The 57,671-nt window shown below is 36.8% G+C and carries 55 protein-coding genes (1 of these 55 running past the window's edge); 18 read left to right on the plus strand and 37 right to left on the minus strand.

Annotated features, from left to right (window positions below):
• The 5 genes from AMS59_RS25745 to AMS59_RS03575 form a co-directional block, all read right to left on the minus strand.
• Nucleotides 1-1,253 (minus strand): transposase (locus tag AMS59_RS25745; RefSeq protein WP_053482379.1); only part of this gene is annotated, 1,253 nt, incomplete at its 3' end.
• A 156-nt stretch (nt 1,254-1,409) separates the two neighbouring features.
• Nucleotides 1,410-1,757: a general stress protein gene (locus AMS59_RS03555; RefSeq protein ID WP_082337371.1), complete on the minus strand. Its 348-nt coding sequence runs from the start codon at nt 1,755-1,757 to the stop codon at nt 1,410-1,412.
• Between the two features lie 183 nt (nt 1,758-1,940).
• A complete protein-coding gene (locus tag AMS59_RS03560; RefSeq protein WP_053482380.1) occupies nt 1,941-2,381 on the minus strand; it encodes a Dps family protein in 441 nt (146 codons plus the stop codon).
• 574 nt (nt 2,382-2,955) lie between these two features.
• Nucleotides 2,956-3,189 (minus strand): hypothetical protein, encoded by a 234-nt coding sequence (locus AMS59_RS03570; protein WP_053482382.1) that lies wholly within the window; start codon nt 3,187-3,189, stop codon nt 2,956-2,958.
• Nucleotides 3,190-3,338: 149 nt separating this feature from the next.
• Nucleotides 3,339-4,301: a hypothetical protein gene (locus AMS59_RS03575; RefSeq protein ID WP_053482383.1), complete on the minus strand. Its 963-nt coding sequence runs from the start codon at nt 4,299-4,301 to the stop codon at nt 3,339-3,341.
• Nucleotides 4,302-4,470: 169 nt separating this feature from the next.
• Here AMS59_RS03575 and pepF point away from each other — a divergent pair, with 169 nt between their 5' ends.
• Nucleotides 4,471-6,285, plus strand: coding sequence for an oligoendopeptidase F (pepF, locus tag AMS59_RS03580; protein ID WP_053482384.1), 1,815 nt, complete (start codon nt 4,471-4,473; stop codon nt 6,283-6,285).
• 228 nt (nt 6,286-6,513) lie between these two features.
• Nucleotides 6,514-7,497 (plus strand): SEC-C domain-containing protein, encoded by a 984-nt coding sequence (locus AMS59_RS03585; RefSeq protein ID WP_053482385.1) that lies wholly within the window; start codon nt 6,514-6,516, stop codon nt 7,495-7,497.
• Nucleotides 7,498-7,806: 309 nt separating this feature from the next.
• Here the strand turns inward: AMS59_RS03585 and AMS59_RS03590 are convergent, their stop codons facing one another.
• Complete coding sequence (locus tag AMS59_RS03590) at nt 7,807-7,998, minus strand: zinc-finger domain-containing protein (protein ID WP_053482386.1); 192 nt, start codon at nt 7,996-7,998, stop codon at nt 7,807-7,809.
• A gap of 169 nt (nt 7,999-8,167) precedes the next feature.
• Here AMS59_RS03590 and AMS59_RS03595 point away from each other — a divergent pair, with 169 nt between their 5' ends.
• Together AMS59_RS03595 and AMS59_RS03600 are read left to right on the plus strand one after the other, a co-directional pair.
• A complete protein-coding gene (locus AMS59_RS03595; RefSeq protein WP_053482387.1) occupies nt 8,168-8,560 on the plus strand; it encodes a ribonuclease HI family protein in 393 nt (130 codons plus the stop codon).
• A gap of 336 nt (nt 8,561-8,896) precedes the next feature.
• Entirely contained in the window at nt 8,897-9,583 is a 687-nt protein-coding gene (locus tag AMS59_RS03600) for an NlpC/P60 family protein (RefSeq protein WP_053482388.1), read from the plus strand.
• An 87-nt stretch (nt 9,584-9,670) separates the two neighbouring features.
• On the opposite strand, the gene AMS59_RS03605 is transcribed toward AMS59_RS03600, so the two are convergent.
• The 6 genes from AMS59_RS03605 to coaW form a co-directional block, all read right to left on the minus strand.
• Complete coding sequence (locus AMS59_RS03605) at nt 9,671-10,864, minus strand: MFS transporter (RefSeq protein WP_053482389.1); 1,194 nt, start codon at nt 10,862-10,864, stop codon at nt 9,671-9,673.
• Between the two features lie 5 nt (nt 10,865-10,869).
• On the minus strand, nt 10,870-11,268 hold the full coding sequence (locus AMS59_RS03610) for a MarR family winged helix-turn-helix transcriptional regulator (protein WP_053482390.1): 399 nt from the start codon (nt 11,266-11,268) through the stop codon (nt 10,870-10,872).
• A 523-nt stretch (nt 11,269-11,791) separates the two neighbouring features.
• Nucleotides 11,792-12,115: a DUF3889 domain-containing protein gene (locus tag AMS59_RS03615; protein ID WP_053482391.1), complete on the minus strand. Its 324-nt coding sequence runs from the start codon at nt 12,113-12,115 to the stop codon at nt 11,792-11,794.
• Between the two features lie 98 nt (nt 12,116-12,213).
• Entirely contained in the window at nt 12,214-12,357 is a 144-nt protein-coding gene (locus AMS59_RS25750; RefSeq protein WP_199777657.1) for a hypothetical protein, read from the minus strand.
• 23 nt (nt 12,358-12,380) lie between these two features.
• Entirely contained in the window at nt 12,381-12,617 is a 237-nt protein-coding gene (locus tag AMS59_RS03620; RefSeq protein ID WP_369814296.1) for a hypothetical protein, read from the minus strand.
• A 136-nt stretch (nt 12,618-12,753) separates the two neighbouring features.
• Complete coding sequence (gene coaW, locus AMS59_RS03625; protein ID WP_053482392.1) at nt 12,754-13,590, minus strand: type II pantothenate kinase; 837 nt, start codon at nt 13,588-13,590, stop codon at nt 12,754-12,756.
• 660 nt (nt 13,591-14,250) lie between these two features.
• On the opposite strand from coaW, the gene AMS59_RS03630 reads away from it, so the two are divergent.
• A complete protein-coding gene (locus AMS59_RS03630; RefSeq protein ID WP_234007670.1) occupies nt 14,251-15,072 on the plus strand; it encodes a squalene/phytoene synthase family protein in 822 nt (273 codons plus the stop codon).
• A gap of 174 nt (nt 15,073-15,246) precedes the next feature.
• On the opposite strand, the gene AMS59_RS03635 is transcribed toward AMS59_RS03630, so the two are convergent.
• The 6 genes from AMS59_RS03635 to AMS59_RS03660 all read right to left on the minus strand — a co-directional run bounded on the left by AMS59_RS03635 (nt 15,247) and on the right by AMS59_RS03660 (nt 22,635).
• Nucleotides 15,247-16,077: a MerR family transcriptional regulator gene (locus AMS59_RS03635; RefSeq protein ID WP_053482394.1), complete on the minus strand. Its 831-nt coding sequence runs from the start codon at nt 16,075-16,077 to the stop codon at nt 15,247-15,249.
• 335 nt (nt 16,078-16,412) lie between these two features.
• Nucleotides 16,413-17,378, minus strand: coding sequence for an agmatinase (speB, locus tag AMS59_RS03640; RefSeq protein ID WP_053482395.1), 966 nt, complete (start codon nt 17,376-17,378; stop codon nt 16,413-16,415).
• Nucleotides 17,379-17,426: 48 nt separating this feature from the next.
• Complete coding sequence (locus tag AMS59_RS03645; RefSeq protein WP_053482396.1) at nt 17,427-18,617, minus strand: iron-containing alcohol dehydrogenase; 1,191 nt, start codon at nt 18,615-18,617, stop codon at nt 17,427-17,429.
• Nucleotides 18,618-18,694: 77 nt separating this feature from the next.
• Complete coding sequence (locus tag AMS59_RS03650) at nt 18,695-20,167, minus strand: aldehyde dehydrogenase family protein (RefSeq protein WP_053482397.1); 1,473 nt, start codon at nt 20,165-20,167, stop codon at nt 18,695-18,697.
• A 210-nt stretch (nt 20,168-20,377) separates the two neighbouring features.
• Nucleotides 20,378-21,751, minus strand: a complete 1,374-nt coding sequence (locus AMS59_RS03655) for an APC family permease (protein ID WP_053482398.1) — start codon at nt 21,749-21,751, stop codon at nt 20,378-20,380.
• 395 nt (nt 21,752-22,146) lie between these two features.
• Nucleotides 22,147-22,635 carry a metal-dependent hydrolase gene (locus tag AMS59_RS03660; protein WP_053482399.1) on the minus strand — a complete coding sequence of 163 codons (489 nt, stop codon included), beginning with the start codon at nt 22,633-22,635 and terminating at the stop codon, nt 22,147-22,149.
• Between the two features lie 207 nt (nt 22,636-22,842).
• Here AMS59_RS03660 and AMS59_RS03665 point away from each other — a divergent pair, with 207 nt between their 5' ends.
• Nucleotides 22,843-24,087 carry a ferric reductase-like transmembrane domain-containing protein gene (locus tag AMS59_RS03665; RefSeq protein WP_053482400.1) on the plus strand — a complete coding sequence of 415 codons (1,245 nt, stop codon included), beginning with the start codon at nt 22,843-22,845 and terminating at the stop codon, nt 24,085-24,087.
• Nucleotides 24,088-24,299: 212 nt separating this feature from the next.
• Nucleotides 24,300-24,926: a nitroreductase family protein gene (locus AMS59_RS03670; RefSeq protein WP_053482401.1), complete on the plus strand. Its 627-nt coding sequence runs from the start codon at nt 24,300-24,302 to the stop codon at nt 24,924-24,926.
• A 704-nt stretch (nt 24,927-25,630) separates the two neighbouring features.
• Here AMS59_RS03670 and AMS59_RS03680 read toward each other — a convergent pair.
• The 6 genes from AMS59_RS03680 to AMS59_RS03705 all read right to left on the minus strand — a co-directional run bounded on the left by AMS59_RS03680 (nt 25,631) and on the right by AMS59_RS03705 (nt 31,269).
• Nucleotides 25,631-25,858 (minus strand): YdbC family protein, encoded by a 228-nt coding sequence (locus tag AMS59_RS03680; RefSeq protein ID WP_053482403.1) that lies wholly within the window; start codon nt 25,856-25,858, stop codon nt 25,631-25,633.
• Between the two features lie 147 nt (nt 25,859-26,005).
• A complete protein-coding gene (locus tag AMS59_RS03685) occupies nt 26,006-27,007 on the minus strand; it encodes an HNH endonuclease signature motif containing protein (protein ID WP_053482404.1) in 1,002 nt (333 codons plus the stop codon).
• 11 nt (nt 27,008-27,018) lie between these two features.
• The gene (locus tag AMS59_RS03690; RefSeq protein WP_053482405.1) at nt 27,019-27,342 is read right to left on the minus strand and encodes a nucleoside triphosphate pyrophosphohydrolase; all 324 of its coding nucleotides are present in this window, start codon (nt 27,340-27,342) and stop codon (nt 27,019-27,021) included.
• A gap of 440 nt (nt 27,343-27,782) precedes the next feature.
• Nucleotides 27,783-29,264, minus strand: a complete 1,482-nt coding sequence (locus AMS59_RS03695; RefSeq protein WP_053482406.1) for a sodium:solute symporter — start codon at nt 29,262-29,264, stop codon at nt 27,783-27,785.
• Nucleotides 29,264-29,461: a DUF3311 domain-containing protein gene (locus AMS59_RS03700; RefSeq protein WP_053482407.1), complete on the minus strand. Its 198-nt coding sequence runs from the start codon at nt 29,459-29,461 to the stop codon at nt 29,264-29,266. The genes AMS59_RS03695 and AMS59_RS03700 overlap by 1 nt, the downstream gene beginning before the upstream one ends.
• A 191-nt stretch (nt 29,462-29,652) precedes the next feature.
• Nucleotides 29,653-31,269 carry an amidohydrolase gene (locus AMS59_RS03705; RefSeq protein WP_053482408.1) on the minus strand — a complete coding sequence of 539 codons (1,617 nt, stop codon included), beginning with the start codon at nt 31,267-31,269 and terminating at the stop codon, nt 29,653-29,655.
• 649 nt (nt 31,270-31,918) lie between these two features.
• Here AMS59_RS03705 and AMS59_RS03710 point away from each other — a divergent pair.
• Nucleotides 31,919-32,407, plus strand: coding sequence for a hypothetical protein (locus AMS59_RS03710; RefSeq protein ID WP_053482409.1), 489 nt, complete (start codon nt 31,919-31,921; stop codon nt 32,405-32,407).
• Between the two features lie 58 nt (nt 32,408-32,465).
• Here AMS59_RS03710 and AMS59_RS03715 read toward each other — a convergent pair whose 3' ends face one another.
• On the minus strand, nt 32,466-33,545 hold the full coding sequence (locus AMS59_RS03715; RefSeq protein WP_053482410.1) for a DUF1835 domain-containing protein: 1,080 nt from the start codon (nt 33,543-33,545) through the stop codon (nt 32,466-32,468).
• Between the two features lie 207 nt (nt 33,546-33,752).
• On the opposite strand from AMS59_RS03715, the gene AMS59_RS03720 reads away from it, so the two are divergent.
• Nucleotides 33,753-34,934, plus strand: coding sequence for an alanine--glyoxylate aminotransferase family protein (locus tag AMS59_RS03720; protein ID WP_082337393.1), 1,182 nt, complete (start codon nt 33,753-33,755; stop codon nt 34,932-34,934).
• Between the two features lie 302 nt (nt 34,935-35,236).
• Here the strand turns inward: AMS59_RS03720 and AMS59_RS03725 are convergent, their stop codons facing one another.
• Nucleotides 35,237-35,818: a TetR/AcrR family transcriptional regulator gene (locus AMS59_RS03725; protein WP_053482412.1), complete on the minus strand. Its 582-nt coding sequence runs from the start codon at nt 35,816-35,818 to the stop codon at nt 35,237-35,239.
• 291 nt (nt 35,819-36,109) lie between these two features.
• On the opposite strand from AMS59_RS03725, the gene AMS59_RS03730 reads away from it, so the two are divergent.
• The 4 genes from AMS59_RS03730 to AMS59_RS03745 all read left to right on the plus strand — a co-directional run bounded on the left by AMS59_RS03730 (nt 36,110) and on the right by AMS59_RS03745 (nt 39,777).
• Nucleotides 36,110-37,288 (plus strand): MFS transporter, encoded by a 1,179-nt coding sequence (locus AMS59_RS03730; RefSeq protein WP_082337394.1) that lies wholly within the window; start codon nt 36,110-36,112, stop codon nt 37,286-37,288.
• 22 nt (nt 37,289-37,310) lie between these two features.
• Complete coding sequence (locus tag AMS59_RS03735; RefSeq protein ID WP_053482414.1) at nt 37,311-38,384, plus strand: LLM class flavin-dependent oxidoreductase; 1,074 nt, start codon at nt 37,311-37,313, stop codon at nt 38,382-38,384.
• Nucleotides 38,385-38,413: 29 nt separating this feature from the next.
• Nucleotides 38,414-39,355, plus strand: a complete 942-nt coding sequence (locus tag AMS59_RS03740; RefSeq protein WP_053482415.1) for an alpha/beta hydrolase — start codon at nt 38,414-38,416, stop codon at nt 39,353-39,355.
• Between the two features lie 230 nt (nt 39,356-39,585).
• Nucleotides 39,586-39,777 (plus strand): hypothetical protein, encoded by a 192-nt coding sequence (locus tag AMS59_RS03745; protein WP_053482416.1) that lies wholly within the window; start codon nt 39,586-39,588, stop codon nt 39,775-39,777.
• Between the two features lie 747 nt (nt 39,778-40,524).
• On the opposite strand, the gene AMS59_RS03750 is transcribed toward AMS59_RS03745, so the two are convergent.
• Nucleotides 40,525-41,847, minus strand: a complete 1,323-nt coding sequence (locus tag AMS59_RS03750) for a D-serine ammonia-lyase (protein WP_053482417.1) — start codon at nt 41,845-41,847, stop codon at nt 40,525-40,527.
• Complete coding sequence (locus AMS59_RS03755) at nt 41,837-42,310, minus strand: YaiI/YqxD family protein (RefSeq protein WP_053482418.1); 474 nt, start codon at nt 42,308-42,310, stop codon at nt 41,837-41,839. The genes AMS59_RS03750 and AMS59_RS03755 overlap by 11 nt, the downstream gene beginning before the upstream one ends.
• 187 nt (nt 42,311-42,497) lie before the next feature.
• On the opposite strand from AMS59_RS03755, the gene gdhA reads away from it, so the two are divergent.
• From gdhA to AMS59_RS03770, 3 genes are all read left to right on the plus strand, one after another.
• Nucleotides 42,498-43,871: an NADP-specific glutamate dehydrogenase gene (gene gdhA / locus AMS59_RS03760; protein WP_053482419.1), complete on the plus strand. Its 1,374-nt coding sequence runs from the start codon at nt 42,498-42,500 to the stop codon at nt 43,869-43,871.
• A 186-nt stretch (nt 43,872-44,057) separates the two neighbouring features.
• Entirely contained in the window at nt 44,058-44,744 is a 687-nt protein-coding gene (locus AMS59_RS03765) for a phosphoribosylaminoimidazolesuccinocarboxamide synthase (RefSeq protein WP_053482420.1), read from the plus strand.
• Nucleotides 44,745-44,922: 178 nt separating this feature from the next.
• Nucleotides 44,923-45,564 (plus strand): YIP1 family protein, encoded by a 642-nt coding sequence (locus AMS59_RS03770; RefSeq protein WP_053482421.1) that lies wholly within the window; start codon nt 44,923-44,925, stop codon nt 45,562-45,564.
• Between the two features lie 69 nt (nt 45,565-45,633).
• Here the strand turns inward: AMS59_RS03770 and AMS59_RS03775 are convergent, their stop codons facing one another.
• The 9 genes from AMS59_RS03775 to AMS59_RS03815 all read right to left on the minus strand — a co-directional run bounded on the left by AMS59_RS03775 (nt 45,634) and on the right by AMS59_RS03815 (nt 56,169).
• Nucleotides 45,634-46,836: an NADP-dependent malic enzyme gene (locus AMS59_RS03775; RefSeq protein ID WP_053482422.1), complete on the minus strand. Its 1,203-nt coding sequence runs from the start codon at nt 46,834-46,836 to the stop codon at nt 45,634-45,636.
• 423 nt (nt 46,837-47,259) lie between these two features.
• Nucleotides 47,260-48,090, minus strand: a complete 831-nt coding sequence (locus AMS59_RS03780; protein WP_053482423.1) for an MBL fold metallo-hydrolase — start codon at nt 48,088-48,090, stop codon at nt 47,260-47,262.
• 53 nt (nt 48,091-48,143) lie between these two features.
• The gene (locus AMS59_RS03785; protein WP_053482424.1) at nt 48,144-48,692 is read right to left on the minus strand and encodes a hypothetical protein; all 549 of its coding nucleotides are present in this window, start codon (nt 48,690-48,692) and stop codon (nt 48,144-48,146) included.
• Nucleotides 48,685-49,782, minus strand: coding sequence for a hypothetical protein (locus AMS59_RS03790; RefSeq protein ID WP_053482425.1), 1,098 nt, complete (start codon nt 49,780-49,782; stop codon nt 48,685-48,687). The genes AMS59_RS03785 and AMS59_RS03790 overlap by 8 nt, the downstream gene beginning before the upstream one ends.
• A complete protein-coding gene (locus AMS59_RS03795) occupies nt 49,779-50,024 on the minus strand; it encodes a sigma-70 family RNA polymerase sigma factor (RefSeq protein ID WP_053482426.1) in 246 nt (81 codons plus the stop codon). The genes AMS59_RS03790 and AMS59_RS03795 overlap by 4 nt, the downstream gene beginning before the upstream one ends.
• 81 nt (nt 50,025-50,105) lie before the next feature.
• Nucleotides 50,106-50,291, minus strand: a complete 186-nt coding sequence (locus AMS59_RS03800) for a hypothetical protein (RefSeq protein ID WP_053482427.1) — start codon at nt 50,289-50,291, stop codon at nt 50,106-50,108.
• Between the two features lie 136 nt (nt 50,292-50,427).
• On the minus strand, nt 50,428-51,237 hold the full coding sequence (locus AMS59_RS03805) for a sulfurtransferase (RefSeq protein WP_053482428.1): 810 nt from the start codon (nt 51,235-51,237) through the stop codon (nt 50,428-50,430).
• Between the two features lie 10 nt (nt 51,238-51,247).
• On the minus strand, nt 51,248-54,859 hold the full coding sequence (locus tag AMS59_RS03810) for a dynamin family protein (RefSeq protein WP_053482429.1): 3,612 nt from the start codon (nt 54,857-54,859) through the stop codon (nt 51,248-51,250).
• A 695-nt stretch (nt 54,860-55,554) separates the two neighbouring features.
• The gene (locus AMS59_RS03815; RefSeq protein WP_053482430.1) at nt 55,555-56,169 is read right to left on the minus strand and encodes a pyroglutamyl-peptidase I; all 615 of its coding nucleotides are present in this window, start codon (nt 56,167-56,169) and stop codon (nt 55,555-55,557) included.
• A gap of 571 nt (nt 56,170-56,740) precedes the next feature.
• Between AMS59_RS03815 and AMS59_RS03820 the strand changes: the two genes are divergently transcribed.
• Entirely contained in the window at nt 56,741-57,196 is a 456-nt protein-coding gene (locus tag AMS59_RS03820) for a chemotaxis protein CheX (RefSeq protein WP_053482431.1), read from the plus strand.
• Between the two features lie 357 nt (nt 57,197-57,553).
• Nucleotides 57,554-57,671, plus strand: the 5' portion of a protein-coding gene (locus AMS59_RS26610) for a hypothetical protein (RefSeq protein WP_255349996.1). Its footprint extends 5 nt past the window's final position; 118 of the gene's 123 nt are visible here — the first part of the coding sequence; its start codon is at nt 57,554-57,556; its stop codon lies off the right edge, out of view.

The following is a 57,671-nucleotide window of genomic DNA, read 5'->3' on the forward strand; positions in this document are numbered from 1 at the left end:
TTATACTGACTGGCTCTAAAGGTGATCGTATTTACTTTCTGTATCGTTTGCTTTGTGTAACCTAATTTTTGATGGATAATTTCCACTAGCATGGCAGGGGCATGATTCCCAATGCTTTTTCCAAAGCGTTTTTTGGATTGGATTTTGCCCTGTATAGTTGTTTTGGTTTCTTTTGTACGTTTTGCCAACCCTTTGAAATGCATGGTTTCGATGTACACCTCATCGCCAAGAGACAAAATTTTATTTGCTAACGCACCATGTTTTTCTTTAATGTAGCAAGCTTTCTTTCTATATAATTCTTTTACTTGTTTTTTTATTTTTTGATAGTTTTTACTATATGCCCAATGGAGTTTGACGCCATGTTTTATAGGTCCATCCTTTTTGAAATTGTTAGGATTGGTACTTCTACGACTTCTATCCAACTTGCGTAATAAACGTCTTTTTTGTTTCTCCAATAAAGGTACTTCTGGAGCGAGTTGTTGCATGAAAACGGTTTCTTCTGAAACAACCGCAATGGTAGAAGGACCAATGTCAATACCTACTCGTTTTTGTTTTTGATAGGAATGTCGAAAAGCTCCTGTAGATGGAATTCTCTTTGCAGGAGGAATCCCATCCATCACGAGTTGTACGTAAAAAGTATGTATGCCACGAATCACTTTTTTGACTAGACGACAATATTTAATCGTATGAAAAGCAAGGGATTCTTCTACAAACAAATCTTGTTTGCGAATACGAACAGGAAGGGTTAATCCATTCCAATAGACAATATTCTCTTTAAATCGAATGCCTGCTTTATTAGATTTCCCTTCTACAGAATGAAGCATTCCGTAACGTTTAAAGTGTGCTTTACTCCCTTTAAATAGAACATCTTGAACCGCTTTCCAGACAGTAGAGGCGATCTTCTGAGAAGTATTGCTATCTATATGTTTTTTATAGTTATGTTGATGCTTTTTAATATACGCATGCAGTTGATATTCACTTAATCCAAAAGATTGGCGAATGTTATTTAATTCTTTTGCGGTCTGCTTCAACTCTTTTGAATCATTCGATTTTTTCGCTTTTTGGTAGTAACGTAATCGTTTTCGATAGTGTTTTGATTCTTGCATTAAAGTATATTGTTTTACTGCATAAGACAAAGTCGTATTATAGAGTGTACGGGCAATTTCAAAACGTTTTAATAGAATATCTTTTTGCCATGTATCTATAAGTAACTTGAGTTCTATAATAAAACAATCTTTCTTCCCTTTCGTCATTACCCGTCACTCCTTTATTTTTTGATTATTCACAATATACAATATAAACATATGTTCTATAAAGAAAAAAGCACTTCATTCCTCCCACCTCTGAAGAAGTGGGCTTCCTGAAGCTCAATTCTGTGAATCAGGTCGAATAGCAATTATCTTTATATATTATGTCGTCATAGGTTCAATGGAAGGCTCAGCAAATACTACGATGACACCTTGCTCTACGAGATGAGCATAGTAAGCTGTTTGTCCCTCTGTAAGATCAAATCGCTTTAATCCTTCCTTCACAGCCGATTCACCGGTAAACCAAGACTTAAATTGATCCACCCAATTCCCAACCTCATGTGTTTTAACATTAGCATCCCATTTTACTCCTTCAAATTTGTTTGGATCCTTTGCAATAACATGAATGTCCTCTATCTGATATGCTTCTAATCGCATGCTTTCTAAAATATGAAGCATTTCTTCCCTTGTATGGGCCACTTCAATTTGTGGGTTTTGTTCATGCATCATGTTCAATTCCTCCTAACTTATATGGCTTACTAGGTATCTACCCTTCCTATTCAAAAATAAACATATTTAGCCCATTCTTCTCCGAATTGTAATATATGTTATACCTCTGCAATATATGTTACTTTTATGAAACTTCAAAAAATAGGCAACGGAATTTTATAAAATCCCCGTTACCTATCATTTTTAGTGCCCAAGGAATGCCTTCAACATCCATGTATGCTTTTCAAGGGACTGGTACATAGCATTTAGTAAATCCTCTGTTCGATCGTCTCCCTCTTCTGCCGCAAGCCCCATTGTTGAATTTAAAGCTTTCATAAGTGTTTGGAAATCGGCAATAGTTGTAGCCACCATTTCCTCTGTCGTCTCATTTCCTGTCGCTTCCTCTATACAGGACAGTTCAAGATGTTCTTTTAATGTAGCAACTGGTTTTCCATCTTTCGAAAGAATGCGCTCTGCTATTTCATCTAGATTTAACGTTGTTTCATTATATAATTCTTCAAATTTTGCATGTAGTGTAAAGAAGGCATTTCCCGTAACATACCAATGATAATTGTGCAATTTCGTATAAAGTACAGACCATGTAGCGACAAGCTTATTCAATTGTTTGTTTAAGTTTTGTGTCATTATTTCTCCTCCAATGTGCCAGTAGTTCTAGCCATTAGTATGCGTAGCAAAGTGTGTTGGCTATACACACATTTTTTCCATCGACACAAATAATTCTTAAAGGTCATTTGTCATACAAAATCAAAACATCTTCCACTACATGGTACTCGTTTTCCCGCGAGAAGATTTGCCTTACAACGGGCGACAAATGCAGTTCCACAACAATTTCACACAAAAAGATTTCATCATTAGGACACTAGAAAACTTACAACAAACCTAATAAAGAGATGGTCATTTTCTCTTTCTAAACTATTAGACTATTTAAGTTCCTTTCGAATTTCCATTATCTTTGCCACTGGAAGCTTTGCAATTTCAGCAATCCATTGATCGTCAGCACCCGTTTCAATCAAACCAGTGATTATTTGTTTAATGCCTTGTTCAATTCCTTGCTCAAATCCTTCCTGCCTTTCTAATTCCAAAACTGCAGCAAGTGTCGGCGGTAAATCCTCTTTATATAGATGCAACATTTCTTCCTCCTCTCTAANTCTTACTTCTATTCGTTCAACATTAATGTCTAAATCTAAATAGTTTTTAATTATTTAAGTTCCTTTCGAATTTCCATTATCTTTGCCACTGGAAGCTTTGCAATTTCAGCAATCCATTGATCGTCAGCACCCGTTTCAATCAAACCAGTGATTATTTGTTTAATGCCTTGTTCAATTCCTTGTTCAATTCCTTGTTCAATTCCTTGCTCAAATCCTTCCTGCCTTTCTAATTCTAAAACTGCAGCAAGTGTCGGCGGTAAATCCTCTTTATATAGATGCAACATTTCTTCCCCCTCTCTAATTTCCGCTTTGACATCTCTTACAAGTCGCTTAGACATCGTTCTTTGGTAGGTTCAATAGATAATCAAAAAATAAAGCAACGCTCTTACTTCTATTCGTTCAACATTAATGTCTAAATCTAAATAGTTTTTAATTATTTAAGTTCCTTTCGAATTTCCATTATCTTTGACACTGGAAGCTTTGCAATTTCAGCAATCCATTGATCGTCAGCACCCGTTTCAATCAAACCAGTGATTATTTGTTTAATGCCTTGTTCAATTCCTTGCTCAATTCCTTGCTCAAATCCTTCCTGTCTTTCTAATTCCAAAACTGCAGCAAGTGTCGGCGGTAAATCCTCTTTATATAGATGCAACATTTCTTCCTCCTCTCTAATTTCCTCTTTTACATCTCTTACAAGTTGCTCAGTCATAGTTCTTGGTAGTTTCAATAAAAAATCAATAAAGTAAAGCAACGCTCTTACTTCTGTTCGTTCAACATTATTTAATGACCACACTTCTCTTAACAAAGCTCTTTTGTAAGCACTACGAAGGTTCATTTCGTTTTTTGTTTGATTTAAATAAATTGATGCAAGTAACGCTTTACTAAACAGCTTCGGTGATTTTTTCAATTCTTCTTCATCAAAATCTGACACAACAAACTTATTAAAAGTGTACATAATTTCTGTACCATAATACTTTTCATAATACCGATTCGTGCTTTTTGTACTCTTATTCGTAAAAATAGCAATAGATACAACCTTCTTACCATATCGATCTCTGATTCGATAGAAGTACTCAAACATACGCTTCGCAAAATGTACTTCATCTACAGCTTGTACTTCCGTATGAATAAGAATCCATTGCTCTTCTCCACTTTTAAGATGAACCTTCGCAATTTGGTCAGCTACTTTGCGCCCTTGACGATGCTCAATAATTTCTTTGAAAAGCTCCTGTTGCAAAAACTCTGCTTGCTTTGAAAAATTTACTTCTGCGTGTAACTCTGGCAAAAAGAACAACAAAAAATCTTCAAACAAATCCGCAATTAACTTTTTCCATAGATTATCTTGATTCACTTGACTAAGCTTATAGACATCTGGTTTCTCCAAAACTAGCTGCATTATAATTACATCCCCCCTTTTCTTTAAATCCATTATAGCTAACACGAACATAAGTTTCTATACTATTATTATATTTTTATGAACATTAAAACTATTCTCTATAATTATTTCACTTTCCGAAATAGTTTCGTTATAATGGAATCACTTACTTAAAAAGGGGTGTTAATTAATGGAGGTATTACCATTACGAAAAGATGTACCCGTAGAACAAACATGGGATTTAACAGATTTACTTGAAAATGACGCGGATTTTGAACCTGCTTTAGCGAAGCTTGTGGAAGATGCAATAAATTTTGAACGCACGTATCAAGGTACAATTACGGATGCCCAAAAGGTAATTGATGTTTTAACTGCTTATGAAGCACTATATGAAAGCATAGTTCCTATTGGTACTTATGCAAGCTTAAATAATCAAGCTGATCATACAGATAACGAAGCCCAAATGCGTGCTGCAAAATATGGTACGGCAGTCGGAAAAATAAGTAGTACATTTTCATTCGTACGCAGTGAATTACTAGCACTAGATGTGTCTGTTTTAGAGGAAGCAGCTACATTGAGCCCTAATTATAAAGTCTATTTAGAGGAATTATTAAAACAAAAGCCTCATCAGCTACATCCAGAGGTAGAAAAAGCACTAGCTTCATTTAGCTCTACTTTTGATGCACCATATGAAACGTATAATACGACAAAGCTTGTAGATATGCATTTTGGAGAGTTTGAGGCCAATGGCGAAAAACATCCACTTAGTTTTGTATTATACGAAAATGATTGGGAGTTTGACGCTGATACAAAAGTACGCCATGCTGCATTCCAAGCATTTTCAAATAAATTACGCGATTATCAGCACACAACTGCGAAAATTTATAATACACATATTCAACAGGAAAAAACAATGGCGGATTTACGTGGCTTTGACTCTATCATTGATTACTTACTTTTTGATCAGGATGTTGATCGTACGCTTTATAATCGTCAAATAGATCTGATTACGAAAGAGCTTGCACCTCATATGCGCCGTTACGCAAAGCTTATTCAACAAGCAAATGACATTGAAAAAATGACATTTGCTGATTTAAAGATTGCCCTTGATCCAGACTATGATCCGAAATTAACAATGGCTGAAGCAAAAGAATATGTTGAAAAAGCTTTAGACGTTATGGGTGAGGATTACAAAGAGATGATCGAAAAGGCGTTTAACGAGCGCTGGATTGATTATGCACCAAACAAAGGAAAATCGACTGGGGCATTCTGTTCAAGTCCATATGGTAGTCATCCGTATATTTTAATGTCTTGGAATGAACGTATGAATGAGGTATTCACTTTAATTCATGAGCTTGGGCATGCAGGTCATTTTGTGAATGCACATGCCCATCAATCCTATTTTAACAGTCGTCCTTCGTTATACTTTATCGAGGCACCATCAACAATGAATGAAATGCTACTAGCCAATTATTTATTAACCCATAACGATGATCTTCGCTTCAAACGTTGGGTAATTTCAAATATTGTGTCCAAAACGTATTATCATAACTTCGTCACACACTTACTAGAGGCAGCTTATCAACGAAAAGTATATGAATTAATCGACGCTGGAGAGGCAGTAAATGCTACCGTTTTAAATCAATTAAAACGCTCAGTATTAGAAGATTTCTGGGGTGACACTGTCGATATTACTGAGGGAGCCGAGCTTACTTGGATGCGTCAACCACACTATTATATGGGCTTATATCCATACACATATAGCGCTGGCTTAACAATTTCTACACAAGTATCCAAGCGGATCTTAAAAGAAGGTAAGACGGCTGTAGATGAATGGTTAGCAGTACTTCAAGCTGGAGGTACGAAATCACCTGTAGAGCTAGCTCAAATGGCGGGTGTCGATGTTACAACAGACCAGCCACTTCGAGATACGATAGCTTACATTGGTCACCTTATTGATGAGCTTGAACGATTAACGATAGAAATGGGAGCTGTAAAAGGCTAAACAAAGCGAGAACCATCTATGCTATTTCTAAAGCGTAGATGGTTTTCTTTTTTTAGTTCTAAGCTGGTAATTTCGTACATATACTAGAATCAGGGCGTCCATCCACATTTTTTGATATTTCTAAATAGACTATCATTTTCCTTCGTACAAATGTACCGTTATTATTAAATGTATGCAATTTATTTAGCAATATTCGACTAACAATTTTCAAAGGAAGTGTTTCTAATTATGGTAAAACGTAATGACCCATGCCCATGCGGTAGCGGCAAAAAATATAAAAAATGTTGTGAAGGTAAACAGCAGGTTACAGTAGAAGCTGTAGCAATCGAAGAATTAGAGCGTGTATTACAAACATTTTACTTAGAATATCCAGAACGCAAAGATGTTCATGCCTATATCGAACATGTAGGTACATGGCAGCCTAAATTAGAGAGCGTACTACAAAGAGAGCTAATTGAGGCGATCGCGTTAGACGACTTCTTCTTCCATCAAGAGCCATCTATTTGGAAAGGTTACTTAAAGAAAACAAAGAAAAAAACGGTAAGACCTTCTACAGTAAAAGTGTTAGAAGACTGGTCACAACCTCAGCTATTTATTGGTTCCGTGTCAGTTGTAGAAGAAAAATATTTCAAAGCTACACATGTGTTAACAAATGAAGAAATTTATATTCGTCGTGAAAATGACAAACCAATCCCTGAAGGTATGCATGTTTTTGCATTCATCTTACCAGATGGTACAAAAAAATCAGAGTATTATTTAGCTGTTTCAACGCTTATCTTCTTCCCGGAAGATCATGCAAAGGTATTTGCGCAATTTAAGCAAAATTTTGAGACTTCTGAGAAGAAGGTTGGTGCATTCTTAAAAGAAGAGCATTTATCCTTCTGGGAGTTACTTGTGTCGAACGGTTATAAAGGCGAGGAATTCACGAACTTTGAGAGCAATGTAATCACACAAGTTAAAGATTTCCTTGAGCAAAATGAGCGAGAAACAGCTCCTATGTTAGAGCTTTTAGAGGACTATTTAATTGAAGGACAACCATCTGCGCGCAAAGAGGCTGCCATTGCTGCTGGCGCGATTCGATATGGTCAAGAAAAAGAGCTATTCGAGTCGCTATCTATGACAGTAAAAGAAATTGCAGCGACGTTCGATATTTCAGCTTCCTCTCTCACAAAATACTACCAAGACTTAAGTAACTATGCTTCAGCTAAATAATGCTTAAAATTGCGCCACACGCTCTAAGCAATCTTGGAGTGTGCGGCGCATTTTAGTCTACATAGAAAAAAGCTACAGTTGTTATCGGCAGTGAGCCAACAACAAAGTAGCTTTTTCTATGGTAACCAACCAATACTATTTTTTCCGAACATATTGTTATTTATGCATCGAATTTAGTAAATATGATTATTTATTAATCAAAAACGAAACTTTTATCATTAAGCTTTACTTTATTTAAACATAGTCCGTTTAGTACCTATGATTGCTTTGCCACCATTGAAAAGACATTTCTGTTATATGTTAAAAACATTATTTACTATATACCTTCAGGAGCTCTTCTCCGAGAAATTGTAGTCGCTCTCCTACTGAGCAGGCTTCAATACAGAAACGATGAGCTCCAGGTTTCCCACGCTCTTTTCGTAATTGCTTTATCACTAAGCAATCCGCACAATACGTATCATGCAGTTCATCAATATCTTTCATAACCGTCACTTTATCCAAATTGAACTCTCGCTCCTTTCACGTCCAAATTTCGCTTCTTACTATTATGAAGTGAACATTTTGAACAAGCAACTATTTTGTTTATCCATTTAACATCTACTTAGATATTGTGAAAAAGCACTATTGATGTACAATTAAAGTAAAATCTAAATCAAAAAGTAGGGATTTTATGTTAGAAGTATATATAGATGCTGCTAGTGCAGGAAATCCTGGTCCCAGTGGTATTGGCATATTTATTAAAGGCGAAGGCCATCATATACAAATCAGTGAGTATATAGGGCAGGCCAATAATCATATTGCTGAGTTTACTGCCTTAGTACGTGGCCTTGAAGAAGCACTAAAGTTAAGTTCAAACCTAATCTCAGTGCGCTCTGATTCAAAAATTGTTGTTGCCTCTATGGAAAAAGAATATGTGAAAAATGAGGAATTTAAACCTTATCTTGAGCAGGCACTTACACTTGCGAGTAACTTCGATTTATTTTTCATCAAATGGGTTCCAGATACGCAAAATAAAGCTGCAGATGCACTTGCACGTAAAGCAATTCAAAAAGAAAAAAATTAAACTATGGAGACTGTCCCTCGGTCTCCTCCCTTCATCTGCCTTCACTTCATTCAGATACTTAATATCCCCCAATATTTCATTTTTATCATCTTCATTTTCATATATAAACAAAACATATGCTCATAATAAACCGCATAGGAAACGCCAAGTCCCCATCCAATCAACTTACAAAAGTCACCCCTGATTTTTCATGATGAGCCATTAAGTAATTTGCTTTACAATTATTAACAGGATAATTGTATCCTTAATGTTATTTTATTGACATGCTATTGTAATATTACAATGTTAATATCATATATATATTAAACTTTTGAAGTTTTTAGGAGGATACATATTATGAAAAAGAATAAAAAGTATAGATGGGGATTGAAATTAGCTACATTGGCTTTAAGTTCATCTGTACTTTTTTCAACAATTGACACAGCATCAGCGGCAACTCATACAGTAAAATCAGGTGATTCTTTATGGAAGATTGCCAATCAGTACGGTGTTACTTACCAAACATTGATGAAATGGAATAACTTATCTTCTTCAACAATTCGCGTTGGACAAAAGTTAAACCTCAATACCTCATTAAAATCAGCAACAATATCAACACCTACACCTAAACAAACAGCTGCAGCTACACCTAAACCAACAGTTACAGTTTCAGTTACACATAAACCAACAGCTAACCTAGTGCAAGTTGCTAAACAACACTTAGGCGTAAAATACACATTTGGTGGAAGCAAACCGAGTACAGGTTTTGATTGCTCAGGCTATGTTACTTACGTTTTTAATAATGCTGGTATTTCAACAGCTCGTAAGTCAGCAGCAGGTTTTTACAATACAGCTAAAAAAATAAGTTCACCTCAAGTAGGCGATTTAGTATTTTTCTCTAATACATATATTGAGGGTATCTCACATGTAGGCATTTATCTTGGAAATAATCAAATGATTAGCGCAAGTGACGGTGGTGTTTCAGTAGCTAACATCAATAGCACTTATTGGAAAAAACACTTTACTGGATATGGTCGTATATAGTGAATAACAAAAACAGTTGGGATGTCCCAACTGTTTTTGTTATTCATGTGCTACTTTTTTCGATTTTATTTTAATCCGCCTGAGGCTTTAACTTCTTTCAGCGGATATTTGCCTGCTGGAAGAAGTTAAACGCACTAAATAAATGATAAAGACAACCACTAGTAAGCCTGCTCCTGTTAGATAAACAGAAGAATAGCCCGCTTGCACTGCCACTATTCCTAAAATATAAGAGCCTAGCGCAATGCCAATGTCAAACATCGTAAAGTACGTTGCGGTTGCGTAACCACTGCGTGAATGTGACGCAGACTGAACAGCTAATGCTTGTAAACTTGTAGTCACTGCTCCGTAGCCAAATCCAACAAAGATGGCTGCAAATAAAAATAATGCCGGACCTGAGACAAATGCAAGCATAACAAGACCGATAGCAAAGAGTATAATACCAGATATAATAACAAACTGCGGTCCTTTTGTATCATAAAGCTTTCCTGTATACGGACGTGTAATAAGCATTGCTGCTGCAAAAACTGCATAAAATAGACTCGCTACAGCCATTAAATCTTTTTGCTGTGCGTAGACTGATAAAAACGATAGAACACTCGCATATGAAAAAGCTACTAAACTAGCAATAGCCGCTACCGGAAGCGCTCGACGTTCGAATAAATCATCAAATGTAAACGTCAATTTGCCTTGATGTTCAGGCTTAGGTAAATCATCAGTATTCACCGTTACAGCTAAGATGCCTCCTGCTAATATACAAATACTCATCACAATAAATAGTACATTAAAGCTACTATATTGTATAAGCAATAAACCAATGAATGGCCCAATCACTACTGCTAAGTTAGTAGACATTGTGAAATAGCCTAAACCTGCGCCTTTACGATTGGCTGGTATAATATCCGCTGCTAAAGAGCCAGCTGCTGTTGTAATAATACTAAAGAAGATCCCTTGAATAAAACGGAGTCCTAGTAAAAGTCCAAAAGGATGAATGAATAAATATAAAACTGTACATAAAAAATAGCCGATAATTGAAATAACTAAAAGCTTTTTCTTCCCGAAAACATCTAATAGTTTACCTGAAAAGGGACGAACAATAATGGCCGATAATAAAAATCCTGACAGTAACAATCCCGCTTCCTTTTCTGTCTGGTGTAACTCACCAATCGCATAAAGTGGCAAAGTCGTTACCAACCCATAGAAAACAAAAAATACCGAAATATTTGTTAAAAAGAGACTAATAAACCGCTTTGTCCATATTTTTGTATTCCCCTCTTGCTGCATGTTAATCAACCTTTCATTTTTTCCAGTAAAATTATAAATTGCTGCTGTTCCTCAACAGTCAATGACCCTACCATTTCTTCCTCAAAAGCTAAAATGGTTTTAGTAATAGCCGGCAAATGTTCCTTGGCATATGGTGATAAGGCAACGATTTTTTCACGTTTATCTTCACCATCAATTCTTAGTACCCAACCTAAGGTCTCGAGTCGAGTAATTGCTCTAGTTATACTCGGTGCCTCAACGTTTAAATACTTCCAGATTTGTGTTAATGTCATCGGCCCGTGATTATGTAAGCAATATAAAATAGCCCATTGTGAGCTATACAAGTTGTGTTGTTTCAGCACTTCATTTAAACAATTCGTTAAATAACGACTTTTTTGGAATAAAGCATGAAATATAGGATTCATGTTATTGTCCTCCTGAATTTATTTACCTAGCTAAATAAATACTATACGCTTCATTTTTTTCGTTGTAAAGCATGCCGTTTGAAGTTTTGATTATCAGCGATTTTTTTACTCTTATCAGCGATTTTTCTGCCCTTATCAGCGATTCCCTCACTTTTATCAGCGATTCTCCACTTCTTTAGCTTTTCCAAAATATCACACGAGCGCCAGAATACATTCGTTTAAACGAGCGTGTTCCAGTACTGGTGAGCCATTTTTTTGAAACAAATAAACAATTCCTGCTGTATGTCCCACAACTTAAATTTTTGCAACCGTTCCTAAGGTTGTCGTGAGCTAACCGCTTATATTGCCTGCAAGCCCGAAGTTCAAGTAGCTGGAGCGACGTATATCGATGCTAACCTTCACATAGACGGCAATTTAATTAGTGGTCACGCATGGCTAAATTTACCTGGATTAATGCGAGAATTTATTAACAAGCTAGAAAGCTAACGGAATGAGGATGCCTGAAATTAGGCATCCTCTTATTTTAAGAAGTGCTTTCTTGGAATTCAATCTTTACCATTTTATTTGTATTTGTTACATATTTGATTTGAACCTTTACACCGAATTCCTTGTCATTTTGTTTTAGCCAAAGCTTAAATTTTTCAATAGTGGAGTCTTCAATAACTTCGCTTCCCTCATGCAAATAATCGAGGATTTTAGCTTGAGGGTATTTTGCCTGTGTCTCTTTTATCGCTACTTTTCCCCATTGAGCATGGGTTGGTATTCCTTGTTGAGCATAAGCACTTGTTGGGATGTGTACAGCAAACCATACAAGAAAAATCCCTAGTATTACACAAAATTTTCGCAAGTGAATCAACCTCTCCTATTCTTTTGCATAAAATCGCCAAAACTGCAAAAAATAAATGCTCCTTAAGTATTTTCAACCTTCTTAAGGAGCAGTTTTCGTTATTTTTTACTGGATTGTTTTGGTTGTTGAGGATTGTTATGAATTACTTGATTAAATTCTGCTGAGTATTCCTCACGATCATTCCTTTTATGTGTATCTTCTTTCTTTTTCTTTTTGAAGCTTGTTTTCCTCTTTTTTGCCATTATTTAAGCCTCCAATATTTCAGTTATTTGTTTTTGTTGGACTGCTGATTTTTCTTATGGTTCGTTTTATTATCTTTATTTTTGGCTTTCGCATCAAATTCTGCAGCGAATTCTTCATTGAGATTGTCATTCGGGTTATTGTTATTACTATTTGATTTATCGAGGTCTATTTTTTTGTAGGTATCAAAGGGATTATGCGTTCTAACATTCATTGTTTTATTGTTATTTTTGTTGTTGCTATTGTTATTTCTATTGCCCACTGATCTTCACCTCCTACATGTAATGTGCTCAGGAAAAAAGGTTTTATGCTTTGGGGATTACTACAGACATTGCTAATACTTTTACAGTATAAAAAAAATGTACATCACTAATATTAATTAGTAATGTACATTGTAGTTAGACAATTGTATATTCAGTTATATTTAATAATGCACCGACTGCACCTGAAAAACCGTGGTCATTTATAAAGACTGGTGTATGTTTTTTCGTACGTGTGTAATTGGCAATAACACGTGTAAGATGCTCATTATTACTTAAAGTTGAACCGATATAAACGATATGTTGAGCATTTTTTTCTTCGGCATATTGAATACTAAGCGTCGTAATAACCTCACCGACAAGCCCTTGTACAGTTGCAATAATATCTTCAGTTGGATGTTTGACAGACTCTGTAATACCAACTTTCCCAAAATTACTAGCAGTTAAATGCCCATCAATAGGTGTGTCCATTCCTTGATAAATATCCTTTACAAGTAAATCGATACCTTCTCGATTACCTTTAGAGGACAGTTCTCTTATTTCATTATAATCAGTGATGCCAGTTGTAAGCGCTGACAATCCAATCAATGTTCCACCACCAACGCCTGTTCCACCAACACGAACATGCGTATTATCTTCCATATAATGAATTGAAGTACCAGTACCAATATTAGTAATCATACTTCGCTCGAAGAAGTACCCCTCTTTATGCAACAAAAATCGAACGCCCTTCAATGTGGCTTCAAACTCTACTATATAATGAATCGATTTCATTGTTTTGATGACATCCAGTAATTGTTCTGTACGCCCTCCCGTAACACCAATATCTTCAATATCTGGATGATTAATAATCCAATTCTGCACAGCTAGCAAATCATTTGACGGGAAAGTTGTTAAAACGAGCTCATTATACTCATCTAAATAAGCAACTTTTGTCAATGTTCCGCCTGCATCAATACCTATAGCCTTTGGCATACCATTCTCCTTTGACTTTACGTACAATCTCTATTTCAGATGGTGAGATATATACTAGATTTTGCTTGTATTCAAAAGGCGTTTGAAGCCAGTTGAATAACGTTCATGCCTCCACAAATGTACGGATTTTGCAAGAAGTTATTGTGCCAAAATCCGATGAATTGTATTTCAGTACCGAAAGCAAATAAACAGCTACAAATGTCTTCTGCGCGAAATCGCAGCGGCAGCAACAAATGTTTTCTGTGCGAAAGCGCAGCGGCAGCAACAAATGTTTTCTGTGCGAAAGCGCAGCGGCAGCAACAATTACTCGAAAAGTGAAGTTGTATCTTTGTCCTTCCTAAACTTTAACGCTGTTGAAATAAATGTGCAATAACTTAGCAAACTTTCATGAAAAAAACTCGAAAAATATCAATTTAATTTCTATTAATCACATGATTTTCGTCGCAGTTTTATTACTTTAACATTATTCTACTATAAAAACAAAAGAAGTGAACATGCAATGACACTCGATGCATATTCACTTCTTTGCAATCTCTCTTTGTCTTAATCTATACCATTTGAAAATAGTTGATTATAAATTGAACAATCTGTTTTATCTTTCATCACTTTTACGATACGATATACTTATAGATGTGTTACCATTTGAACGGAGGAATACAAGTGAACGATCAAAAAAAACTTTATAAAGAAGCGATGCACGTTTTAAAGGAAACTAGTCGCACTTTTTATATACCGATTACTTTTTTAAAAAATGATTTAAAATTGTCAGTGGCAGCCGCATATTTAGCAATGCGTTCTATAGATGAAATTGAGGATCATGAAAACCTTTCCAATGATGTAAAATTCGATTTACTTAATGCAACAAGCGAGTTATTAAAGGAACCATTTAATGCTGAAGCTTATGAAGCATTATTAGCGCCATATGTAGATCAGCTACCTGAAGTATCTCTTCGCTTAGCAGATTGGCTTACGTTTTGTCCTGAAGGCTCACGTAAAATTGTCCAAGCTTCCACGAGTGAAATGGCATTTGGGATGGCCAAATGGGCAAAGGCAAACTGGCAGGTGCATACGCGAGAGGATTTAGATGATTATACATACTACGTTGCAGGGCTAGTTGGGACAATGTTGTCCGAGCTTTGGGCGTGGGGTGCAGACATTCAAACAGATCGCGATTTAGCAATTGGCTATGGTCGAGGTCTCCAAGCAGTCAATATTTTACGTAATCAGCATGAGGATATGGATGAGCGCGGAGTAAGTTTCGTTCCAGATGGCTGGACACGTGAAGATTTATTTGCATACGCAGAGGAAAATCTTGCGAAAGCTGATCTTTATATGAAAGATATTAATAAACGAACGGTATTATTATTCTGTCGATTACCACTTGCATTAGCCCATAAAACATTGAAGGCCATGCAAGAAGGTCGTGAAAAAATGTCACGAGCAGAAGTAGAACAAACGGTCGAAGAGGTACAAGGAGACTAGAATCATTGCCTTAACTTAAATGAACCACTTATCAAGTAGACAGTGACCATTATAAAATATTTAAACGGCTTGAGCCTGTATTTCAATAGGCTTAAGCCGTTTACTCTTTTTTTAATTTGTTCATTATTGCAAATCCAATTTATCAAGAAAATTTATACAAGAGTTTGTCATGGATCACAGTTTTCGGACAGGAACTTGGATTTCAAAGGTGATCTCATTCGGTTTATCGGTAATCGTAATATCAAGATGCATAATTTGCAATGCATCCCCAGTAATCTGATAGCTGTTTTTGTTAAGATAATGAAGTATTTTTCTTAAACTTTCTCTACGACTCGATAATAGTTCTCCATTGTAACGGATACACGCAAATAATCCTCCTGGAATCGTCAATTGATATGTATTTGGAATCTCTTCCTTATTTTTCGCCACAATAAAAATAGTGGAAGGTTCCTCAAAACGTCCCAATTTAAGATTCGTTTCTTCGATAATAATGCCAAGTCTGTTGGTAGCAAGAATCGGTGTCTTCTCCGTAAGCATATTCTCTAGATTCAAGACACCATAACAAAGTTCGAAGTTATTATTGATTTTCTCATGCAAGGTAAGTAATCGCCTACTTTTCATTTCACGGAATATGACTTTCTGAAGTTCACTTTCTCTTTCCACCTGTTCTAAATAGGCAATCTTTCCCCTGATGTTTTCTTCCATCTCATACAGTTCTTTTAGATTTGAAACAAGTTCTACGTGTTTGGTTTTCATAATATCTAACGATTTACTGAAATTGCGTTCATTAAGATATTCCTTGATCTCATCTGTAGTCATCCTAAGTTGCCTTAGTTCTTTAATAGTACCAAGAATTTCATACTGAAAAATGGAGTAGTATCGATATCCTGAATGAGGATCAATATATTGTGGCTTGAACAAGTCGATCCGGTCATAGTGGCGTAATGTCTCCGAAGTCAATCCTCGCAGCTTTGCCATTTCACCGATAGTCAGTTTTTCTTTCAATCAGCTTACCTCCTAAAAAATTTATAGACTGCTAAAATTTTTATAGTAGGAGTATAGAAAAACTTACCAAATTCAAAAAAATTTCAAGATTGATTAGTTTACCACACACTTAATAAACTTTATAAAATAGTGATACGTTACATCCTGAATTATTTTCTCGCTTACTTTAATTTCTCCAAAAATCAATTAACATACCTTTACAAGTTGATTGAATCTTCAGTTTGATCTTCAGCGAACTCCTAATTCAAACTATGCAGTCTTTTCTGACTATTTGTCAAGTGCAATTCTGACCGCTTTATTTCAGTTCAACAACTATCCTGTATGGTGTACTTTTTTTATGCTAAGCTTCTATTCTCTTTCTCTTTTAAGACATAGCTGAGCAAATCTAGCATGATGCGAGCCGCTACTTGCCCGGTCATACCGGTAGGATCATAGGGAGGCGCCACTTCGACTAAATCGAATCCAATCACTTCTCCCCTTTTTGCAATCCCTTCCAATAATTCGTTTACTTCATCGTACAAAAGGCCTCCTGGGGAAGGTGTACCCGTCCCAGGAGCGATTGATGGATCCAATCCATCGATATCAATTGTCACATAATATCTTTCTCCAGCTGGTATTTGTGCCAACACTTCTTCAATACCCATTTTTCTCATTTGGCGTGGAGATAGAATCACGCTACCGTAGTCTCTTGCAGCATCAACATCCTCTTTTTTACTACTGCTAATTCCACGAATACCTAATTGGAATATTTTCTGTACATGATCCAACTCCGATAAACGGCGGATGCAGTTCCCATGGCCATATCGCATTCCTGAGCGATGATCTGCCCAATCCAGATGGGCATCAATTTGAATGACATGAAATGGACCTAATTCTTTCAGTCCTTTTCCTACTGCAGCCGTGATAGAGTGGTCCCCTCCTAAAACTACTGGCATAGCTCCTTGCGAAACAATTTTACGGATCGCTTCTTCTGTATTTTCGTGACATTGCATGAGATCTCCATGTACCATATCGACATCGCCGCAATCTACTACTTTCCAATCTGGACCGAGATACATGATATCATTTTCAATGTCATAAGCACCTTCTAATCCGAAACTATATAGCGTCGAACCTTCCCTGATTCCTCGCGGTCCCATTCTTGCACCCGATTTCCATTGGGTACCCATATCATTCGGTACCCCTATGACCGCTACATCAGCATCTAGCTGGTCCAAATCTGTGCAAACCGGATATTTCCCAAACGTACATATCCCAGTAAATGGCAGATTCAAAAATTGTTTCTCATCGTAATTAACCATGATTATTCCCCCCGCTATCATTAACTCTCACGTCTGTAATCCTCCAGCTTATTCTGAAGCTATTGACATATGTTTTATTTCCATCTCATACGTTTTTTGGAACAATTTCAAGTAATCATCTTTCGATAATTTACGAGAATTTGTAATTGTACACAAATGATTAAATGCCCCTTCAGCAAGAAATTCAAAATCATCAGGGTTAACATTATCTAAATCACGGAATTGTGGAATGCCAATTTTACTTGCAAGTTCATGCAACAATACAACACCTTCTTGGGCAATTTCCTCCTGAGTCTTCCCTTCCGTGGTTGCTCCAAGTTTCAACGCAACTGTCGCATGTTTTTCCGGGTTGGACGGAATATTATATTCAAATACATGAGGTAGGAAGATGGAGTTTGCTACTCCATGTGGTGTGTCATACAGCCCTCCAAGCGGTTCTGCCATTGCATGCACCGCACCTAGATCAGCGTGCGTAAACGCCATACCTGCAATCAAGCTTCCTACAAGCATGTTTTGTCTTGCTTCTAAATTGTTACCGTCCTCTACAGCGAGTGGAAGATACTTAGCAATGATTTCAATCGCATAAAGACTGAGTGCATCAGAAATCGGTTCAGCAATATTGCTTGTATAAGCTTCGATTGCGTGCGTCAATGCATCCATTCCAGTAGCAGCGGTAATTGATTTAGGCAAAGACAGCGTCAATTCTGGGTCCACAATCGCCAATTTTGGCGCTAATTTTATATCAAGTATAGCTTCTTTCTGTTTAGTAATCGTATCTGTGATAACAGACCCTGTCGTCACCTCACTACCTGTACCCGAAGTAGTTGGGATACAAATAAGAGGTGTAATATCGCGCTCCAAAAGATTGAAACCATAGCGATCTTTAAGCTCCCCTTCATGCGTAAAAAGTACCCCGATCGCTTTCGCCGTATCCATTGAACTACCACCACCAAGACCTAACAACAAATCGATATTTTCATCTTTGAATTGTTCATAGGCTTTAACGCAATCCACGTCTTTCGGATTCGGTGTAATTTCATCATACACAAGAAAAGGAATTCCTTCCTGTTCCAATGAATCTGTTACCCTTTTTAAAATCCCCGTTTGTGCTAGCCCTTTATCAGTAATAATTAGCGCCTTTTTACCCCCTAGCTCTTTCGCTCTTTTCCCTACATTGTTTACTGTCCCGTTACCAAACTCAATAGAAGTCGGTAAGTTAAAATTAAAATCCCATAACATCAAACATTTCCCCTTTCAATTTTCAAATGACCTTCTATTAACAAACTTCTTTTAGGAGTTACCTTTGTCTTGTTCGTTTAACTTTCAAACCAATTAGTCGGACTGACTTCTAAATTGATATTTATTTGTTTCACTTCCGAAAATTCATCCAAACCGAAAGTGCCTAATCCACGACCGAGTCCGCTCTGCTTATACCCTCCCCATGGGGCTTCATTGTAAGCAAGATTGTATGCGTTAATGTAAGTAATACCTGCTCTAATTTTTTTAATAACCCGTAAAGCTTTAGCACCATCTTGAGAGAAAACCCCTGCTGCAAGACCGTATGGCGTATCATTTGCGAGCTTGATAGCTTCCTCTTCATCTTTGAACTTTTGGACAACTAGCACAGGGCCGAATATCTCCTCTTGGACAATTTTCATGTCAGGCGTTGTATCTACAAATATTGTCGGCTCTACAAAATAACCACGATCAAGCCCACCGCTTGTAATCCGTTTTCCGCCACAAACCAAATTCGCTCCTTCATCGATGCCGATTTGAATATAATTTAGCACTGTGTTCATATGATCTTCACCAACAAGAGCACCCATTTGAGTCTCAGGATCATCACCACGGCCGACACGTATTTTTTTCGCTTTACTAATCAGGCTTTCAACGAACTTGCCATGGATACTTTCTTCAAGGAGCAAGCGTGATCCTGAATTACATACTTGACCCGCGTTCATAAATATTCCAAAAAGCGCATAGTCAACGGCTGTTTCAAAATCCGCGTCAGCGAAGACGATATTCGGCGACTTACCGCCTAATTCGAGTGCAACTTTCTTAATATTTCCTGACGCTGCTTTCATGATTGATCTACCTACTGTTGTACTGCCAGTAAATGAAACCATATCGACTTTATCGCTTTCAGCCAATTCATTACCGACAGTCGAACCTCCTCCGGTTACCAAATTCGCAACGCCCGCTGGAATCCCTACTTCTTCAAGAATTTCGAAAAGCTTAATAGTAGTAATTGGTGTTAACTCTGATGGCTTGAACACAATCGTATTTCCCGCTGCAAGCGCAGGCGCAATTTTCCACGCTCCTGTCAATAATGGGAAATTCCAAGGAGCAATTAGACCACATACACCTACAGGTTCACGGACAATAAGCCCCTGTACCGGATCGGCAACGGTATACGTTTGGCCGTTTGGTTTCGTGATGAGGCCGCCATAATATCGGAAGCAACTCACAGCATCCCCAATATCGAACTCTGCTTCCCTAAGAGGCTTTCCTGTATTCAACATTTCAAGTGTACTTAGTTCAGATGCATTCTCCTCAAGTTTATCTGCAATTTTGAATAAATAGGATGCTCTTTCAGAAGCCGGTATGTCTGACCAAATACCTGCATCAAATGCATGACGTGCTGCATCAATGGCATCCCGCGTTTCTTCAACAGTTGCTCTCGATGCCTCAGCAATCACTTCGTTGTTTGCTGGGTTGATAATATTGCGTTTTTCCTCGTTCACAGAATCTGACCATTTACCATTAATAAACAATTTCAAGTTTAGCATTATACTAACCTCCAATTAATTAGCCATATTTTATTTACATGCACATTTAACCTCTCCTACAAAACAAGAGATTACAATAAGTGGTAGGAGTTTCATAACTTTGAATAAAGCTGTTTTCATTTTCGAAATTCAGCCTTTTCGTAATAACCTCACCCCTTTCAATTGCATATCCTATCTGCAAATAACACGAGAATCATTCCATGTAAGCCTTTACATTTTTATGTCTTCTATAAGAACATTTTCAGGAATAATCTCCTTATCGAAACTGAATTCAGGCAATCCCTGTCTGAAAAACTTCGTCATATAAATTAAATACCCCATGCCAATCGCCATCCAGATGCCTCCAAGAATCAATGCATCTAACTCTAAGTGAGACCATAACCAAAGCGTAAATCCTGCTCCAATTAAAGGCATGACCAGATAACGCATGTATTCGGTGAAAGAAGAGCGCTTACGGTTCCGAATAAAATAATGGGCGATAACAGACAAATTAACAGACGCGAAAGCAATAAGTGCTCCAAAGTTAATGAACTTAATGACTTGATCGAGTGTCAGTACGATACCGAGCAATGAAATGATGCCAATTACAATAATTCCAGTTGACGGTGTTTTAAAGCGGGAATGGATATGCCCAAATATTTTTTTCGGCAGTACAGAATCTCGCCCCATTGCATACAACACACGGGATGCACTTGTTGTCGAAGCAATACCGGAAGAGAAATTCCCTAAAATTACCGCGGTAACAAATAAGGATTTGAACAAATTCCCACCGACCAAATAGACAACTTCCATAGCTGCAGAATCTGTGTTTTCAAATGCAAAGCTCGGGTGAACCAATTGTGCCAAATAGGCTGATCCGATATAGAGGACACCAATTGTCAACAACATGATGATAATCGCTCTAGGAATTGTTTTTTCAGGATTGATTGTTTCTTCAGACAATGTAGTAAGAGAATCAAAGCCAAGAAAACTGAAACAAAGAATTGATGCTCCTGCCAAAATCACTGGCAATTTGATTTCTGCATTGAACAAAGGCTGAATGGAGAAAAGTGTACTTGCTCCTACACCCGCCAATAAACTTTTGATCGTCAAAATCCAGAAGATGAAAACAAATATGACTTGTGCAATAACAAAAATCTTACCAGTGGATGCGGTGAACTTAACACCTAAGATGCTAGGTATTACAATCGTTGCAGTTAATAGGATAATCCACAGTGCGTGAGGGACTCCAGGGAACATGGCATTTAAAAAAACCGTAGACATTAAACAAGTGACCATTGGTGTCAACATATAATCCAACATGATTGTCCAGCCGATAAGAAACCCAAGTTGTGGATTAATTGATTTTTGTGTGAATGTATAAGCCGATCCAGCGATTGGAAAGGCTTTTGCCATCTTTCCATAACTAAACGCAGTGAACAGGATTGCAAGAAAAGCGATAATATACGCCCCCATAATGACACCTTGGGAAGTGACAGTTGCGATTCCGTATGTATTGAAGAATACCATCGGGTTATTCCATGCAATCCCTAAAAATACAACTTGAGACAAAGTCAGTGTTCGCATTAATGTTTGTCGTTTCATAATAGCTCCCCCATCCACCTTTGTAATTTTAATCTTCTGAATATTCTTATTTCTACTGATATTGACTATAAAGGTTTGTGTTACACAAAGGTCAACAACCAAATTATATTTTTCAGTAATGAAAAAACTCTCCTTAGAAAGACAGCAAAATGCAGTAGTAAGTAGGACTCTAACGAGGTAAAGCTACATATCTTACGAAGGTTATTTTTTTATGATATTACTTTCGATGGGAAAATCTTTTCAAAAAATCCTTTCATGATGAATAGCTACTATTTTTATAGAAATTGATAAATGCTTCACTTTTGAAAGAAGAAAAAATACTCCCCCTTAGCAAACAGATCTTTTATCTGTCTAACTAAGAAGGAGCATCTCACTCTAATATTGGGTTCCTTTAGTTATACGGTATCAAGAAGCTTCACAATCATTTCATAGCTAAAAAAGACTGAAAGCATTGTTAACAACATAAACACTACCTTTTCAGCTTTACTACCCGTTTTTGTAGTAAGAGGTAGACGCACTGAAATAGTTATTGGGAAAAACAGTTTAACACCTTTCTTTGTCGCCATATCAAGGAAAATATGACTTGCCATTCCTAATAAAATACCTAGCGAAATGGATTCGTAAGGTATAAATGTATGTAGGAGCATCCCAACCAAAAATAAAAAAAGCAAACTATGTGTAAAGGAACGATGTCCAAACAGCGAATTCACAGTTTTTGATATGATGGGAAACTTCCTCCCGATTTTACTACCACCATGACAAATATCCGGAAGTAATGCGCCAATAACGCCTGCTCCTACTAAAACAAGCGGATTATCATTAGATATTTGTGCAAAAGCAAGGCTAGCCGTGATGCCTCCAACAATATGTGTATTCCCTTGCATTTATTCGCTCCTTATGTCTCTATATTTTCACCCTTCTTAATTTAACACACCCAAGCGCAAAAGGGAACATATATTCCGAACACACAATCCCTTTTTTATACCTACTCAAAAGATCTCTCATATAAAATTAAAAATATCAGAAACATTTCAGGTTCTCATTGTATATGTAAGATGATTAGAGATAAAGATGAATATTGGAGGTTATTTATGAAATCTATCAAAGGAATTTTGTTTATCATACTAATAATGAGCAGTAGTGCTTTACTGTGGTATTTTGCTACACCTATAGAGCCTATCCAGGCAGTTAACAGGCTCAGTCACATCATTGGAGGCATGGCCATTACAGGCTTCTTTCTTGTCTTTTTGTTAGCAACAAGAATGAAAATTTTTGAGCGTTGGTTCCATGGTCTAGAAAATGTTTATTTTTATCATAAATATTTAGCAATACTTTCACTAGTATTAGTGGTTATTCATGGGCAATTACAAGATCTGGTCCCCCACTGGGATAAAGTACAAAAAACTTCACTCAGCGAATTTGCGAAAGAACTAGGATCACTTGGCCAATATGGTTTCATAGCACTAATTTTGATTGCGCTTTTGGCTAAATTTCTAAAATATGAGCACTGGCGGATCTTTCATCGGTTATTGCTTATCCCTTATGCATTTGGAATTTATCATGCCTATTTTTCTAGCAGATACGATTTATTGCAGCCTACACCTTTAGGAATTTTTACCGCAATAACTGCGACTATTGGATTTATGTCAGCATTATATATGTTGACGATGTATCAAGATATGTTCTTTAAATATAAAGGCAATATTACAGGGATCAAAAAATTGGGCTCCAATGTTATTGAACTGGAGTTAACACTTGATAAAAAAATACCATATCGTCATGGACAATTTATTTTTATCAAGATTTTGCAAGATGGCATAGAAAAGGCGCCTCATCCTTTTTCTATTTCAGGTGGCGACGGAAAAAAAGTATTTGTCTCTATTAAGGCTCTTGGTGATTTCACAAAAAAAGTATATGATTCAGTTCAACTGAATACACCCGTCGCTCTGGATGGTCCTTATGGTCATTTAAACTTTGAAAATGGCACACAACAACAAGTTTGGATAGCCGGTGGTATTGGCATTACTCCTTTTTTATCTTATTTGCAATCACAGCCCATCAATCGTGATATTGAATTATTTTACACTTATCAAGGTCAAGAAAATGCTATTTACAAAGAATTTTTACAAGAATATGCAAAAGCTAATCAACAGTTCAGAGTGAATTTTATTGATACTACTCAAATGGACAGGCTTTCATTAGAAAATTTTTCAGTGCCACCGCAAACAAGTATTTTTATGTGCGGCCCTGAAAAAATGTTAAAACATTTTGCTAAGCAATTGAAATCCCACAATAAAGATTTAAGCGTTGACTTCGAAGCATTTAAATTTAAGTAACAATTATGCCTCTGCATAATTGCGTCCGGAATCGGCTTTGTACTTAGGCCAGTAGATGTTTTTTGCGCGAAAGCGTAGTGGCAGCGGTGGATGTTTGGACACCCGCTGAAAAAAGATTTATCAAAACTCTCTAATTCGAGCAATTTACTTGGAATTTCAAAAAGTATAACGTATAGTAAAATATCATAAATATAAAGGAGATTTTTTTAACCATGACTACAACTAAAAGTTATATAAATAAAGTAATGCACGATCGTAAATCTGTTCGTAAGTATGAGGCAAATTTTAAAATTCCTCAAGCTGAATTAGAGCAATTACTTGTTGAGGCAACAACCGCTCCATCATCAAGCAATTTACAACCTTGGCGCTTTTTAGTGATCCAAGATGAAGCAGTAAAAAAAGATCTACGTTTAATTGCTAACAACCAGGAGCAAGTAGAAACTGCGTCTGCTATCATCGCGGTATTAGGCGATACTGAAATGTACAATCATGTAGAGGAAGTTTATACAAAAAACTTCGAGCTTGGCTATATGGATGAAGCAACAAAAAATATGATGATTGAAAATTCATTAAAGATTTATTCAAACCTTCCTAAAGAAGTACTTAAAAATATAGCTACATTTGATGCGGGCTTAATTTCTATGCAAATCATGCTTTTAGCAAAGGATATGGGCTATGATACGGTTACAATGGGTGGCTTCAATAAAGAGGCTTTTGCGCAGCGCTTTGAATTAACAGATAATCTAGTACCGATCGTCCTAATCGCCATCGGAAAAGCAGCATCACCAGCTTACGGCTCTTCTCGTTTAGCGCTAAATGACATTGCAAAATTCATTTAATCGAAAGATAAAGACTGTATCAATTACGCTTTAGCATCAAACGCCTACTGAATGTAGATAAAATGTTCTTTTTAGAATAAATACGATACACTAAATATAGAATAAAAAAGACTGGATGCGTCAACATCCAGTCAAAGTAACAATCATGCCGCACCATAGCGGCTGACCAAGTTAAAGTTGTAGAAACAGTCACCTTACTTAGCCGGCAGGGTGGCTATTTCTTTTTATTTTGAGAGACAATAATGCTAAGCATCAGTGTCAGTACTGCAATTAGCAAAAGACTACATTGTACTGATCAATTATGCCTCGGCATAATTGCGTCCGGAATCGGCTTTGTGCTCGCACAAAGAACTCCTTTCCGATTTTGTGACATCGCCGGAGGCTTTAACTTCTTTCAGCGAGTGTATGGACACCCGCTGAAAGAAGTTAAACTGAATGCTTCAAATACTGTCAACCGCCTCACCCCCTTTCAAAAGGGAGTTCAGCCGCCACCTGCTTTATGAATTATTGCTATTGTTAGTCTAACAATTTTACGAAATATATTTTACGGAAAATCCTCACAAGATAAAAAATTGCTACTTATGTTTTTACTACTTATATCGTCGGTCAGATGAAAAGCTATACTCTACATCTATTGCTTCAATGAGCATGAATCCCGACTTACGTAATTAGTCTAAAACAAATCTAGAGAGTAGCTCGGTACATTAACCTAAGTCTGACAATTTAGCTAATGACTCTTTCAAAAGCTGTAATTCAGACAGTGACAACGTAACACCCTTCCCCATCTTTGTATGATCCTCCGACCAATCTCTTATATCGTATTTCGGTTCACGACCATTCCAGCTAATTAAATTCAATTCTTTTTTCCAGCCTTTATTGCCTTCCGATAATACCGCAATTGTTTCAACAATTTCGTATTTAATTTCTGCCATATTCATTCCTCCTTATTTTATCTGTAATTAGAACTATATCTTGAAATAATAGGATTATCAAACGTGACAGCATTTGAAATAATTACACTTCCTAAGAAACGTTAAATCCGTCAGCGTTATTCTATGTTCTTCCGTAATAAAATCAAATTAATTTTTTAACTTGTATACCTTCCTTGGCTCCCATAACGTCGTATATCCGTTCATTATTGAGTAATCATATAAATCCACAAGTTTATTATTTTCATATGTATAAAAATAAGTTGGTTCTCTAACAATTGACACTAAATTATGGTTTCTTTCGAGCATGGACTCTAAATAAAATCTAGTTGTGATTTTGTCACTTTTTTGCAAGTTACAATCATTACACGCCAACACTAAATTCCATAAATTATCATTTTGAACAAAGCTCCACGGAATGAAGTGATCCACATGTGTTTTTCGGCGATTAGTTGATAAATCACAATTACAATAGAAGCATCGATTTTGTTCAAATTGTGTAAGCACTTTGTAAAATGTCTCTAAAGAACTGCGCTTTGAAATCACTTCTACTTTTGAAAGCAAAGCCATTGTACTTGTGGCTTCATTCACTTTTTCGAGATATTTGCCCAAATGATAATTTGTTAGATTTGTTAAAACCCGCTGGTATTTTTTCATGAATTGAAAGACAGGATTGTTGAAACGAAAATGTGCATGTTTGATGTCAAATTCATAGAACACCCCTGCTGTATCTCCGTAAAATGCGCCGATTACGTTCTGCTTACAATCTCGCTTCACCTCATTGACGATTTTTAATTGCAACGAATCTAAAACCTGATCGAATTGCCATTCTGAAGGGATAGCATTGTCATTAGCATATTTCTGTAAGATGGTTTGGGCACGAGCGGGTTTATTTTTATTCGGAGATTGCGCTAACTTGTGATGGATTACTAGATTCCAATATATATTTGTGAAAGAATAAAATATTTGATCATAACTAAGTACTAGCTTCTCGTCTACATTGTATAAATTTTCAAGCAATGCTTTAAAAAACACATATTTATAAGAAGTTGCGACTGATGAACGATAGTAAAAATTGTTCAGATGTTGCCAAATCTGATCCTCAGTTACATATTGTTCACGTATTTCACCAACCTTTAAATCATGCGACATACTGCCTCCCCCTACTCCTTCACCTCAATTAAATATATACCTTTCGAAAATCCTCCGCGTTGGCTCTTCTTCTGAGTGCGTATTTGTTCTAATTGTTCGTAAGACACGTCGTACATTTGTATTGCTGTATGTATTAATTCTAAAATATCTGCAAGTTCCTCAATGGCCGCTTTTGGAGAGGCTGCCTCTAGAAATTCTATAGCTTCTTCTTGCATTTTTACTTTTATTTCCTCTAAGTGTTCTCCTTGATCTAATACTCTTATACTACATGTTTTACCCTCTTCTTCAATTACTTGAGGAATTAAATCACGTACTAATTTATTATATACTGGCATGTTATCGTCCCCTTTATTGAAATTAACCGCAAAGAAATTCGTTTTTGTCAGTTTATAATAGACCCTTTACTGATAATTTTTCCATGAGGTAAAAGCTTATCACTATCAATATAAAAAAGATAATTAGCAACACTAAATTATTATACCAAGCTGTCTTGTTCAAACACTCATTTTTTATGAAATCTTCAACGGCTTAATGAAAATGAATAAACCTTTCGTTGCATAATACAAATGCAAGTACAAAAACCTCTTTACACCTTTTAAAGGTTAAAGAGGTTTTCTAGTTATTCATATAATTTTACACTATAGTGTCTCATGGACTTAGGAAAAAATCTTACTTTAAACCCCGAGTTAATGCATCGATACCAATATTTTTTCACTCTACAAAAATCACAATCACTAACACTAAAAAGAAGGTAGCATAAGCATTTCAAGCATTTTTATGCTACAAGTGTATCAATATCATCCTTCTCTCCCGCAACTAAATGATGGGTTGCAAGGCTTACTACAATAGCTACTGCAAAGTTAATAATTACAGCAATCATTCCTGTGCTGATGTCATTAATTACGTGTGGAATGTTCGGGAAAAAGTCAATTAGTTTATGTGATGTTATGGCACCATAAAATACAATTCCTACACCGGTTAAAATTCCTGCCATTGCACCGATTTTGTTAAGAATGCGATTTTTATAAAAACTAAATAGGAGTGCTGGCACAAGTTGTGTTATTAAGCTGTATGACATAATGTTTAAGATTGCTAGTGCATCCCCTCCAGTAATCGTGAAGATAAATGCAACTAATATTATTGCAAACACAAACATTTTTGAAGCAAATAACTGTTGGCGATCTGTTGCCTTTGGTTTCACAAGCTTGTAAAATCCAGTCATTAATCCAATTGAAGCAGACATTAACATAACAGATGCAGGTACTAAAGCAGTTAATAACCCAGCAGCACCGACAACGCCTACTATCCAAGGATCAAATGTTTGAATCGTTAATCGGAGTAATGATAAATCTCCTTCGGCCCCTTGTAATCCTGGAATCTCTACAATGGCTGCAAAACCAATGAAAAATGCGAATAAGAGTAATAGAGTATATAAAGGTAAGGTAATGGCATTTTTCTTCAATGCTTTTGCACTCTTAGATGATAATAATACTGAAAAGGAGTTTGGTAATAAATAGAATCCGAACGCATTTAATATAATGGTGGAGACAAACCAAGAAATACTTAATCCAGAACTAGCGAGAGTTAAGCTTTCCGGTTTTATTTTTTCTACAGCTTCAAATAGAGGTTGTATGCCTCCAAAATAATGGTATGGAATATAAATTCCTAAAAAAACAATGACTCCTAATATCATGATATCCTTTAATACAGCTGTCCAAGCAGAGCCATGGATACCTGAAATGGTAACATAAATTGTAATAATTATAGCACCAATAGTACTTGCCATAATTGGACTAATCCCTCCATAGGAAGCCTCCGAAACAATAATACCTAACCCTTTTAATTGTATAACTATATATGGAATCAATGCGATAGCACCCAAAAATGATACAACTAATCCTAATATCGGACTTTTATAGCGCGAAGCAAAATATTCTGGTTGAGAAATAATATGATGATCTTTAGCATAGTTCCAAATCTTTGGTGCAATCCAATAAGATAAAACATATGCTAAACAAATATATGCAGGTACGTAAAAAGCAGCTGCTCCATTCGAATAAGCCCAACCACTACCACCAAGGAATGTAAAAGTAGTATAAACTTCTCCTGCAATTAGTAGGAAAATGAATAATGTACCAAAACCTTTATTACCAACAGCAAATTCATCGACATTCATTTTTTTACCATGTGTTGCTCGGATACCAAGGAAAAGAGCAATCAATGCAAATGCAAAGATAATCAGTAAAGCTATATTCATTATTCATCGCCTCCTTGGTTTTCAGGATCCAATTTATACACAATCGCTAACACTAATGACGATAAAATCATCCATAAGATAATCCAGAACAGGAGAAAAGGTAAACCAACAATATAAGGCTCTATTTTATTCGCAAAGCGCAAACATAAGCACATTCCAATAAACGGTATCACCAATAACAGTTTAATGTTTTTCATATAAGCCTCCTTTGAATTTCTTTTTTATCGTACAAAAGAGTAGTGAAACCCTCAGTTTAACGAGAATAAGCGTGGAAATTTGACGTTCAAAACACGGACTCATAATGTATAAATGTCTTTTCTACGGATACGAGCAATTCAAATGGACAGCTTGAAATTTTTATTGTCATAAGAGCCCCCCAGCCTCATTACTATATTTTCGTTTTAGAGCGTTCGAAAAGAATATCGCCATCTAGTATTGTTAATTCGACTTGAATATCTTTTATTTCTTGTGGAAGGGCTTTCAAAATACTTCGATCAAGTACAATCATATCTGCTAATTTACCGGGTTCTAAACTCCCCTTTATATCCTCATCAAAACTTGCATATGCACCGTTATAGGTATATAGACGAATAGCTTCAAGAACATCTATTTTTTGTTTTTCACCAAATGAAGTTCCATTGGCAGTGAGTCGATTGACCGCGTCATGAATGCCCATAAACGGATTGTAAGTTGTAACTGGTGAGTCTGACCCAGCAGCAGCAATAATTCCTTGATCAATAAAGTCTCGTGCAGGGTACATAAAGTCCGTACGTTCACCGTAATTCGTTAAATAACTTTCACCAAACTCATACGGAAATGGTGGATTAGGTATTGGAATCACCTTTAACTCTTTCATGCGTTGCTGTAAATCGGGGCTTGAAATTCCAGCGTGTTCAATGCGATGTCGATGATTTTCACGAGGATTTTCTTTTAAAGCTCGTTCTACAACATTCAAATACTTTTCAATTGCTTGATCACCCTGTGCATGTACAGTAATTTGATAGCCTAATTCATGTGCTTTACCAAGTACTTCATAAATTTCATCCTCAGTGTAATATAAGATTCCATGATCGTCGGGATTACTTGTATAACCTTCACGGGTAGCAATAGTCGGGCCAGTACTACTACCATCTGTAAACAATTTAGCAGGACCCACTTTAAAGAATTCATTTCCAGTTCCAGTTAATACCCCAGATTCCATCATATTTAATGTGAACTGCTTACAGTCACTTATACTAGCAATCATCGCATAGACACGAATTTTCAAGTCTCCTTTTTGGGAGGCTAATTGTAACATTCGGTAATTTTCTTTTGTAAACGTTCCAGCTTCATGAACGCTTGTAATGCCAACTTTTAAGAAATGTTGCTGCGCGATTTGAATGGCTTGATAAACTTCTTCATTTGAATAAGTTGCTAACTCATTAAACTGCATATAAGCATTTTCAATCAATCGTCCAGTTAGTTGACCTTTAGCATTTCTTTCAATTAAACCCCCTTGAGGATCAGGTGTTGTTTCGTCAATATTTGATAGACGTAAAGCAAATGAATTTACAATTCCGATGTGACCGCAAGTACGAGTAATGACAATCGGGTTGTCTATCGTAATGTTGTCCAATTCTTCAAGAGTAGGATATCGCTTTTCCTTAACAGTTCGTTCATTGAAACCCCAAGCACGAATCCACTGACCCTTTGGTGTAGTAGCAGCTTTGTCTTTTAAAGCAGTCAAAATTGCATCTATAGAGTCCAACCCAGGCTCTTTACAGCTAATACTGAGTTGAAAAGTACCATACATAACCAGATGTAAGTGAGCATCAATAATTCCAGGTAGAATTGACTTTCCTTCCAAGTCAATTACTTGTGTAGAATCACCAATAAAATCTTTAATCTCCTCATTTGAACCAACTGCTACTATTTTGTTATCAGAAATCGCTAGAGCCTCTCGGATAGAATCTTGTCCATCTACAGTAATTACTTCACCATTAAAAAAAACAATGTTCGCTTGCATCTAAATCCTCCTTATAATATAAATTGAATATTCAGAAAAATAAGATTGTGTTAGTCTATTCATTTATTTTACTAAAAATAGATTGTCTTATATTTTTACAAAAGGTAATTAATTTTACTTTTTTTAGACAAAAGGTTAAAAGAGTTATTATTAAGTAACTATAAAATGCCTATTTGAAAAAAAGATTAATCAAAATAGGCTATATTATGTGCATGCTAATATTACTTCTAGATTGAAAAACACATTTATGCTGTTCCTTATAAAACGTCCCAGTCAGATTTAGCAAAATAAAGATCAAATAAAACCATCGCACACGTATTTCGTAATGTCAGATATCATAGGATGTACAAAATAAAATGCTTCAAATAATTTAAAGCTAATTCATCACTCCCGTACAGTATTAGTAAAATCTAGAATAGAAAAATTTTTATAAAATGATTCTTCACCACTAGACTCCTAATAATTCCAAATTCATTTTTTACAATTCAATCAATCTTTTATCAAAAATTCATCACTGAAGTAAGATGTATCTTTCTCAAAAATAGTATATATGTATGATTATCGCCAAATACCTAATATTTACCAGTATAGATTTAACACCTTAGTATTGTTATTATTATGAAGTATTTTTTTGAAAGGAGGTTTTCCAATGTACAATTCTTATAATTCTAATGATTTTGATGAATTTTTTGGTAGTTTGTTTATCATCCTTTTTTTACTTGTTCTTGTGATGGGTATTGCAGGCTATATTATTAGTTCACTTATTTATTATCAGGCATCTAAAACAAATGGCTTTGATGATCTTGCCTATGTTGCTTGGATTCCTATTATTAACGTTTATAGCCTTTTCTTATTAACAGCAAAGGGTAATGATGACGCAACCGTTCGTGCCGAAGCGTTAAAGAATGTTTTAATTTATGGTGGATTATTACTTGTTTCATTCATCATTCCATTTATAGGTATATTCGCTTCCTTTGGTATTTGGATTTATGTTATGTATTTCACATATCGCCTATTTTATCGTTGGTCTGGTGAGCCTGGGAGAGCTGTACTTTATATTATTTTATCGCTCATTACATTCGGACTATTCTATTTTATCTACGGCTTAATGAAAATGAATAAACCTTTCGTTGCATAATTACATATGCGAAATAGAAAACCTCTTGACCCTTAAAAAGGATTAAGAGGTTTTCAACTTATTCACGTAACTTTACACTATAATGTCTCATGGACTTAGGAATACCTTTTAATGCAAGCATCCCACTATAGACTAAAAATCTTATTCTACATTCTAAAAAGAAGACACTAGGAAGCTCTTCTATTAAAGGTAAGAGTTCCGCAATCACTGTTCCCGTCTTTATAAAATCTTTTGTTGATTGTTCATTATGTAGCCTTTCTATCGTCTCTATAATAAGTGGATCAAAATAATTTTCTGGAACCCCTTGTATTTCATTATTAATCCATAAGCGCAGAACATCGTTAGTTTGTGATAATGTTTCCCATTCATTGTGGAAAATAAGACGAGCCTGGGTAGTTAACGGCTTATTTTCTGCTATGTTCATAAAAAGCTGGGCCAATTGCTGTGAACTAAGATGACTTGTCGGACAATGAGTCTTATTATGTTCTGTTGTATTAATAAGAAAAATCTCATTTGATTTATCTCGCAATAAATAGAGGAAAAAACGGAGCCCACATTGTTCATCGGCATTATTACCATACCAAATATAGATAGGAACATGATTTGAAATATCTTCTATTTCACGCAATGTATTTGTAAACTTATTTTGATAAACATCTTCCTGTCCATCGTTAATATTTTCAAATAACCAATCATTTCGAAACGCTTGACCCCTTTTCTCCTCTAGCTTCCACAATGGTCCAATTGAGAAGCAATCAGGGAATCCAATCACATGTTTAGGTGGTGCAAGGACTACTCTCACTGAACCAGCAGCAGATTCAGAGCTCACAATATGAAATGCCTGCGTTGTTAAACGTTGGTCTACAGAACGATGTTGTTGAATACAGTCATTGATGATTTCTACTATGTCGCTTAATTTATCTTGCTCAAGCCAGAACCCCCACCCCTCAATTGCTTCACTTTCTTCATGGTTGAATGTTTCAAATTGAGCATGATGCTGTAATTCAAATGCCTTCCATTCACTATAATCCATCAAATCCGATGCGTTCAGATAATTATGTGTTTTAATTCGAAAGACAAAAACCGTATTTAATTCCATTAAAAAATAAATAAATGGATAATTTACTTTCGATTCCATAACTCAGCACCCCCTTAAATGAAAATCTTACCATATTAAAAAATTGATTGAGAACTATTCGTTGTATTTTCTACTCTTTTACGACATTTTACTTATTAAATACCTTCTTCTTATCGAAAAAGAAGTTAGATAACAGAAAAAATATGCTATATTATAGTTAGAAAATTTAGAATTTCTAATTTTTAATTACAAAGGGGTTTGATGATTGTGTATGAAAATATTTTAAGACATCCAGGACCTACGCCTATTCCGAAAAAGGTTCAGCTTGCGATGAATCGCGATATTATTAGTCATCGCAGCAATGAATTTGTGGAGCTTTACCGTGAGACCATTGAATTAGTAAAACCTGTTTTCGGGACAAAGCAGGATATTTTACTCCTTCCATCAGGTGGTACGGCCGCTTTAGAGGCTGCAGCGGTTAACACTGTTTCTGCTGGCGAAAATGTTGTTGTAATTACTGTTGGAGCATTCGGAGACTATTTTGTTTCGATTTGTGAGAAATACGGCTTTCATGTACATAAGCTTGAAAAAGAATGGGGACAAGCATGCACAGCTAATGAGTTACGAGAATTCTTGCAGCCGTTAAAAGATATTAAAGCTGTTTTTGTCACATATAATGAAACTTCGACGGGTATCTTAAACCCAATTGCTGAATTAGCACAAGTTGTTCGTGAGGAAACGGATGCATTATGTATTGTCGATGGTGTAAGTTGCTTAGGTGGAGCTCCTGCTGAAATGGATACTTGGGGAATCGATATTCTTGTTACTGGATCTCAAAAAGCGATGATGTTACCTCCAGGACTTTCTCTTGTCAGCGTTAGTGATAGAGCTTGGAAAGTTATTGAAGATAATAAAGCACCATCCTATTATTTAAATTTATTAAGCTATCGTAGCTGGGCAGAAAAAGGGATGACTCCAAACACACCTACTGTCACACTAATATATGCACTCCACGAAGTTTGTAAACTTATAGAAGAAGAAGGCGGCTTCGCAAAGACAATTGCCCGCCATGAGCTAATGAAAAACATGGTTCGTCATGCCATGAATGCCCTTAATATTGACCTTCTCACTTCTGACGAACATGCTTCGCCGACCATTACTGCGATTATGGCACCAAAAGGGATTTCACTCGGTGACTTCTTGTCTCATTTAAAACAGCAATATCATTTAGATTTCGCTGGAGGACTCGGTCATTTGCAAGGTAAAATTTTTAGATTCGGTCATATGGGCTATTGCTTCCCGAGTGATATTTTACAGGCCGTTTCTTTAATGGAAGCAGCACTTCAAGACTTTGAATATGACTTTGAACCAGGTGCAGGTGTACGAGCAGCACAGGAAGTATTTTTAACAGCTCAGCGAAAACAATGCCGCGATAAAGTGAGACTTTAATCAGAGATTTCCACCGATGATTTGTCTTAACTAATCGGGATAATATGGGTAGTTATTCTCCATTTTACTGCTTGCTAATGTGGGAAAAAGCTTTAAACCTCCAAATCTATGTATGGATTTGGAGGTTTGTTTATTTATTTGAGTTAATTTCATAAATTTAATCCCTATAGTTTCAATGGGTCCGAAACAAACTTTTCGTTAGGGCCTTTTTTATTGAGGCTTGGACATAAATATTCTCGAGAAAAAGTGAAATCGCGGCGTCGATTTCACTTTTTTTGAAAGATATTAATAATTTACAAAATTTATTTAAGTAATGTGAGAGTTGTTGCGATTGCATTGTCAATAAATGATTTTTGTGGTTGAGATTTCATCATGACCGTTAATCCAATTAACGCCACAATTAGAGCCTGTGCTAAAGACTTTGCATCCGTTTCTTCCTCTAACTCACCCGATTGAATTCCTCGTTCAATTGTCTCCTGAAAAATGACGGCTAAATAAAGTTGATGTTCTCTCGTTAAAATTTCAAATCTCTCATCATGAGGAGCTAGTTCAACCATTGTATTGATGCAAAAACAGCCTTTACTAAGATCTTTCGTATATTCAGCAGCAATCACTTCTTCAAAAAAAATAGCAAATGCCTGTTTTACAGAGGTATGACTTTGAAGTCTAGCTCGTATATCAGTTGCACGAGATGTCGTATATCTACGAAGTGCTGCTTCGAATAGTTCCTTTTTATCACCAAAGGTTGAATAAATACTCGGACGTTGAATCCCCATTCTAGAAGTGAGATCACTTAAAGAAGTAGCTTCATAGCCCTTCTCCCAAAATAACTGCATGGCAGCCTCTAAAACTTTTTCCTCATCAAATTCACGGGTTCTTGCCATATAAAATACACCTCCATTGTTTAAGAGTTAGTGAGTTTATCACTATAAAAATTTAAATACCAAACAGTATGTAAACATTGTATAATCAGCTGCTTTTATTGTCAATTTTCGTTGTATTAGGTAAATGGAGATTAAAATAATTTCAATCAAACCCTTGACATTATAAATAACCCTAAGATATATTTACCAATAATTATATTATACCGATCGGTATGTTATAATTAAAAACCAATAACGAAAGGAGGATACGGTGTGGACAATGATCCGAAGCAAGAAACTGGTGCATCTGTGATGAATCTACAGCCTTCTATGTCTAGAGCTGTAACTTTATTATTCGCAACAGCCTGTGGAATGTCTGTCGCCAATATTTATTTCGCGCAGCCGTTGCTTGATCAATTGTCTAATGAATTTAATATTGATCACTCAACAATAGGTGTTGTAATTACCATCACGCAGATCTTTTATGGGTTGGGCTTATTACTTCTAGTGCCTCTTGGAGATTTACTAAACCAACGACGCTTGATTATCGGACAGATGCTACTATCTACAACGGCTTTGGTTATAGTTAGTACTGCTTCTTTTAGCGTGGTGCTTTTTACAGGCATGGCCTTAGTAGGTCTACTTGCTGTTGTGACGCAGACACTTGTGGCATTTGCAGCAACTATGGCTTCCCCTACAGAACGTGGACGTGTCGTTGGCATTGTCACAAGCGGGATTGTCATTGGCATTCTGCTCGCTCGAACCTTCGCTGGTCTATTAACAGACCTTACAGGATGGCGTTCCGTCTATCTAGTTTCTGCCACCCTTATGCTTGTAATGGTTTGTATATTTCTGAAGGTGTTACCAAAGGTGGAGCGTGAAGTAAAATCACTCCCCTATCATCAGCTAATTAAATCTGTGTTCACTCTGTTTATGCAAGAAAGAACATTACGCATCCGCTCAGTTCTAGCCATGCTAATTTTTGCTGATTTCAGTATTTTGTGGACCCCACTTGTTCTGCCACTTAGTGCACCACCATTAGCTCTTTCACATAGTGTAATTGGCGCATTTGGTCTCGTTGGAGTGGCTGGTGCACTAGCTGCAGCACAGGCCGGGAAACTGGCCGATCGAGGTTACGGACAAAGAACGACAGGTATTGCTTTAGTTCTATTACTCATTTCATGGTTGTTTATCAACTATCTAGAACAGTCTTTATTGGCATTAATTGTAGGTATTGTGTTGCTTGATTTGGCTGTACAGGCAGTACATGTCACTAATCAGACGATGATTCTTCCATTACGTACAGAGGCACGGAGCCGACTTACCGCTGGATATATGATGTTTTATTCCATCGGCGGTGCTGGCGGCTCAATTGCTTCTACACAGATGTATGCACACTTTGGTTGGGAAGGGGTTTGTTTCCTCGGATCTTTAATCAGTGCAATTGCCCTTATTTTTTGGGTTACAACTAAATCGTTTACAAAATATTAAATTTGACTAGGAGAGATAACAAATGGAAATAGGAATTACCTCTTTTGTAGAAACAAAACCAGATGTTCATAGTGGTGAAGTGATTAGTCATGCACAACGTTTGCGTGAAGTGGTTGAAGAAATCATCCTTGCAGATCAAGTCGGGCTGGATGTGTTTGGTGTTGGCGAGCACCATCGAGAAGATTATGCTGCATCCTCTCCAGCAATGGTGCTATCTGCTGCAGCTCCACAAACAAAAAAGATTCGGCTTACAAGTGCGGTAACAGTTCTATCTTCAGCTGATCCTGTACGTGTCTTTCAGGATTTTTCCACATTAGACGGACTATCAAATGGGCGTGCTGAGATTATGGCAGGTCGTGGTTCCTTTATCGAATCCTTCCCCTTGTTTGGCTACAATTTAAATGATTATGATGAACTATTTGAGGAACATTTGGACTTACTCCTCAAAATCCAAGAGTCAGAAAAAGTAGTATGGGAAGGTAGATATCGACCAGCAATCAATAATTTAGGTGTGTATCCAAGACCTGTTCAAAACTCCTTACCAATATGGGTTGGTAGTGGAGGAAATCAACAATCTGCCATCCGTGCCGGACTTTTAGGATTACCACTTATGCTAGCAATCATTGGTGGCAGTCCAATGCAGTTTGCACCTATCGTACAGCTCTATAAAAAGGCAGCTGCTCAAGCAGGGCATGATTTATCAAAACTTCAGGTGGGATCTCATTCAATAGGTTTTGTTGGCCCGAATACTGAATGGGCAGCGGATACGTTTTTCCCATCAACAAAGGCGGGCATGAATAAATTGGGCAAAGAACGGGGTTGGCGATATTATGATCGCTCTAGCTATGATGCTGCACGAAGTTTTGAAGGGGCGTTATATGTAGGTGATCCAGATACAGTTGCTGAAAAAATCATCCACCTTCGTAAACATGTAGGGATTACACGTTTTATGCTGTACGTACCATTAAGCACAATGCCACATGATCAAGTTATGCAAGCTATAGAATTGCTCGGAACAAAAGTTGCTCCTCGTGTACGTGAGGAAGTTGCCAAATGGGAAGCGGGAATGGCACTAGAAGGACATCCATTTCTTTAAGATATCATTATTTAACAGGAGGAATTTATATGCCGATCAGTAACCGGGTCTTTCCAGAATTAAGACAGGCTTACTCCCAATTTCCGGGATTTCGGTTGGAGAAAGATTTAGAGTGGAGCCGAAGTCTCTTGTCCAACCCACCTTCAGAGAAGTCAGAACTTGTCCACACATCAAATCGTATGATTCTCAGAGGTGATGGCGACGAGATGTTGGTTAAAATTTATGAACCTGTTGAACGAAATATTAATCAACTTCCAGCGATGCTTTGGATTCATGGGGGTGGTTTCGTTATGGGACACCCTGATATGGGTGATATTTTATGTGAACGCTTTGTTCGGACTGCTAATTGCGTTGTCGTTTCGGTTGATTATCGACTTGCTCCTGAGTATCCCTACCCGGCGGCTATAGAAGATTGTTATGCAGGATTAGTATGGATGACAACCGAGGCAACATCCCTTGGCATCGATGTTAAACGGGTGGCGATTGCAGGCGCAAGTGGTGGCGGAGGGCTAACAGCAGCTCTAGCTTTAATGGCCCGCGATAAAGGAGGACCCTCAATTATTTTCCAGATGCAACTGTATCCAATGCTTGATAACCGAAATGAAACACCTTCCAGCTACGAGATAACCGAGGATCATGCAATATGGAGTAGAACTAATAATTTGACCGCTTGGGGTATGTACTTAGATGAGGAAAAGGACACCCATGAGCTATCTCCGTATGCGGTCCCTTCAAGAGCAGATAACTTAGCAGGATTACCTCCAACTTATACATGTATAGGTCAACTCGATTTATTCCGAGATGAAACCATTGATTACGTGACACGTCTTGCCCAAGCAGGAGTAGATGTTGAATTCCAACTCTACCCTGGTAGCTGCCATTGCTTTGAAGTCTTTGTGCCAGATGCGGAAGTAAGTCAACGAGCTAGTCAGAATTATTTAGATGCTATGACACGCGCTCTTTATTCTTAATATCGAAAAACCCTAAACTTCAAATGAAGTCCTCTCCCTACCGGCTGATTTGAAAAAGTCAGACTGCGTAAGAGAACTATACACCTAATTAAAATTGCAATTTATGCCAATACTTCACGGTATGATCGACTGAATGATCTTTTACAGCCAGAATTATGAATATGAGTGCATTTTCAAAAGCTAAAAGTGTTATAGTAATAAGCACGTTATAAATTGAGAAGTTAAACGGTATGAAATATTTTAAACCACAAATGCAACAACTTATGAAAGAAAACCGTGAATTACATGATCGCCTAAAAGAGTTAATGTCCGAAATGGATTTGCAAAAAAATTATGCTTTAAAAGCTCTATATCATGCTGAAGTAGCGGACGGTGGACGCTATCAGCATGATTATCAAGCGTTAGACTATTTATATAAATAACTCTAAATGAGCAAAAAAACTTCCAATAATTCCCTTTAAACAAAATAAAAAGACAGAATCCACTCTTTGGTTAAAATGAAAGTTCTCACACAACCATCCACCAAAGGAGCGTATCTGTCTGATGATAGATGAACACATCACCAACAAATCAATAAAAAGTTTCTTAATTGGCAATTGCCGTTTTACTTTCATAAGCCTTTTTCACAACATTTGTAAGCGCCAAATACTACACATCTTCTAATGAAATAAAACACGATGTGATGTTTTGAATAAATTTGCGATTAAATTAATCAATTGTGCCTTGGCATAATTGCGTCTGGAATCGGCTTTGTGCTTAGGCCTGTGTGAGGGCCGACACGACGTCGGTCATTTCGGTAATGCCACAGGACGTGGCGTTTTTACCGATGCAGGTCAGTTAGCAGTTATCGCATGGATGCGATGGTTTTAGGCTAACATCCCCTAAGAACTCCTTTCCGATTCCATGACATCCGCCGGAGGCTTTAGGCCAACATGATGTTGGTCACTCAGTCGTCGCCACAGGACGTGGCGATCTTAGACTGAGTTCTTCTATTTCAGCGGGCGTTTGGACACCCGCTGAAAAATAGCTTACATTCGCATTCATCTCACCACCTATAGAGGTGGGAGACTTCTGCTGAAATAAGTTAAAAGTAATAAACGCAAGAATGTTGATTCCGATAGCATTCTTGCGTTTTCTCTTTAATTAACTACCTTAATCTTTAATTCTTGCTACTTCATTACCTTTGCCATGTATTCCTCACGCATTTCCACCGGCACCATACTTCCACCTGTCGCCCATACAAGATGGGTAGCTTGCTCCATCTTATCAACTAAATCATGCTTTTCTAAATAACTTTGTCCATTTTTCATTAACTGAATCGGTCCGAACATCCCTGCATGCGCAGATGGCTCTAAAAATAGACCTTCCGAATCCATCGCTAAACCGAGAGACGTAAATAATTCTTCATCTTTCACTGTATAACAGCCGCTAATATATGTTTCCATCACTTTACCAACAAATTTTGATGCACGACCAACAGCAAGGCCATCTGCTTCAGTTTTATTATTAAGACCGATATCTTCTACACTGATCTCATCATGTAAACCAGTCATTAAGCCAATTGTCATACAAGGGGATGCTACGGGCTCCGCGAAGAAGATATGGGCATGCTCTCCAAAAATTTCACGTATGCCGTAGGCAACTCCCCCCGGTCCTCCACCTACACCACACGGCAAATAAACGAACAATGGATGGGCTTCATCCACAGTAATATTCGTCTTTTCAAACTGTGCTTTTAAACGCTTCGCCGCCACTGCATAGCCAGCAAATAAGTCCTTTGAATTCTCATCATCAATAAAATGACACATAGGATCTTGTTCAGCCTCTTGACGACCTTTTTCTACGGCAACGCTATAATCAGCCTCATATTCAATAACTGTCGCACCTTTTTCACGCAACAATGCTTTTTTCCACTCTTTTGCATCACTCGACATATGTACAACGACATTAAAGCCGAGTTTTTTGCCCATAATGCCGATACTTAATCCTAAATTACCTGTAGAACCTACGGCAATAGTGTATTGCTGAAAGAACGATTGAAAGTCCTCTGTTGCTAATACTGCATAATTATCCTCTATTGTTAGTTTGCCACTAGCGATTGCAAGCCGCTCTGCATGCCTTAATACTTCAAAAATACCACCACGGGCTTTAATAGAGCCGGAAATCGGCAAGGCATGATCGCATTTTAAGATAAATTGACCTGGTATTAAAACATCAAATTCCTTTTCAAGAGCTTTCTTTATTAAAGATATATCTTGTATAGATGATTCAATAAGTCCTTTGCTTTCCAAAAGCTCTGGAAATGCTACAATTAAATAAGAAGAAAAGCGTTGAAGTGTTTCTTCCGCATCCTCCACTTCCTTCATTGAAAAAAGATTTGTCTGTGCCTGATCTTTTCGATTTGTATTTTCCCAAAGCACAGTATCATGATTTGCTAGCTCTTTTAGTCTCGGGAATTGATTCAATAGTTCGTGTTTAAGTTCATTTTTCATCTTTAGATTCCTCCATTTTTTTAGCTAAAATTGCTCGTTCACAAATTTGTCGAAATTTCAATTCGAACGAAATATTGTTTTCTTGTGTTCGTTTTTTAGGTCCTCTCGTACGTCCACCAGCACGTCTAATTTTTTGTCCAACATGGCGCATTTCGAGCAAACGTTCGATATTTTCATTGGACATCTCTCGCCCATTTTGATCGATTGGATAACCTCCTCTTGCCAAAACCATAGCTGCTAAACCGTAATCCTGTGTAATGACAATATCATGCTTTGAAAGCGCATTCACAAGCGTAAAATCAACCGAATCTGGACCCTTAGGAACCATAATTGTTATTACATTATCACGTTCGATACGGTGGGATGTATCGCAAAACAAGATTGTTTCAATCTCAAACTCAGATGATATAGATAGCGCTAAATCCACGACTGGACAGGCATCAGCGTCAATTAAAACCTTCACAATAAAGCATCATTCCTTTCTCATAATTAGATAGATCATTCACATCTTTATTATTTCGATATAACAAATTCCCCCTTTCATTTGTTCAATTTTTCACAAACTTAAGACTGTTGGAAAAAGTATTTTATTGAATAGTGCGAAAAATAGATATACGATACAAATATCAAATAACTGGAGGTTTTTTACTATGACAACTACAACTGTAAGCAACGAACAATTAGCAAAGGAATACGTTGATGGCGTATTCGAACAACTAAAACAACAAAATAGTTATCAAGCGGAGTTCTTACAAGCAGCTGAAGAAATTTTTATTTCATTAGTGCCTGTATTTGCACAACACCCTGAATATATTAAAGCCAATATCTTATCTCGTATCGTTGAGCCAGATCGTATCATTTCCTTCCGTGTAGCTTGGCAAGATGATAACAATCAAGTTCAAGTAAACCGTGGTTACCGTGTTCAATACAGCAACGTAATGGGGCCATACAAAGGCGGTCTTCGCTTCCACCCTTCCGTAAATGAATCAATTATCAAATTCTTAGGCTTTGAACAAATCTTTAAAAATGCTTTAACAGGCCAACCAATCGGTGGTGGTAAAGGTGGTTCAAACTTCGATCCTAAAGGTAAATCAGATTCAGAAATCATGCGTTTCTGTCAAGCATTCATGACTGAATTATACCGCCATATTGGTCCAGATGTCGATGTTCCAGCAGGGGATATCGGTGTTGGAGCTCGTGAAGTTGGCTATTTATGGGGCCAATACAAGCGTTTAACAAAAGCAAACGAATCTGGTGTATTAACTGGTAAAACTCCTGGTTATGGTGGTTCTTTAGCCCGTAAAGAGGCAACTGGTTATGGTACTGTATATTTTGTAAATGAAATGCTAAAAGATGTCAACGATTCCTTCGAAGGTAAAACAGTTGTAGTTTCTGGTTCTGGTAACGTTTCAACATATGCTATTGAAAAAGCACAAGCTTATGGCGCAAAAGTTGTTGCTTGCTCTGACTCTTCAGGCTATGTTTACGATCCAGAAGGTTTAGACCTTGATGCAATTAAAGAAATTAAAGAAGTAAAAGGCGATCGTATTTCCACTTACTTAAACTATCGTCCAAATGCTACATTTACAGAAGGCTGCACTGGTATCTGGACGATTCCTTGTGACATCGCGCTTCCATGTGCTACTCAAAATGAAATTAATGGCGTTTCAGCTCGTACATTAATCTCTAACGGTGTAAAAGCTATTGGTGAAGGTGCAAACATGCCATCAGATCTTGAAGCAATTAACGAATTCTTAAATGCGGGCGTATTATTCGGTCCTGCTAAAGCGGCTAATGCCGGAGGTGTTGCTGTATCTGCTCTTGAAATGGCGCAAGATTCAAGTCGCGTATTCTGGTCATTTGAAAAAGTAGATGCTAAATTACATGAAATTATGAAAAACATTTACGCGGACAGTAAAGCAGCTGCTGAAAAATATGGTTACCCTGGGAACCTTGTAGTAGGCGCGAACATCGCAGGCTTCATTAAAGTTGCTGATGGTATGCTAGCTGAGGGCGTATATTAATACTAATTTAGAATCCTCTTAATCTACCGTAAGATGATAACGAATATTCGTTATCATCTTATTTTTCGTTAGAAATAAAGTTAAATACCATAAAAAACAACTCTTAAAACGAACATTTTTACTATTAAATATTTAAAATATTCGTGTTATAATATTAGAATACTATGAAATATTGGAGGGTTTTTTGTGGAATTATTGTATACAGGTAAAACGAAAAATGTGTTTCAATTAGAAGATGGTCATTACTTATTAAAATTTAAAGATGATGTAACTGGTGAAAACGGCGTATTCGACCCAGGTGCTAATACTGTTGGATTAACAATCGACGGCGCTGGTTTAGCTGGACTTCGCTTAACTTCTTATTTCTACTCAAAACTAAACGAACAAGGTGTTCCTACTCACTATGTTGATGCAAACTTCAACGATGCAACAATGACAGTAAAGCCTGCAACTGTTTTCGGTAAAGGTTTAGAGGTCATTTGCCGCTTCAAGGCAGTAGGCTCTTTCCTACGTCGCTATGGTGCTTACGTGAAAGAAGGACAAGACTTAGATTCTTTCGTAGAAGTTACCATCAAAGATGATGATCGACTAGACCCTCCTATTTCTGAAGATGCTTTAGCCATGTTAAACCTGTTAACACATGAAGAATACGCAATTTTAAAGCAACGTACAATTGAAATTGCTAAATTTATTGCTGTAGAGCTTGACAACAAAGGGTTAACACTTTATGATATTAAACTAGAGTTTGGCCGCGATGCTAAAACAAATGAAATTTTATTAATAGATGAAATTTCAGGTGGTAATATGCGCGCTTACAAAGGCGAACAATACATAGAACCATTAGAGCTTGAAAAAATTATGTTAGCTGAATAAAAAAACATTCTATTAATATGCCATGCCTGACTAGATACGAGTAATCAAAAAGAGTCGCTTTCTTGCGGCTCTTTTTGTTGATAAGATGGTTATTTCTTTTTTCGAAACTTTTTATTGGATCACTCGTATACTAATTATACGCATAATGCATTTATACTATTATTTTGGAGGTAATTTAATGGATAACTTTAATGAAACATCACGAGAAAGGCTAAAGGTTAATCCATTTTTGTCTATTTGGTTGCATCCAAAGCAAACAACCCGTTATATGATAGAAGAAAAATCAATAGGCTTTGCGATTCTTCTTATGTCAATTGGTTATATTGGTGTTACACTTTCAGACCTTATTGATAAGATATCTTTGATACAATGGTCTCCTTGGCTTATCGCACTAATTTGTGTTATTGTATCACCGATTTCAGGAATAATCGGTACGGCTTTTGTTGCACTAATCGCTTGGCTGTTCGGTAAACTGTTTAAAGGGACAGGTACGTACTCACACTTATTTAAAGGGTTAAGTTTAACTGCTATTCCATTTATAGTACTTATTCCTTTTTATTTAATTTGGTTATTTACATCACCTGAGTCTTTAATGGACCCTGACTTCGCTGGACCTTACCCTTGGATTTTTTGGCTAGCCATTTTAGTAACACTTGTGATTGGTATTTGGTCAATCGTCATTACTATAGGGGTTGTTGCAGAGGCACATCAAATAGCCAATTGGATGGCCTTCTTTACAATCTTAATCCCAAGCATTATTTTCTTCATCTTAATCATTATTCTGATTATTGTTCTCTTTTCCGTTTTGGCATTTTTATGATGTAAAAAAATCTCCCTCTCTCTATGAGTGGGAGATTTTTTATATTCACTGAATGGTCGATTTTCCATTTTAAACTGAAAGGACTGTATTTTGTTGGAACAACTCCGACACACCTGACTCAACAGCTGCACCACTTACAGCTTGCGAAACAATTTCAACAACCCGCTCATCTAACGATTTAGGTACAATATATTCCTCTGTTAATTCCTCATCACTTACAAGAGCGGCTATTGCTTCCACTGCAGCTATTTTCATCGCCTCATTAATATCTGTTGCTCGCACATCCAATGCCCCGCGGAAAATACCAGGAAAAGCAAGTACATTGTTAATTTGGTTTGGATAATCGGAGCGTCCTGTCCCCATAATACGTACACCCCATGCTTTGGCATTTTCATACGTAATTTCAGGATTTGGATTTGCTAGTGCAAACACGACTGGATCTTCATTCATTGAAGCAATATGTGCTTCTGTTAATAAATTGGCTACAGATACGCCGATAAAGACATCAGCACCTTTAATGGCATCGTCCAATGTTCCATGTAATTTTTCTGGATTTGTTAAATGGGCAACCGTTTCTTTAATTGGATTCATACCTTCAGCGCGACCTTCATAAATGAGACCTTTTGTATCGCACATATAAATATTTTTATAGCCCATTTGCACAAGAATACGCAAAATAGCAATACCTGCTGCTCCTGCACCATTAATGACGACCTTCATCGTTGCCACATCTTTTTTCACAATACGATTGGCATTAATCATCCCTGCACCTACTACAATTGCTGTTCCATGCTGATCATCATGAAATACAGGAATATCACATTCTTGGCGCAGACGATCTTCAATTTCAAAGCATCTCGGCGCTGAAATATCTTCTAAATTTACAGCACCAAAAGTGGGAGCAAGCGCCTTCACAATGCTGACGATTTCATCCGTATTCTTCGTATCTAAACAAATAGGAAAAGCATCAACATTGGCAAAACGCTTTAATAAAATAGCCTTCCCCTCCATTACTGGTAATGCTGCCTTCGGACCAATATCCCCCAACCCTAATACAGCCGTACCATCCGAAACAACCGCTACCATATTACCTTTCATTGTATAGTCGTAAACAAGTGATGGATTTCTTTCAATCTCTACACAAGGCGCAGCTACCCCTGGCGAATACGCAAGACTTAAATCATATGAATCTTTCACAGGCACCTTAGAAATCACCTCTAATTTCCCACTATAATACTCGTGCATTTCTAAAGCCTTTTTCATAATATCCATTCAATCCCATCCTTTTCTTTTGAATTATTATATATTCCAGAATCATAATACTTTGTGAAAGTAAAGTCAATGAATTTTCTGTCAATTTTATTTTCTCTACGAAATAACGCCATTTATTATCATTTAAATCACTTCTTCGTTTTGTTATTAACTTCACAATCAATTATTTTGATATAATATATGCATCAGTTTGGTTTATAAAAAATGTACGAATACCGCCATTAAGGCTGCTCAACTTTTCACATAGTATTTTTCTTGTGTAAATGAGAAATTTTTCACAAACGAATGTAAGCGTATCCATTATTCCATCTGATTCCGTCACATTTTCTCCATATTTTTTCACAAAGTTTTTTATTATTATGTATCCTCAAGTATTCTTTTTTACTTTTTGCATCCCTCGATTTCAAAGCAAAAAAAGAGCCCTTATTTTAAGGACTCTTGCGTAAATTGATTGATAAAAGCGGTGATAATATGTTTGGAAGACCACTGTTCTCCCGATACTTTGGTAATAGGGTAATCACGAGAAAAGATTGATTTTGTCATTTCTTCTACCGAATAACCTTTATCAAATAATAGCCTTATATTGCTCTCCATTTCTTCTAAATAAGCAATTTTTTCTTGTATTTTTGCTCGACCATCCGCTAGAAAGCCCGCATGACAGCAATAAACTACTTCAAAATCATAGTTTAATATTTTCTTCAAAGACGCCAAGGTATGTACGATATTTTCTTCATCAAGGACAACCTTAGTTTTCGTCTGTATATACAAATCACCTGTAAACATAGCACCTGTTTCTCGATTGTAAAATGATAGATGATCTGTCGTATGCCCTGGTGTTTCGATAACGTCCCATGTAGCTGAATTCGTTTGGAATGTATTGCCTAACGGTTGAGCAATAAATGCTGGTCGTTCACCCCATAATGCCTGGCGATAAAAAGGATACTCTCCATCCTTTGCACAAACATTTACCGAATCACGATGTATATAGATAGGTACATTTTTATGTTGCTGAATCCATGCTGCATTTCCTGAATGATCCTCATGAGAATGAGTGAGCGCCAATTGTTCAATCTGTATTTCGTTAAAAAAGGATTGGAACTCCTGTGAAAGTGAGTATGAGCCTGTATCAATTAGTAATCCATCCACAAAAAAGCTATAAACACTCATTCCAATCCCCTGAATCGCCACTTTACCGTGAGCACATTGTACATCACGATTTTGTCGAATTTCTATACTTTTCTCTCGTTTAAACATCCTTTTGCCCCCTTTGTAAAAAGAGTGTAGCATAAAATGAATAACCAGTCATTTTATGAATACATCACAACTCGCATCGTTGATTTAATACTCTTTCTCAAACTATACAAAAGGAAAAGTAAACGTAGATTGACGATAACTATTAAAACAACTCCTATTATTAATAGAGAGACCATCTCAAAATATTTTATATTCATTAGAAATGTCCAGCTTGCGGTAACACAAAGTACAATCCTCATATATTGTTTGATAATTTTTGCAGTAGAATCTAGCATATTATATTGTTTCTCAATTTCTACTAAAATTTTGCCGAATTCCAAGATAATGAGTAAATCAACACTTACTGATAACACTAAGTACCATGTCATTGGAAAGGATACAATATTTGCAATTAGAAGTATGAGCCCTATGAAAATAAAATGTTTGGCCAATGATTTACCTTTGAAATAAGATAAACTCTTCATAAATGCTAGATAAATCAATAATTGCTGCACATAAAAGACATATGGATATACAAATAAAAATACTAGTTTTAAGAATAGAGCAATCGTTAGCCACTTTAATAATTTCAATTGCCGATGCTTTTCTGCCAAATCAATCATATTTCTCAATCTCCTCTCTTATTTTTGGAATATTGAATGATGCTTCTCTATGCATCCATATCGGTAACATCCCATCTGGACCACTAATACCAACCTTCGCATGTACATCCATTCCAGAATCATTGAACTTGAATGAGATTAATACTCGCTGTCCCTTTTTCACAGCAATAGGAAAATCCTTTTCCGTATATACAATTTCATTGACTTTCATTTCTGTAAAACTAATACTTCGATTTAATTTTTCAGGTATATTTACTGTATCGAACACCACATCCTGTGTCATAACAAAAGTTACTGTTTCGTCACCAGCAAAACTACCAGATGTCCCTACAAAGCCCTTTAGCTCTTTATCTGAATGGTCAAAATTTATTTGCAATGTCGTCGGTAATTTTTCACCATCATCAAGCACCAGAAATACTTCTTTACTTTTAATCAGTGTCTGTATCTCCTCTTTATTTCCAACAAAATAAGCTTCGCGCATGAACTGATGAGATCCTTCATTCGTGACACCTTCTGGAAAATTTAAAATTCCTTTATTCTCCACTTCACCATAGTACCTGGCTAGTAACGTTAGATTGTCTACTTGTAAATGTTTCACAAAACGTTGGTCATTTTTATTTGTAATGTAATGGATTGTAAAGCCATAGGTCTCATTATTACTATAAAAGTCTTGCACTAGTGGGACCGTGATGGGTCTAGGCAATTGATTTTGCAAATAAAATGCACTATTACCGAGTAAAAGCGTCATAATGAAGCCCATTGCTATACTCAACTTGTTATCAATCCCTTTTCGAATTGCCATTTTCGCAATAAAAATAGTCATGATCATCAGGAAAATGGCAATGCTCCAATACAATATAGGTGAAGATAGACTTTCAACTAATAAACCGCTCGACTGCTGTTGTCGTGTATTATGCTCTCCTACACTTAAAGCTATAAAGCCTCCCGCTGCGATTGTCACAGCAACCGTCAATATTTTAGGCATCCAACGTTTAGACTTTTGTTGTGCTTGTTCAATTCCTTGTAAGCTACGTTTATGCAACGATTTCGGGATATCAATTTGGTCCAATTGCTTTTTAAAGTCGTTCATCCTTGCACCTCCTGTTCAAGCGCTTGCTTTAATTTTTTCAAAGCACGATACAAAATGGTTTTCGTAGTTCCTAGTTTTAGCTGCAAAACTTGAGCCACTTGAGATAATGTATAATCATGATAAAAACGAAGTAAAATTACGTCTTTTTCCTCTTTTGTGAGCTTTGTCATTACATCTTCCAATACCCATTTTTCTGGAATCTCTTCAAATGGCTCTTCTATAATTTCTAACTCAGCCCTCAAATGGTATGTTCTGCCCTCGCTTTTTTAGCAAATCTGTCGCACAATTAATAGCAATCCTCATTAGCCATGTTTTTATATAAGTTACTCTTTGTAATGAATGTATGTAAAGCTGCTGTAAGCGACTTCCTGCACAACATCAAGTGCATCAGCCTCATTTCCTACGTATACATAGGCCATTTTATATAGATCAATCTCAAACTGTGAAAATAACTGTGCGAACGCCTCTGCATCTCCCTCTTTTGCTCGTTGGACGATTATTTCCTGCACTATCTCACCCCCCTTTACCTATTAGAATAACAAATTCGGCTTTAAAATTTGTAAATAATTTTAAAAAATTGAAGTTCTCTTCCTCTCACTCCAAGAAAAAAACGCCCACCAAAGTGAGCGTTTCTTCTTGAATCATTTATTCATTTGTCCCTTTTTCTACATCATATTCTGTAATCCAGTCACTAAAGCTACCTACATACAGTTGAATATTTTCATAACCTTCATCTGCTAACACTGCATACAATGGTGATGCTGTAACACCGCTGCCGCAATACACAACAACACGCTCGTCTTGAGCAACCTTGCTGCGTAACGCATCATTGGCTTGTAGGCGACCATCTGACTTTAATTGCTCCCAGTCAAAGTTTTTCGCTGTTGGAATATGCCCAGCTACTATATCAAGAGGCTCCACGTCACCACGGTAGCGAGCTGCGGCACGTGCATCTAGCAACGTCGCATCGACTACTCCATCTACAATGGCTTTAACTGCTTCACGTGGAGCATATAGTTCATCACGCCAAACAAATTCAATCTTAGTCGGTGGATATTTTATAATGTCTTTTGTGAAAGATATTTTTTCCTCGAGAGCAGGTGCACCACCATTCACAATCACTACATTTGGAAAGCCCGCATATGTCAGCATCCACCAAGCACGTGGTGCAAAAGGTGCAGCTCCTTGATCGTAAACGACAATTTGATCCTCATAGTTTAATCCTAATCCTTGAAATACTGCCGAAAGCTTTTCCTTGTTTGGCATTGGATGGCGACCATTGCTGGATCCCATATCTGATAGATCCTGCTCAAGATCGATATAAGTCGCTCCTGGTGCATGTCCCTCTTCAAATACTTTATTCCCTGCCTCTTTGTTTTGTAAATCAAAGCGAGCATCTATGAAACGGACTCCATCTAACTGAATTTCCTCAACTGATTTGAATACTTTTCCCAAATGAATCACCTCATGCGTATTGTAATTGAGCGTAAATAGCTTTCCAAGAAGCTAAACGACTTTCTTCCTGAAGTGCAAGTCTTTCTGTTGCAATTTGTTCAAGTGCCTGATGGAAAATATGCAGACGTAATTTTTCCGCTTCCTCCGCAATATAGGTAATAGCCCATGTCATGAGAGAAACTTTCTGTGAATCTAAATAATTTTGCGCATCTGGTTTTGTTAATACTTCTAGCGCCTCACTTAGCTTCACTTTTTCATTCTTCTCAAAGAATGCTTTCTGATTACGGAAATGAGATTTAACACCTGAATATTTCGCGATATCTGTAAATGGTCCTTCAAAATTAAGTAAATCTGGCTCAGAAGATTCAAACGCTAAGAACGAGAAGCTACGGTTTAATTCTTTAAGTTCACGTACTTCATCTTTAAAGCGAAGTTGCATCTTCTTACTAATAAACTGTGATAAACGGAAGTTTGTTACACGCATTTCTTGTGTAAAGTCAAAGCGTAAACTTTGCATTACTTCTTTTAAAGCATGCTCTAATGCTTGTTGAACCGGCATTGCAGCAAATGTTGACGGATTGTAGCCTTCCTTAAAGAACTCAGGATAACGATAATACACACGCTGAAGAACATAATACAATAATTCATCAAGCTCTTGCTTCGTTTCACTTTCTACCATACTTGTATTTAGCGAATTGTACTTCGATTTTATATGCTGTTCAAGAGTTGTTAATTCCTCTAAACGATCATCCTTACGTTTTAAGTTCTCTTCTGTTTGCGCAATTAAGTCACTTAAACGTTGCTCCGTTTTATCGACTTCCTCTGCAAGTGCCTGAACAGCCAATGCACTTAATTCATCATTTAAGAATGTGTGGAAGGCATCTTCGAACGGTGGCATACCTGATGTTAAATTAGCACCCTCTACTTTCTCCTTTAATGCCAATAAGCTTGACACACCGTAAAGTCGAGGGAAGCGAATGCCAAAGCGTTGTAATTCTGAACGTACATAGCCTTTTACATCTTCCTGCTCTTCTTCTGTTGTCGCTAAATCAATCGCATTGACGATAAAGAACATCTTATCAAGTTCGAAAGCATCCTTCACACGCCCTAGCTGGATTAAAAACTCACGGTCAGCTTTAGCAAAAGCATGATTATAATAAGTAATAAACAAGATTGCATCAGCATTACGAATATATTCAAACGCAACACCTGTATGACGCGCATTAATAGAATCTGCTCCTGGTGTGTCAACAAGTGTCACACCCATGCGTGTTAACGGACTATCATAATAGAAATCAATATTATCGACAAAGCATGATTTATTTTCCTGTGCAACAAATTTTTCGAATTCTTCACGGTTAACTCGTAATACTTTTCCAAGCTCAGACTTAAATGTTGGGAATCCTTCTTTATAGGCACGAATAAATGATTTATGCACATTTAAACGTTCGTCCGATAGCTGAACCGCAAGTCCTTCATCTGCACGACTAAATGCTTCCTCTAAAGAAGACACTGATAAACCAACTGCTGCGTATGAAGCTTGAATATCCTCTAGCATTTGGTCAGCTGTTTTTAACAGTACATCTGCTGTTTCATGCGGATGCTCTGGTGTCACAGGACGAATTTTATTAATAGCCGCTGTTGTAGGGTTTGGTGATACAGGTAAAACTTTGGCACCCATTAACGCATTAGAGAATGAGGATTTTCCTGCACTAAATGCACCGAAAAGCGCGATTGTGAAATCCTTTTTCTGTAGTCGTTCTACTTTATTTTCTAAGTAAGTTGCTACTTCCGCAAAGCCTTGTACATCTTTTACCGAGTTTGCCGTATGAAGTGCACGATTAACTACACCTTCAATAGGAAGGCTTGTTGCACTAATTGCTTGCTGTGACTCTTCCTGTTGTAACGCTACCTCTTTTGGCTTTAACATCGATTCATCAAACAATCGAATATCTGCTAAATCTTGCTTAAAGCCATGATCCCAATTTGCAAGCTGTTGATTTGCTAGCTGACGTATTTCATTGCTTGCCTGGTGCATAATACTTGCACTATATTGCTGATAGCCCTCGATTTCAAGCACCGCACGAATGGCATCAACTTTCTCTTGCATCCCTGCCATTTTTAATTTAGATGGAGCAGCTGTTTCAGTAGCCACCGCTTCTAAAGTTGTTGCTTGTGCATCCTTCCAATTATCTGTTTCTTGGATATAGTAACGTTTAGTCGCCTCTGCCACACGGTTGGCAAAATTCAACACAGCATCTCCCGTTAAAAGTGCGCCAACTTGGACTTGCTGCTCAATAAGTGAGAATGGTAATTCAAAGGCGTAGGCATCAATAACTGTAGCACGTTCTTCATTTAATGCACCTACATCCTTTATCACCTTTTTCATTAACCCTTTTAAATGTCCTGTAATCTGTGCATGCACAACATTTTGATAGGCGCTATAGACATCCTCTTTGCGGCGGTTACGCTCTTCCTCTGTTTTTTTCTTAGCTGTAAACAGGCCACCTACCTTGAAACCATCCTGCTGACTTTCTAAATACAGACGTAATTTATCACGTAAATCTGCTGGCATAATGGCTGCATTCGCAAGAAGTTCTTTACGTTGATCTTCAAACGTTTCATTCCATGCCTCAACTGAGAACAATTCAACTTGACGATTTAACTTATTATACTGCTCTAAAATATCTTTATGGTTTGCCCAGTCATCGGCACTTAATACATCTTCATCGATGTCTAAACGATCTTGTCTTTCTTCCGTTAAATAATTGTCATGCTCACTTTGTAATAAACGCAGCGTATTTGATGCAGTCTGTACAAGTTGATCCTGCCAATCATTCATACTATCCATAACGATTTTCTTTACGACCTCAAAATCGTTATTAGGGTGCTCAGGCTCTCTTAATGAAGTGAAAAATATGCCCTTAGGTACTACGCCCCAAGCTGCAAAGGAATTGTGAACTGTTGCTTTAAATTCCTCAAAGCTTAATTCACTTTCATTATGCTTATCAATCATGTTAACGATTAAATAAACGTTTGGATTGTACTTCATTAATTGCTTTGTAAATTGAAAATTCAATTCTGATTGCACGTGATTGTAGTCCATTGTATAAAATACGATATCAGCAATATGAAGGGCTGACTCTGTTGACATACGGTGTGCATCATCTGTCGAGTCGACACCTGGCGTATCCATAACAGTAACGCCTAGTGGTAATGACGATGTGCTATGACCGATTTCAATTTGTGATACTAGCTCACCATTTTTACTAAGCTCTTTCACTGTTTTAAAATCATAGCCTGCTTCAAATTTTACTGGCTTTTCATTGTGCATATAGACAATCGCAAAATCTTCGTCTGATTTATGGACTTTGACGATATTGGCACTCGTCGGAATAGGACTTGCCGCAAGTAAATCTTCACCTGATAACGCGTTAATCATACTCGATTTACCAGCAGAGAAATGGCCAGCAAAGCCAACAACATATTCTTTTTGCTGTATTTTACGTGCAAAAAGTGATGTCTTATCCATTCGCTCTGTATCACCATTATGCTGATAAATTATGTATTGTAATGAGGCTTGCTTTAATAGCGCCTCCAACTGTTGTTCAAAATCTTTCATAAAACCTGTAACCCCTTTATTTATATTAATCAATTTCGCCTTGGCGTATTTGTTTTTGTCTGTGCGAAAGCGAAGCGACAGCAACACAACACGATGTTGGTCACTCAGTCATTGCCACAGGACGTGGCGTTCTTAGACTGAGTTCCTCTATTTCAGTCTTGTTTGGAAAGGAACTATATCCGCATTCATCTTACCACTACAGAGGTGGTAGTTTTTCTGAATGAAGATAGTCATAATTAGTATTCTACCTTATTCGACAAGCAAAGTATAACACTAATTTACTTAAAAAAGCATATATATAAGGGTTTCAGACGCCATATTCATCCATATCGTCCTGTTTGATCTAAAAAATAAAGCATTACTCAGGCATCATCAATATGTAGGATTGATTTTTGTTCCGGCTGGGCGCTTTTCTAGGGCGTTAGGCTAACACGATGTTAGTCACGAAGGTGTTATCACTAGACGTGATGGTTTTAGCCTTCGTTCCCCTACTTGCTTGATCCAAGATCTCATCTGTGATGCAAATCCCCAAGGAGTCACGCAGCCTCCTATGCTATAAAAATCTGATAGTTATCAACACTTTCAACAAGGCTTTGTTGTAGACTTTTTTTCAGAAAATGTACTATGTAAAAATTTTTTCTTCATTAAATGCCAAACGATTTGTATGTTGGCTAATCCACATCGTATGAGGAAAATCAATCATTCGTTGCACGAATTGTCTCCTCGATACAGAGCCTAATAGAAGCTATTAAATCTTGAATATTCCATCCCGGTATTTTTCCATGCTGAATCGCCAAATCAAATGACGCAGGAATATGAATAAATCCAGCACGGACCCCTTTATGTTGCTTCGCGTAAACTAGCCCTTCATACATAATATTGTTGCATAAATAGGTACCGGCCGTATTTGAAATTTCCGCTGGATACCCTTCTTCGCATAATCGATTGACCATATTTCTAATAGGTAAATTCGTAATATAGGCGTCTACACCACCATCATAAATGCTCTCATCTACTGGTGTATAACCATTATTATCTTCTTCACCATCTTTAATATTAATCGCAATTCGCTCTGGCGTTATTTTAAAACGTCCTCCAGCTAATCCTAATGAAATAATGATTTGTGGCTGTATCTCAGCAATATATTGTTTCAGTTGCTGAGCAGATTGTTGAAAATCTACGGACAAAATGCGTCCTACAATTTCATAGTCATCCATCATTTCTCCATGTAAATTTTCTACAATTTGCATTGTTGGATTCATTTTATACTCAAGAAATGGAACAAACCCTGTTAATAATATCTTTGTCATTGTCTTCACCTAATTTCTATAGGACTTCGCTTGATTGTCCATCTATTTTCTGGTCATACTGTAACTTAAATGACTGCCTGATGAAGGAGCGAATCCATCACTTACCACATTGTATTGATATACTGATTTCTTTCATTCTACAAAAAAACAATTCGCATTCACAATATATTCCAGAAAAAAACAAACATTTTTTCTCTTTATTGCAACGAAAGTATTAAAGATAATTATTATTCAAAAAAAAAGCATGATCTCAAAGTTACTCGGACCATGCTCTACCAGTATAAAAATTAATATCCTCTTATTTTAAATGTGCAGTCGTCTGTTTCATGACGTGTGTTCCCACTCCAATATAGATAACCACTGCCGCTCCAATAAATACGAATGTCATCACTGACCGCTCCTTTTTATATAAATATTTGTATTAGAAAAGACTTAAACGTTCTTTTATTGATTTTGAAAATCATTCTCATTAATATAATATAAAATTCCCATTAATTCGTCAAGACATACTTTCATATTACCCATTTAACATGGTAAGATGTAGAAAAGTCGGAAAAAGGATGCGGTAATGATGAGTAATTCGAAGTACTTTCAAACTATTTTAAACGGGACAATTCACGCTTTAAAATCGATCTTACCTATGGATATAGAGGTGAAAACGCCTAGTATTATTTCTGAACCATTTCAACAACAACAAATGGGTGTGTTAATTGGTTTAATAGGAGATTTAAAGGGCCGTGTAATCATTGATTCCACTCCTGAAATATTCAGTGGCATCGGTAGTACGATGTTTGGTATGCCTCTTGAAGGAGAAATGTTGGAATCCTTTACAGGGGAATTTGGAAATATGATTGCAGGAAATTTATGTACTACCGTAGGACAAGAAAGCTTAGAAATTGATATCACACCGCCAACAGTGATGGTTGGCACTACAAAGTTATATGGCTTTGATAAGGCATTTGTACTCCCTGTTACAATTCCAAGCGTTGGTCCACTGACAGTCCTTTTAACGATTGAGGAAGAATAGTGTTCTAGAATATCAGACTGTTCCAAATGATATATCCTATGCCGAAACATCAAACATTTATGATTACACTTTATCATTCTCTTTCCTTAACGGAGGATGCCCCATAAGGCTCAAGTCTAAATTTCAATAGTAAAATTTCTTGAAAAATAAGAGATTTTAATAAAAATTACTCCAATTTTAACCTAAAAGTGGCCATCTCAATGACTTTTGAGATGGCTATTTTTTATCCCCTCCTCAATTTTTCACATTTTTTTCACATAATTCGCCAAGATGTGTGATTTTTTTCACATCAAAAAGAAATTTATTTATATATCATGGCAATAAGAAAGACACAATTAAAGCGTAGGAGGAGCAAAAATGGCAAATAAAAAAAAGTCAGATGAAAATTTAAAAGGTTCACTCTATGCAGTATTTGGAGTAGGAATCATCATTATCTTGCTTTGGGCGTACTGCTTCGATTTGTTCATCAATCGTT

This window comes from Lysinibacillus sp. FJAT-14745 (assembly GCF_001275675.1).
Classification (GTDB): domain Bacteria; phylum Bacillota; class Bacilli; order Bacillales_A; family Planococcaceae; genus Lysinibacillus.

Excerpts from the sequence above, each read along its gene's own strand:
- AMS59_RS03695 (WP_053482406.1), bottom strand. The coding sequence starts at position 29,264 with ATGAATATAGCTTTACTGATTATCTTTGCATTTGCATTGATTGCTCTT.
- AMS59_RS03715 (WP_053482410.1), bottom strand. The coding sequence starts at position 33,545 with ATGGAATCGAAAGTAAATTATCCATTTATTTATTTTTTAATGGAATTA.
- AMS59_RS03555 (WP_082337371.1), bottom strand. The coding sequence starts at position 1,757 with ATGATGCATGAACAAAACCCACAAATTGAAGTGGCCCATACAAGGGAA.
- AMS59_RS03560 (WP_053482380.1), bottom strand. The coding sequence starts at position 2,381 with ATGACACAAAACTTAAACAAACAATTGAATAAGCTTGTCGCTACATGG.
- AMS59_RS03785 (WP_053482424.1), bottom strand. The coding sequence starts at position 48,692 with ATGATTGATTTGGCAGAAAAGCATCGGCAATTGAAATTATTAAAGTGG.
- coaW (WP_053482392.1), bottom strand. The coding sequence starts at position 13,590 with ATGCCAAAGGCTATAGGTATTGATGCAGGCGGAACATTGACAAAAGTT.
- AMS59_RS03815 (WP_053482430.1), bottom strand. The coding sequence starts at position 56,169 with ATGACAAAGATATTATTAACAGGGTTTGTTCCATTTCTTGAGTATAAA.
- AMS59_RS03790 (WP_053482425.1), bottom strand. The coding sequence starts at position 49,782 with ATGAACGACTTTAAAAAGCAATTGGACCAAATTGATATCCCGAAATCG.
- AMS59_RS03725 (WP_053482412.1), bottom strand. The coding sequence starts at position 35,818 with ATGGCAAGAACCCGTGAATTTGATGAGGAAAAAGTTTTAGAGGCTGCC.
- gdhA (WP_053482419.1), top strand. The coding sequence starts at position 42,498 with ATGACAACTACAACTGTAAGCAACGAACAATTAGCAAAGGAATACGTT.
- AMS59_RS03665 (WP_053482400.1), top strand. The coding sequence starts at position 22,843 with ATGAAATCTATCAAAGGAATTTTGTTTATCATACTAATAATGAGCAGT.
- AMS59_RS03810 (WP_053482429.1), bottom strand. The coding sequence starts at position 54,859 with ATGAAAGATTTTGAACAACAGTTGGAGGCGCTATTAAAGCAAGCCTCA.
- AMS59_RS03730 (WP_082337394.1), top strand. The coding sequence starts at position 36,110 with ATGAATCTACAGCCTTCTATGTCTAGAGCTGTAACTTTATTATTCGCA.
- AMS59_RS03570 (WP_053482382.1), bottom strand. The coding sequence starts at position 3,189 with ATGTTGCATCTATATAAAGAGGATTTACCGCCGACACTTGCTGCAGTT.
- AMS59_RS03780 (WP_053482423.1), bottom strand. The coding sequence starts at position 48,090 with ATGTTTAAACGAGAGAAAAGTATAGAAATTCGACAAAATCGTGATGTA.
- AMS59_RS03820 (WP_053482431.1), top strand. The coding sequence starts at position 56,741 with ATGAGTAATTCGAAGTACTTTCAAACTATTTTAAACGGGACAATTCAC.
- AMS59_RS03585 (WP_053482385.1), top strand. The coding sequence starts at position 6,514 with ATGGTAAAACGTAATGACCCATGCCCATGCGGTAGCGGCAAAAAATAT.
- AMS59_RS03710 (WP_053482409.1), top strand. The coding sequence starts at position 31,919 with ATGTACAATTCTTATAATTCTAATGATTTTGATGAATTTTTTGGTAGT.
- AMS59_RS03645 (WP_053482396.1), bottom strand. The coding sequence starts at position 18,617 with ATGTTATGGGATTTTAATTTTAACTTACCGACTTCTATTGAGTTTGGT.
- AMS59_RS03685 (WP_053482404.1), bottom strand. The coding sequence starts at position 27,007 with ATGTCGCATGATTTAAAGGTTGGTGAAATACGTGAACAATATGTAACT.
- AMS59_RS03705 (WP_053482408.1), bottom strand. The coding sequence starts at position 31,269 with ATGCAAGCGAACATTGTTTTTTTTAATGGTGAAGTAATTACTGTAGAT.
- AMS59_RS03610 (WP_053482390.1), bottom strand. The coding sequence starts at position 11,268 with ATGAATCCTATATTTCATGCTTTATTCCAAAAAAGTCGTTATTTAACG.
- AMS59_RS03775 (WP_053482422.1), bottom strand. The coding sequence starts at position 46,836 with ATGGATATTATGAAAAAGGCTTTAGAAATGCACGAGTATTATAGTGGG.
- AMS59_RS03700 (WP_053482407.1), bottom strand. The coding sequence starts at position 29,461 with ATGAAAAACATTAAACTGTTATTGGTGATACCGTTTATTGGAATGTGC.
- AMS59_RS25750 (WP_199777657.1), bottom strand. The coding sequence starts at position 12,357 with ATGGCAAAAAAGAGGAAAACAAGCTTCAAAAAGAAAAAGAAAGAAGAT.
- AMS59_RS03740 (WP_053482415.1), top strand. The coding sequence starts at position 38,414 with ATGCCGATCAGTAACCGGGTCTTTCCAGAATTAAGACAGGCTTACTCC.
- AMS59_RS03575 (WP_053482383.1), bottom strand. The coding sequence starts at position 4,301 with ATGCAGCTAGTTTTGGAGAAACCAGATGTCTATAAGCTTAGTCAAGTG.
- AMS59_RS03600 (WP_053482388.1), top strand. The coding sequence starts at position 8,897 with ATGAAAAAGAATAAAAAGTATAGATGGGGATTGAAATTAGCTACATTG.
- pepF (WP_053482384.1), top strand. The coding sequence starts at position 4,471 with ATGGAGGTATTACCATTACGAAAAGATGTACCCGTAGAACAAACATGG.
- AMS59_RS03735 (WP_053482414.1), top strand. The coding sequence starts at position 37,311 with ATGGAAATAGGAATTACCTCTTTTGTAGAAACAAAACCAGATGTTCAT.
- AMS59_RS03690 (WP_053482405.1), bottom strand. The coding sequence starts at position 27,342 with ATGCCAGTATATAATAAATTAGTACGTGATTTAATTCCTCAAGTAATT.
- AMS59_RS03770 (WP_053482421.1), top strand. The coding sequence starts at position 44,923 with ATGGATAACTTTAATGAAACATCACGAGAAAGGCTAAAGGTTAATCCA.
- AMS59_RS03670 (WP_053482401.1), top strand. The coding sequence starts at position 24,300 with ATGACTACAACTAAAAGTTATATAAATAAAGTAATGCACGATCGTAAA.
- AMS59_RS03595 (WP_053482387.1), top strand. The coding sequence starts at position 8,168 with ATGTTAGAAGTATATATAGATGCTGCTAGTGCAGGAAATCCTGGTCCC.
- AMS59_RS03680 (WP_053482403.1), bottom strand. The coding sequence starts at position 25,858 with ATGGCAGAAATTAAATACGAAATTGTTGAAACAATTGCGGTATTATCG.
- speB (WP_053482395.1), bottom strand. The coding sequence starts at position 17,378 with ATGGTTAATTACGATGAGAAACAATTTTTGAATCTGCCATTTACTGGG.
- AMS59_RS03650 (WP_053482397.1), bottom strand. The coding sequence starts at position 20,167 with ATGCTAAACTTGAAATTGTTTATTAATGGTAAATGGTCAGATTCTGTG.
- AMS59_RS03750 (WP_053482417.1), bottom strand. The coding sequence starts at position 41,847 with ATGAAAAATGAACTTAAACACGAACTATTGAATCAATTCCCGAGACTA.
- AMS59_RS03605 (WP_053482389.1), bottom strand. The coding sequence starts at position 10,864 with ATGCAGCAAGAGGGGAATACAAAAATATGGACAAAGCGGTTTATTAGT.
- AMS59_RS03660 (WP_053482399.1), bottom strand. The coding sequence starts at position 22,635 with ATGCAAGGGAATACACATATTGTTGGAGGCATCACGGCTAGCCTTGCT.
- AMS59_RS03745 (WP_053482416.1), top strand. The coding sequence starts at position 39,586 with ATGAAATATTTTAAACCACAAATGCAACAACTTATGAAAGAAAACCGT.
- AMS59_RS03655 (WP_053482398.1), bottom strand. The coding sequence starts at position 21,751 with ATGAAACGACAAACATTAATGCGAACACTGACTTTGTCTCAAGTTGTA.